The following is a 56,742-nucleotide window of genomic DNA, read 5'->3' as shown; positions in this document are numbered from 1 at the left end:
ATTCTGGAAATGAGCGTCAAAGCTCCCTTGCATATTCAGATAAAGATTGAATTTATCTGTTTTCTTTTTCACGTCTGTCAGCTCTTCAAACAGGGGAGTGTTCGGATTGAATTTCTCCTTTTTCTCTGTTTTTTGAGCATATATTCCCTGTATGCTACCCGCGAGGAGCAGCATGAATATCCATTTTTTCATAAGTAAGTCAGGTTTTTAGTATTCGTTGAAATATTGCTGAATCTGTTTCCAGTCTGTAGTTTTTGTTAGTGCAAGCATTAACAAAACACGAGATTTCTGCGGGTTCAGTTCCTGCGAAGCCACAAACTGATATTTGGCGTCGTCCACCTCTGCATCCAGTGTGGTAGGTCCGGTCGGGACACGGGAAGAACGAACGACAAGAATACCTTTTTGGCGGGCATCCGTCAGTACCGGGAAGATGTTCTGGTGAATATTTCCGTTTCCTACTCCTGCGTGGATGATGCCTTTGTACCCGTTGCTAAGCATCGGAGTTACCATATCGGCCTCAATGTTGGAATAGCTGTACACGATACCTACTTTAGGAAGCGCGTTCAGATGAGTGACATCAAAAACGGACTGGGTAGTATGTTTTTTTAGCGTTACTTGGTTGTAGAACACTTTTCCGTTCAGTACATAACCCAGTGCGCCGGAGTTGGGAGCCTGGAAAGTTTGTACGTCGACCGTATTCATTTTAACCGTGCTCTGCGCTCCGAGGATCAGGCCGTTCATGGCAACCAATACCCCTTTGTCTTTCGATTCTTTTGCGGCTGCGGTAACAACGGCATTGTAAAGGTTCAACGGGCCGTCGGCACTTAGAGCGGTAGACGGACGCATGGCGCCTACTAATACCACCGGTTTGTCACTCTTGACAGTCAGATTCAGGAAGTAAGCAGTTTCCTCCATGGTGTCTGTTCCGTGAGTAATCACGATGCCGTCAATGTCCGGGCGTTTCAGTAGTTCATTGATTTTCTTGGCAAGCGTCAACCAAACCTGGTCGTTCATGTCCTGCGAACCGATTTTGACAATCTGTTCTCCGGTTACGTTGGCGATGTCTTTAATTTCAGGCACAGCGTCGAGCAGTGCACCGATGGCAACTTGTCCTGCCGTATAACTGGTTCCGGTAGCCGAGCTTCCCGTACCCGCGATGGTTCCTCCCGTAGCAAGAATATGAATATTCGGTTTTGCGGCGAATGCCATAGTTACGGAAAACAGTAGTGTGACTACTACCAGTCCAAAGCTTTTGAATTGTTTCATAACTGAATGATGTTTAGGTTAATAATATGAATCTATTAGAATATTTGTATAAAAAGCAAACCTAGTGCAATAGCCACAACGGTCGATACCAGACCGGGCATCATGAACGAATGATTCAACACATATTTGCCGATTTTTGTTGTCCCGGTACGGTCGAAATTAATTGCAGCCACCACGGTAGGATAATTCGGAATAAAGAAATATCCGTTCACGGCCGGGAATAAAGCGATCAGCATATAAGGAGAAATCCCCAACGCAATGCCCAGAGGGACGAGTGCCCGTACAGTGGCAGCCTGGCTATATAGCAGGATAGACATCACAAACAGGGCGACACCGAACAACCACGGCATTTGTTGCACAATTCCCTGGATAGAGAGAGTCAACTGTCCCATATTTCCCTGAAGAAAGGTATCTCCCATCCAGGCAATACCGAAGATGGCAATCACCGCCTGCATACCTGCCGGAAATACAGAACCTTGCGTTGCCTTGATCCCGTCCGTCTTCGTTACTAACAGGATAATTGCGGCAGCCGACAACATCACGATTTCGATGATAGAAGACATTCCCAAGGTGACAATTTCCCCATCAATCAGGAAACTGGGGCGCATTCCTTCAAAAGAACCGAAAAGCACGATAAAAGCAGTTGCCAATATAAAGATGATAACGGAAATCATTGCCGAACGTTTGTTCTTGACATTTTTAATCTCCACCTTTTTATTGTTGAATAAACCTTCTTTCAATCTCTTCTGATATTCGGGATCTTCCACCAGTTCCTTACCGATTCTCATGGAAAACAAGGCGCCTACCAACACTCCGATGATGGTGGCGGGAATCGTAATTTTGAGAATGTCGAACAGGGTAATGTCGAATCCGGCTAAAAGTCCGAGAAGTGCCACGGTAGCGGCAGAGATCGGACTTGCTGTAATGGCCTGCTGGGAAGCGATGACGGCAATACCCAACGGACGTTCCGGACGGATTTTTGTTTCGGTGGCAACCTCTGCAATCACCGGCAGTACGGAATAAGCCACGTGTCCGGTTCCGGCTACAAAAGTAAAGAGGTAAGTCACCAGCGGACTAAGCAGAGTGACGTGTGAAGGATTTTTACGAAGCAAATGTTCTGCCAGTTTCACCATATAGTCCAAACCTCCGGCTGCCTGCATACAGGAAGCGGCAGAGATTACGGCGGCAATCATTAACATAACGTCGATGGGAGGCGCAGTGGGTTGTAAACCAAAAACGAACGTGAGTATTGCCAACCCTACGCCTCCCATTACGCCAAGTCCGATACCTCCCAGGCGTGCGCCAATAATAATGGCTGTCAGAACAAATGCTAATTGTAATATCATAGATTGCTGTTTTAAGTTCAAAAACAAAGATAAGTGATTCTTCTCTTTGTATTTTCTTTTTCTTCTATTTACAACAAAAAAGTCTTTGAATAGTTTTTGCATATTTATTAAAACAATAACATCGCTGGTTGGTTATTATAAGAACTAACGAAAACGTTATTACTATAAAACAACCGATATGGAACAAAATTTATCAAAAAAAACTCGTACAGAGAGTGACCTGATAGGTAGTCGTGAAGTGCCGGAAAGTGCACTCTATGGAGTACAGACACTCCGTGGCATTGAAAACTTTCGCATCAGCAAGTTTCATTTGAATGAATATCCTTTATTCATTCAGGCATTGGCCATTACGAAGATGGGAGCCACCATTGCCAACCGTGAACTGGACTTATTAACTGAAGAACAAGCGGATGCTATCTTGAGAGCCTGTAAAGAAATACTCGAAGGAAAGCATCACGAGCAGTTCCCCGTAGATATGATTCAGGGAGGAGCCGGTACGACCACTAACATGAATGCCAATGAAGTGATTGCCAACCGGGCATTGGAACTGATGGGGCATCAGCGGGGAGAATATCAATTCTGTTCGCCTAACGATCACGTCAACCGTTCACAATCTACCAACGATGCTTATCCTACAGCCATTCACATTGGACTGTATTATACTCATTTGAAATTGGTTAAGCATTTGGAGGTTCTGATCGAGTCTTTCCGGAAGAAAGCGAATGAGTTTGCACATGTCATCAAAATGGGGCGTACCCAATTGGAAGATGCCGTACCGATGACTCTTGGGCAAACCTTTAATGGCTTTGCAAGTATTTTGTCACATGAAATAAAGAACCTTGATTTTGCTGCACAGGATTTTCTGGCAGTCAATATGGGAGCAACAGCCATCGGAACAGGAATCACCGCCGAACCGGAATATGCGGAGAAGTGCATTGCCGCTTTGCGCAAGATTACGGGATTGGATATCAAACTGGCAGACGATTTGGTGGGAGCTACTTCGGACACTTCCTGCATGGTAGGTTATTCGGGAGTGATGAGGCGTATTGCTGTTAAAATGAATAAGATATGTAACGACTTGCGGTTGCTGGCTTCCGGTCCGCGTTGTGGATTGGGAGAAATCAATCTGCCGGCAATGCAGCCGGGCTCATCCATCATGCCCGGAAAAGTGAATCCGGTGATTCCTGAAGTGATGAACCAGGTGGCCTACAAGGTAATAGGAAATGACCTTTGTGTGGCCATGAGCGGTGAAGCAGCTCAAATGGAACTGAATGCAATGGAGCCGGTGATGGCACAATGCTGTTTCGAGTCCGCCGATTTACTGATGAATGGTTTTGACACTTTGCGCACCTTATGCATCGACGGCATTACGGCTAATGAAGAAAAATGCCGGAGAGATGTGCATAACAGCATTGGAGTAGTGACAGCCCTGAATCCGGTGATCGGATATAAGAACTCTACCAAAATAGCCAAAGAAGCATTGGAAACCGGGAAGGGAGTTTATGAACTTGTTTTGGAACATAACATTCTTTCCAAAGAAGACTTGGATACTATCTTAAAACCTGAAAATATGATAAAACCGGTGAAGTTGGACATTCACCCGAATCGTTGATTGATATATAGTAAGTGGAGATTGGTTTAAGATGAGAAATCGCCGGGCAGATCATTGATCTGTTCCGGCGATTTTTGATGATGTACTGCTTTTATTCGATATGGAAATAATTGCTAATCTTTTAGGATATTATATTGTCTCGTCCGGATTTAGGTTGACTGTTTTGACTTCTTAATCCTATTAATAAGTAACCTGATTTTTGGTTAACGGCAGTTTCAATTTGTTTCATACGCTTGAAACTCTTTGTTTATAGGTTTGAAACACTTTGTTTCAAAGCTTGAAACTATTGGTTTCACACCGAGAAACTTTTAGTTTCACTATATGAAACTAAAATTCGTACTATTGGACTGGAACTTTCGTATGGAGAAACCTGTTGCATGGTGAGGGTAAAAAGTTACCCTCACCATGCCCTTACCTTTACTCCCACACCTGTAATGCCGATGAATAAAGGGATTGAACCAATGGGTGAGAGTGTGAGAGTAAAAACTGCTATAACTTTTATTTGTGAGAGATATTTCAGTAATCAAGAATGAGAAGTAGAGTCGTCTTTTGTCAGATTCATTTTAATACATAACTTCCAGTATTTATTTCCATATTTCGACTGCGTTTCAAAAAAAACATATATCTTTGCCGTACGCTTTCAGCCCATCAGCGTGATGGAACAGGCAGGAAGCGGTTTTTATTTCCTATATGGAGTAAAAGCGTATTATCTCTCGATTTCAGAAATAGCTAATTCAAACAGAGGGAGATGATACGGTAGATACTCCACGTGAACGGTGTATATCAACATATTCGTAAGAGATGTGTTATATATAAACGATTGACGTGGGTGTCTGCTGTCATCATTGTTCTCTGGAGGGTGTAGCTAGCCTTGAAATCGGATAATGGTACAGCAGCATCTACGTCTTTCTTGTATTCGGCCAGTAATAAATTGCCCCAATTTTAACCTAGCCAATCGGCGGACTGCAAAAAGCGTGGATGCCCGTTGTACTAATATACATGAATAAAATATTATTCATCCCTTATTTGTATCACACATGAAAAAACAAACGCTATGGCACAATGGATTAGTATAGAAGAGGCAGCTGCAAAGTACGGATTCGAGACAGAATATATCTGGGTCTTGATAGAGATGCGAGAAATCACTGTGGACTACGAAAGACCGGGCATCGACATCATCAGTGATGACAGTGTTCAGGAGTTTATGAGTCGAAATGAAAGAGGGGCTACTTTGATGTATATCGAAAAACTGGAACGATATTGCATAGATAAATCAAAACTTTGTTCAATATACCTATCACTTTTAGGCAAACAAGACAAAGAAATCACAAGATATAAAGCAGCCGGAATCCTTTATGATACCTTACAAATCAAATGGTTGAAACAATGTGACCGATTGCGGAAGTTGGAAAAAGAACTCGTCTTGGGGCAGACTACTTGCTGTACCTGTTGGCTGAAAAGAATCTGTATGAAAATCAGGAAGTAAAATCGGATTATCTTTTTTCTACTCGTAGTATGTTACTGAATAACCGGGACCGGGAACATCAACAACCGGTGAAACTACTGTATGGATCGTTGCAATTATACAAAAAATTGCAGGTACTATTATTTTTTTTGTAACTTCATAAAATATTTCTTCATCTCGATTGTCTATAAGAGTAGAGGGCTCTTTTAACTAATAAGAATGATGAATTAAAAAAATGAAGTATAATGGCAACAAAAAGTTTTAATAGAAGATTTCATGGAAGATGTGGCGGTAAGTTTTCTTTTTTCAGAAATCCATTTGTGTTTGTAATTCTTTGGCTAGTTGTAGCTGCGGGAATAGGAGCAATAGTCATGTTATTGTGGAATTGGCTGATGCCCGTGATTTTTGGTCTGCCTGCACTTAGTCTGTGGCAGGCATTGGGCTTGCTCGTCCTGATGCGTATTCTTTTCGGAAGTTTCGGTTTTGGCCGTAGAGGAGGGAGGCCCGGAGGAGGGATGCCTGGAATGCCCGGAAGAGGAATGAATCCGGTTCGTGAGAAATGGATGAAGATGACTCCGGAACAACGCAAGGAGTTTATTAATAAAAGGAAGAAAATGGGATTCGGTCCCTGGGGTAGAGACGACTTCTTTAACAGGGGTGACTTCGGGATGGATAAAGACTTCGAGATGGATGAAAATGTAGACTCTTCGAAAAAAGATGAATAAGCAAAAAGGGCACGAAGGCGATGTGGAGCGGCTGATCGAAGAACATCAGCCGCAACTGAAAGCCTTTATCCACCGGAGGGTTTCCAGTAAGGAAGATGCGGAAGATATTCTACAGGATGTATTTTATCAGTTGGTAAAAGCGGTCAGCAACACTTTGAATCCGATTGAGCAGGTGACGTCGTGGCTTTACAGAGTGACACGAAACACGATTATCAATAAGGGAAAAAAGAAAAGTGAAGAAGAATGGCCTGTTTCTGCCTACGCAGAGGAAGAAAGCGTCTTGAGTGAATTTTCGGAAGTGTTGTTTGCCAATGATGATCTGGCTCCTTCGCCTGAAACGGAATATATGCGTTCGCTGGTATGGCAGGAGTTGGAAGCAGCTCTTGGTGAATTGCCTGCCGAACAGCGGACGGTTTTCGAACTGATGGAGCTGGAAGGACTTTCTGTAAAAGAGGTAGCCGAAGCGACCGGTGCTTCTGCAAATACGGTGCTTTCGCGCAAACATTATGCCGTCAAGCATTTGCGCAAACGATTGGAAGGACTGTATAACGATATTCTTACTTACTGATGATTTCTATTAACTAATTACTTTCTCTTTCCTATCTGCCGTCCGGCGGATAGTTTGGAAAACTCCTGTCTATGCAAATAGTTATATCAATCTCCCTTGCGGGATATTGGTAAGGGGGATTCTATGCCCTACCGGGTACTTACTAATCACTTACATAAACGAAAAGAAAAAATGAAAACAAATTATATTTTACTGTTTGCGCTGATGTTGATGGTGTCTTAAAAATCTTCTGCACAGATATTTAGCGGTCGGGTTATTGGTGAAAATCAGCTTCCTGTGGAGTATGCCACGGTTGCACTATTGTCCGTGCCGGATTCTGCGCTTGTGGGCGGAGCTGTGACGGATAGCAAAGGTGTGTTTAAAATAACGGCACAGGATGCCGGGCCTTATTTGTTGTCCGTGTCTTTTGTGGGCTATAAGAAGTTCGTTCAGAGGGTTGCGTCTTCTGTGGAGGAAAATATCACGCTGATTCCTGATGATTTGATGTTGGATGAGGTGGTGATTACGCAGCGTCTTCCCCAGTTCCGGTTGGATAATGGAGGATTGACTACGAAAGTGGAGAATACAATATTAAGTAAGGCAGGTACTGCCATGAACGTAGTCGGGCTTTTGCCGGGAGTGTTGAAGAAGCAGGATGGCACGTTGGAAGTGTTGGGAAAAGGCGTTCCGCTTATCTATATCAATAACAGGAAAGTCCGCAACTTGGACGAACTCGACCGTTTGAACTCTGAAAATATCAAGCAGGTTGAACTGATAACCAATCCCGGAGCGGAATATGGAGCATCGGTAGGAGCTGTCCTGAAATTGAAAACAACCGGGAATAAAAACGATGGCTTTGGAGTGGGAGTGCGCTCGGTAGTGGATTATGCGCATAAGGTAGGAAACAACGATCAGATCAATATGGAATATCACCGGAAGGGACTGGATGTGTTCGGAGCTTTCCAATATCGTTTGGAGCATCTCAAGGAAACGGGAGAATCGGTACAAGATACGTATGTGGATGCTTCGTGGCAGCAGAAAGCTCAAACAACGGATTTAGGAAGAAATATCAGTTATTTCAGTCAGATAGGATTTAATTATGAAATAAATGAAAAACACTCTCTGGGCGCTACTTATGAATTGACTTCTGCCCCACGCAATAAAATGAACAATGACAACCGGACGGAGGTCTATGGCGGGCAAGCATTATACGATGTGTGGAATACGTATACCTTTGCGATTGAGAAAGAATATCCCAGCCATCATTCCAATGTATATTATCATGGAGAGGTGAACAGTCTGGAAATGGATTTGAATGTAGATGTATTGGCTGGCAAGAATAAGGAAGAGGAGCATATTAGCGAATTGAGCCGCAATTATGATGATTTCTACATAACGACTCTTAGCAGAACCGATAATAAGTTGTATGCCGGAAAGTTAGTTTTATCTTATCCGCTGGCAGGTGGAAGAATTTCCGGAGGCAGTGAATATAGTTATACGCATCGCACCAGCGACTTTTCGGGGTTCGGTGATGAAATAGAGGGAACCAGTGATAAAATCAGAGAGAAGAATCTGGCTTTTTTTCTTGATTGTGTTTATCGTTTGGGTGGTGTAAATGCTTCGGCAGGACTTCGTTATGAAGATGTGTATTATGATTTCTATGAAAACAGTCTTTATCAGTCGGATGAGAGCAAACACTATCGCAACCTGTTTCCATCCTTGTCACTGGAAGGGGCGATGGGGCAGGTGCAGTGGGCATTGGGGTATCATATTCAGGTTGCCCGCCCTCATTATGAACAGTTGAAAAATGCCATTCATTACGGGAACCGGTTTACCTATCTGGGAGGAGCTCCTAATTTGCAACCTACCTATATTCATGCGGCAGAGATGCGGGCTATCTATCGGGATCTGCAACTCTCCGTCGGCTACAATCGGTATAATGATGATATCCTGTTTTCTATCGAACAGATCACTTCCGATCCGAAAATCTCTCTTATTAAGTTTCGCAATGTCGACCATCGGGATGAAATGACTGCTTCTCTGGTCTTTGCTCCAAGTATCGGATGCTGGAAACCGGAGTGGACGGCTTCCCTCAACTCTCAATGGTTCAAAATCGGTTATTTGAATGAAATGAAGAATATGAGCGGAACGACATTCGGGATCCGGTGGAATAATTCATTTCAATTGCCTGCCGGATATATATTTCGCTTGAATGGTGAATATACAGGCAAGGGAGTGTATCAGAACTGTTATACAAGGCCCGTTAGTTGCTTGAGCACAAGTATCTATAAATCGTTTTTCAACGGACGTGTGGACTGCTTGCTGGAGGGGAACGACTTGTTTCATTCGATGAGGGATGCTAATACTCAATATGACGACCGGGTTAAAATGTTCCGGGAGACAAAGCGGAATACGCAGGAAGTGAAACTGACTGTTCACTATAAGTTTAATTTGCAGAAAAGTAAATATAAAGGTACGGGAGCAGGATTGGGTGAACAACAACGACTTTGAGCGAACAAAAAACCAATAATTTGTGTTTATTTAATCTAAATATATATCTTTGTCCCGAATTATAAACACGTAAATTTATGAAAAAGATTTTTGGTGCTTTAATGATTGCTATATGTATAGCTATGGCAATGCCTGCTCAGGCGCAGATACACTTTGGTGTAAAGGGAGGTTTGAACTTGTCAAAGGCGAGTTTCTCTAATGTGAGCGAAAACTTTAAAAAGGATAATTTCACAGGTTTCTTTATCGGTCCGATGGCCGAGTTTAATATTCCAATCGTAGGGTTGGGAGTAGATGCATCTTTGCTTTTTGCTCAACGGGGTATCAAAGTTTCAGAAGGGAATGATGATATTACTGTTAAACAAAACGGTATTGATATTCCTGTAAACCTGAAATATACCATTGGCTTGGGAAGTCTGGCTGGTATTTATCTGGCTGCAGGTCCTGACTTTTATTTCGATTTTGAAAAGAAATCGGGAATTGATAAGAAGAAAGCTGAAGTAGGTATCAATGTGGGTGCCGGTTTGAAGTTGCTGAACCATTTGCAGGTGGGTGCTAATTACAATATCCCATTGGGTAATACTGCTGATATTGAAGGAACAAATGCTTCTTATAAGACTAAGACTTGGCAAGTATCTGTGGCCTATATTTTTTAAGTAGTCTATCACTTTACATAGTATATGAAAAAGAGTTTCCGATAACCGGAAACTCTTTTTTGTTTGGGATTGTCCTGTTGCGCTCTTGAATATATTTCTTCCAATTCTCGTATGAAGTAGAGTTTTCTTTTTAAGTGTTCTCTCTCCCTTCTTTTAAATCCCCATTTTTTTATTGTATTTTTGTAGCTGCAATGAAAAAGTATGTAGATGTCATATTACCGCTTCCGCTTCCGAAGAGTTTTACTTACTCTTTGCCGGATGAATGTGCGGAAGATGTGAAGATAGGCTGCCGTGTGGTAGTTCCTTTCGGGCGGAAGAAGTTTTATACGGCTATCGTCCTTAACGTTCATTATTGTGCTCCAACGGAGTACGAAGTGAAAGATATATCTGCATTGCTGGATGCTTCTCCCATTCTGTTACCCGCTCAATTCAAATTTTGGGAGTGGATAGCTGATTATTATCTCTGTACACAAGGCGATGTCTATAAAGCGGCACTTCCCTCCGGCCTGAAACTGGAGAGTGAAACGATCGTTGAATATAATCCTGATTTTGAAGCGGATGCGCCATTGCCGGAACGTGAGCAACGTATTTTGGATTTACTTGCCGTAGATTCGCAACAGTGCGTCACTAAACTGGAGAAGGACAGTGGTATCAAAAATATTCTTACGGTCATCAAGTCTTTGCTCGATAAAGAAGCGATTTTCGTAAAGGAGGAGTTGAGGCGTACTTATAAACCTAAAACAGAGGCACGGGTTCGGCTTGCGGGTACAGCGGATGAAAAGCGGCTTCATATCCTGTTTGATATTCTGTCTCGTGCTCCGAAGCAGTTGGCATTACTCATGAAGTATGTGGAGTGTTCCGGTGTTTTAGGAGCGGGAACTCCGAAAGAAGTCTCCAAGAAAGAACTGTTGCAGCGGACTAATGTGGCCCCTTCTGTATTGAATGGATTGGTAGATAAGAAGATTTTTGAAATCTACTACCATGAAATCGGCCGGTTGGATAAGCAGGAGAAGGAGATTGTCGAATTAAATCCTTTGAATGAGTTTCAACAGCGTGCATTTGATGAAGTCGTACAGTCTTTTCAAGAGAAAAATGTCTGTCTGCTTCATGGGGTAACGTCCAGTGGTAAGACTGAAATTTATATCCATCTGATAGAAGAAGCGATTCGTCAGGGAAAGCAGGTGTTATATTTGTTGCCGGAAATTGCATTGACCACTCAAATCACGGAGCGTTTGCAACGGGTCTTCGGTGCTCGTCTGGGTATCTATCATTCTAAGTTCCCCGATGCTGAACGGGTTGAAATATGGCGGAAGCAACTGGGAGAGAACGGGTATGATATTATTCTGGGTGTTCGTTCTTCTATTTTCCTGCCTTTCCGAAATCTGGGATTGGTGATTGTGGACGAAGAGCACGAAAATACGTATAAGCAACAAGATCCCGCTCCCCGCTATCATGCGCGTAGCGCGGCTATTGTACTGGCCGCCATGTACGGAGCTAAAACCCTGTTGGGTACGGCCACTCCCTCTATCGAGTCATGGCAGAATGCAAGAGAGGGAAAATATGGTTTCGTACAACTGAAAGAACGATATAAAGAAATCCAGTTGCCGGAGATTATTCCGGTGGATATCAAGGAACTGCATCGCAAAAAGCGGATGGTCGGACAATTCTCGCCACTTCTGATACAATATATGAAAGAGGCTTTGGAACAGAAAGAACAAGTGATTCTCTTTCAGAACCGTCGTGGGTTTGCTCCGATGGTGGAGTGTCGTACCTGCGGCTGGGTGCCTAAGTGTAAGAATTGCGACGTAAGCCTTACCTATCATAAAGGAATCAATCAATTAACCTGTCACTACTGCGGTTATACGTATCAACTGCCGAAATCCTGTCCTGCCTGCGAGGGAACAGAACTGGTGAACCGTGGTTTCGGTACGGAAAAGATTGAAGACGACATCAAAATCCTTTTCCCGGAAGCTGCCGTTGCCCGGATGGATTTGGATACTACACGTACCCGTTCCGCCTATGAGAAGATTATTGCAGACTTTGAGCAGGGAAAGACGGACATATTGATCGGTACCCAAATGGTATCAAAAGGGTTGGATTTCGATCATGTCAGTATAGTAGGTATATTGAATGCCGATACCATGTTGAATTATCCCGATTTCCGTTCCTATGAGCGTGCTTTTCAGTTGATGGCACAAGTAGCAGGACGTGCCGGGCGTAAGAATAAACGCGGACGGGTGGTATTGCAAACCAAGAGCATCGATCATCCTATCATTCATCAGGTCATTGCCAATGATTATGAAGATATGGTAGGCGGACAATTGGTGGAACGTCAGATGTTCCATTATCCTCCCTATTACCGGCTGGTATATGTTTATCTGAAAAATCATAATGAAGCGTTGCTGGATCAGATGGCGGCAGTGATGGCGGATAAGTTGCGGGCTGTATTTGGCAATCGGGTATTAGGTCCGGATAAACCTCCTGTTGCCCGTATCCAGACTTTGTTTATCAAGAAGATCGTTGTCAAGATTGAGCAGAATGCCCCAATGGGACGTGCACGGGAATTGTTGCTACGTATTCAGCGCGAGATGTTGGCGGACGAACGCTATAAATCTTTGATTGTCTATTATGATGTAGATCCTATGTGATTTAATAATTTTCCCCCATATAATAACCTTTAATCATTTAATTAACTAACCATGAAACGACTTACTATTTTTTCTCTGACTTGTCTCTTTAGCGTGGGTGCAGTTTTAGCCCAGCAGGGAGTAACTCAATGTGGTGTTCCGACAGGACAACCGAAGTTCCCTTTACTGACTTATCAGGAGTTGCCTGATCCTACTGCACCTTCTGATAAAGAGTGGGTAGCGGTGACTTCCACCCAAGTTTCTTGGGGTACAACAGATGTACGGTATGCAAAACATCAACTCCCGCAGTTGAAGAAACAACAGACTGTTTCCCTGAAAGGCTGGCGTGGCGAACGTGTGAACGCGCAAGCTGTTGTGTGGACAGGCGTAGAACTGAAAGACCTGAATTTCAGCTTTGGTGATTTTAAAGACAAAAAGGGAAATGTTCTTCCCAAAGATGCATTTACAGGTGGTTTTGTCCGTTATGTGATGACGGATGAATTGAATAAGGATGGGAGAGGTGCCTGTGGACATCGGAAGTCTATAGATTATGATTCATTATTGGTGGCCGATCCTATTGATACCAACCTGAAAACGATGGCTTTGCCCGCTCGTACTGTTCAACCGGTTTGGGTGCAGTGTTGGATTCCTCAATCGGCTACTCCCGGAACTTATCAAGGGGAGTTATTAATTAATGATGGCTCGCGTTTATTGCAACGCCTGAATCTCGAAATTACCGTTTCTTCCCGTGAACTTCCTCAACCTTCGGAATGGGCTTATCACTTGGATTTATGGCAAAGTCCTTATGCAGTGGCACGTTATTATCAGGTTCCTTTATGGAGTCAGGAGCATTTTGACGCCATGCGTCCTTTAATGAAAATGTTGGCAGATGCCGGACAGAAGATTATTACGGCTACTTTGACGCACAAGCCTTGGAATGGTCAGACAGAAGATTATTTTGATACAATGGTCACTTGGATAAAACGGGCAGATGGAACATGGGCTTTTGATTATACTATCTTCGACCGTTGGGTGGAATTTATGATGAGTGTAGGCATTGATAAACAGATTAATTGTTACTCAATGGTTCCATGGGAATTGTCATTCCAATACTACGATCAGGCAACCAACTCTCTGCAATTCGTGAAAACTGCACCGGGTGATGCGGCTTATGAAGAAATGTGGGGAGCGATGCTTGCCTCTTTCTCCAAGCATCTGAAAGAAAAAGGATGGTTTGATATTTGTGCTATTGCAATGGACGAACGTCCGATGGAAGTGATGCAGAAGACGTTGAAAGTGATTCGTAAAGCTGATCCGGATTTTAAAGTATCGTTGGCCGGGAACTATCATGAAGAGATTGAGCCCGATCTATATGATTATTGTATTGTTATCGGACAGAACTTCCCGGAAGAAGTGCGTCTGCGTCGTGTAGCCGAGAACAAGCGTACTAATTATTATACCTGCTGTACGGAAGCCCATCCCAACACGTTTACTTTCTCTGATCCTGCAGAAGCAGCCTGGATGAGTTATTATTCATCTAAGAAACATCTGGATGGTTATCTGCGTTGGGCATATAACAGCTGGCCATTGGAGCCGCTGCTTGATTCCCGTTTCCGCAGTTGGGCAGGCGGAGATACTTACCTTGTATATCCGGGTGCTCGTAGCTGTATTCGTTTCGAGCGTTTGATTGAAGGCATACAGGCGCATGAGAAGATCAATATCCTTCGTCAGGAATTTGAGAAAAAAGGAAATAAGGCCGGATTAAAGAAAATAGAAAAAATGCTTGCTCCGTTCAATTTGGGTAGTATGCCGGAAATCCCGGCCGCAATAACCGTGAACCGGGCCAATCAGATACTGAACTCATTTTGAGAAACAATCATGTATATATGAAGAAAATATTATTTGTCTGTTTAGGAAATATTTGCCGTAGCTCTACGGCTGAAGGCGTAATGCTTCATTTAATAGAAGAAGCGGGACTGGAAAAAGAATTTGTGATAGATTCTGCCGGAATCCTGTCTTATCATCAGGGGGAATTGCCGGATAGCCGGATGCGTGCTCATGCAGCCCGTCGCGGTTATCAATTGGTGCATCGTTCTCGCCCCGTCCGTACGGAAGATTTTTATAATTTTGATCTGATAATCGGTATGGACGACCGGAACATAGATGACTTGAAAGACAAAGCTCCTTCTCCCGAAGAATGGAAGAAGATTCATCGCATGACGGAGTATTGCACCCGTATTCCTGCAGATCATGTCCCCGACCCCTATTATGGAGGGGCCGAGGGGTTTGAATATGTACTTGATGTTCTTGAAGATGCTTGCGCAGGTTTGCTTACTTCTTTAACTCAGGATAACTGATCCGGGTGTGATAAGCAATCTTTAGTTTTTCTTTGAACACAGCTTTCACTGTTGCTATATCCTTGAAAGTGATAGGACATTCTTTAAAGTAACCTTCAGTGACCTGGGAATCGATAATCTTATCGACCAGGTTGCTGATTGTTTCTTCTGTATATTCCGGAAGACTGCGTGAGGCAGCTTCTACGGCATCCGCCATCATCAGGATAGCCTGTTCTTTGGTGAACGGATTCGGCCCGGGATAGGTGAACAGTTCTTCATTCGGTTCTTCGTCCGGATGCTCGTTCTTCCAGGAAATATAGAAATATTTTGTTTTTCCCCGTCCATGATGCGTGCTGATAAAGTCCTTGATGGCTTTAGGCAGATTGTGTTTATCGGCTAACTTCAATCCATCCGTCACATGACTGATGACGACCTGCGCACTTTGTTCGTAATTCAGGTTCTTATGCGGGTTAACTCCTCCTGACTGATTTTCTGTGAAAAAAGCAGGGTTTTCCATCTTACCAATATCATGATACAAAGCTCCTGTACGTACTAACTGGCTTTTGGCTCCAATGCGGATGGCTGCTTCTGCAGCAAGATTGGCCACTTGCATGGAATGTTGGAATGTTCCCGGAACCGTCTCGGACATTTGCCGCAAAAGGTCATTATTGATATTCGAAAGTTCTACCAACGTTACATTGGAAGTAAATCCGAAAGTTTTTTCCAATAAAAAGAGTAAAGGATAGGTGAATAATAACAGAATTCCATTGATGATGAAGTAAGTGTACATTCGTATGTTCAACTTTGAAAAGTCGGTGGAAAGACCGTTCTCTGTCATCAACTCGAAGGCGAAATAAATGGCTGCATAAGTCAGTATAACCAATAAAGCCGTTCGGAAAAGTTGGGACCTTTGCGATAGCTCTCTTAGACTGAATATCGCCACTAATCCTGCAGCCAACTGTGTCAGAATGAATTCATGCGGAAAGCGTAAGGATATGGAGCATATCAATATAGTGATGACATGCGTCAGGAAAGCAGTCCTCGAATCAAGAAAGACGCGAATGATAATGGGTAGCATCGCGTACGGGATGATATACACATTAAATAGATTATGTGTTACCATGAAAGCGGTTATGACACTGTAAAATACAATCAACGTGAATAGCAATGACAGACTGCCTTTCCGTTGATAGTAGTCTTTTCGGAACAGGTCGAGATAAAGCATAAAACAAAGCATCAGCATTCCTACAAACAGAATCTGTCCGCCGAGAATCAGGCGGTTTTGTCCCATGGACTCATTCCGTTTGATGGATTCTTTGCGTAATGACTCCAGGATATTATAGGTATGCGGGCTGACGATTTCCCCCCGGTCGATAATCTTTTGCCCGCTGACTACTAATCCGTTTGCCCAGGAATAGTTGTTCAGGATTTCTTCTTTGGCAGCCTGGGTACGTTCCTCGTCAAAGGTAAGGTTGGGGGTGATGTATTCGTTCAGGGAGCATTGCCTTAAAATTTCCCGGTTGAAATGAGTAGAGTCTGCTGACAGCAAGTGCTCATAGGCTTTTTTTACCGTGTAAAGATTCTCGGTAGCCTGTGGATTAGCCAGTTTGTCATCAATCACCATGACAGATGAAGTGCTGTCTTTGTGAAGCAGCTGTATATTCTCTGTCGAAACGATGCCTGCCTGATAGATTTCTTTTAAAGTGCGCTCAATGTACCGCAAATAATCGATGGAAGGGAGAATACCTTTCAGATTCGTATGGTAATTCTCTTTCAGCTTGGCGATTGCGTCTTTTTCTATATTTTTATCCAGTTGATAATAAGGTTGGAAGAAAGCCATCAGGCTATCTTGTTCCCTTTTTACCACTGCATCCTCTTTATAAATAGGAAAGTCGAAAGTAGCGATCAACTGTCCGTATTTCCAGGGCTTGTTGATGTCGAACTGGTAATTGAATTTTCCGTCACGTGGCAGGAAATAAACAATCAGCGCCACAGTGCCTACAAACAGCAGTGATTTATATAGTAAATCTCTCCATGAAAATCTTTTTTTCTTCTTCAAATGTTCCATATCCACTGAAATTTTTGCGAAAAGTACAAAAAAAAACAATAGTGTGGAAAAAAAGGTTTAATTTTGCCACGATTTACCTATACTAACCCAAATTATGGCAGAAAGAAAAGTAAGAGTTCGTTTTGCTCCAAGTCCTACGGGAGCATTGCACATCGGTGGTGTGCGTACAGCTTTGTATAATTATCTATTTGCACGTCAACACGGCGGAGACTTGATATTTCGTATTGAAGACACTGACTCTAACCGGTTCGTTCCGGGAGCGGAAGAGTATATACTCGAATCTTTTAAGTGGTTAGGTATCCACTTTGACGAGGGAGTGAGCTTCGGTGGTGAACAGGGTCCATACCGTCAGTCGGAGCGCCGCGAAATCTACAAGAAATATGTGCAGATTTTGCTGGAAAATGGAAAAGCTTACATCGCTTTTGATACTCCGGAGGAGCTGGACGCTAAGCGTGCTGAAATTGCTAACTTCCAATATGATGCATCTACCCGTGGTATGATGCGCAATTCATTAACTATGCCGAAAGAAGAAGTGGATGCACTGATTGCTGAAGGCAAACAATATGTTGTTCGTTTCAAAATCGAACCGAATGAAGATATACATGTAAATGACCTGATTCGTGGCGAAGTAGTAATCAACTCATCTATTCTGGATGACAAAGTGCTTTATAAATCGGCTGACGAACTGCCTACTTACCATTTGGCAAATATCGTGGATGACCATTTGATGGAAGTTTCCCACGTGATTCGTGGTGAAGAATGGTTGCCTTCCGCTCCTTTGCATGTGTTGTTGTACCGTGCTTTCGGTTGGGAAGATACGATGCCGGAATTTGCTCACCTGCCTTTGTTATTGAAACCGGAAGGTAATGGAAAATTAAGCAAGCGTGACGGTGACCGTCTCGGATTCCCTGTATTTCCATTGGAATGGCACGATCCGAAATCCGGAGAAATCTCTTCTGGTTATCGCGAATCCGGTTATTTACCCGAAGCTGTGATTAATTTCCTGGCTTTATTGGGATGGAATCCGGGCAATGATCAGGAAGTGATGTCGATGGACGAATTGATTAAATTGTTTGATCTTCACCGTTGCAGCAAGTCGGGAGCTAAGTTCGACTATAAAAAAGGAATATGGTTCAATCATCAATATATACAGCAGAAACCTAACGAAGAAATTGCGGAACTGTTCTTGCCTTTCTTGAAAGAACAAGGCGTAGAGGCTCCTTTCGAAAAGGTAGTGACTGTGGTTGGCATGATGAAAGACCGGGTAAGTTTCATTAAAGAACTGTGGGATGTTTGTAGCTTCTTCTTTGTGGCTCCTACCGAATATGATGAAAAGACGGTGAAGAAACGCTGGAAAGAAGATTCTGCAAAATGTATGACCGAATTGGCAGAAGTGATTGCCGGTATTGAAGATTTTAGCATTGAAGGACAGGAAAAAGTCGTTATGGACTGGATTGCAGAGAAAGGTTACCATACCGGTAATATCATGAATGCTTTCCGTCTGACATTGGTGGGTGAAGGAAAAGGCCCGCACATGTTCGATATTTCCTGGGTATTGGGCAAAGAGGAGACGATAGCTCGTATGAAACGAGCGGTAGAGGTTTTGAAGTAATCGATCAGTACTATGCTTTACGACCTGGCAATAGTCATTTATGACTTTATCGTCCATTTGGCTGCTCCGTTTAGCCGCAAGCCCCGGAAGATGATGAAGGGGCATTGGGTGGTGTATGAACTCTTACGCCAACAAGTGGAAAAAGGGGAACAGTATATTTGGTTTCACGCTGCTTCACTGGGGGAGTTTGAACAAGGACGCCCTCTGATAGAAATGATTCGTGAGAAATATCCTAACTATAAGATATTGCTGACATTTTTCTCTCCTTCCGGTTATGAAGTGCGCAAGCATTACCGGGGGGCGGATATTGTCTGCTATCTGCCGTTTGATAAGCCGAGGAATGTGAAGAAGTTCCTGGATATTGCAAATCCTTGCATGGCGTTCTTTATCAAATATGAGTTTTGGAAGAATTATCTGGATGAGCTTCACAAGCGCCGTATTCCGGTATATAGTGTGTCGTCCATCTTCCGTCGCGAACAAATATTCTTTAAATGGTACGGTGGCACTTATCGCAATGTCTTGAAAGATTTCGATCATCTGTTTGTTCAGAATGAGGCATCCAAACGTTATTTGTCGAAAATCGGCATCAGTCGTGTGACAGTGGTGGGGGATACCCGTTTTGACCGTGTACTGCAAATCCGCGAAGAGGCTAAAGAGCTCCCGTTGGTGGAGAAGTTTAAAGGAAACAATTCTTTTACTTTTGTTGCCGGAAGTTCATGGGGACCTGATGAGGATTTATTCCTCGAATATTTCAATAATCATCCGGAAATGAAACTGATTATTGCTCCGCATGTGATCGATGAGAATCACCTGGTTGAGATCATCGGTAAATTGAAACGTCCGTATGTGCGCTATACCCGTGCTGACGAAAGAAATGTATTGAAAGCGGATTGCCTTATAATAGACTGTTTCGGTCTGTTATCCTCTATTTACCGCTATGGTGAAATAGCTTATATCGGCGGTGGTTTCGGGGTCGGAATCCACAACACCTTGGAAGCGGCTGTATATGGTATTCCGGTGATTTTCGGACCGAAGTATCAGAAATTCATGGAGGCTGTTCAATTGCTGGAAGCAAAAGGTGCTTATTCTATCAAAGACTATGATGAACTGAAAACTTTGCTGGATCGTTTCCTGACAGATGAGGTGTTTTTGCGCGAAACCGGAACGAATGCCGGTTATTATGTGACTAGCAATGCCGGTGCGACGGAGAAGATTATGCACATGATTAATTTCTAAATATATATTGTAGATCAATGTGAATTCGATATAAGAGGGCAATACAAAACCTTAATAAACAAAGAATCACCTTTACCACAGATAATTGTGATAAAGGTGATTCTTTGTTTATTAAGGAGCTTTGGCACACTTCTCATTGCTTTCGGCTCTTTGTCAAATTGGGTGGTAAATCCTTTAGAAAAACAGGCATCTACTGAATTATATAAATGAATAGAGGACAACTTTTCACCAGATTTGACGAAGAACCTGTTTCCTGCATTTGTAGCTAGGTACCTTATCTGTTGACTTCTAACTCTAGCAACTTTTTCAACTCTTTGGCTGTTACGTGGGTGAATTGTTTTGCGATATTTCCTTTTTTATCTATTATCAGGTACATCGGTAATCCCGTCATCTGAAAATGATTCCAAAGATAACCCCACTGTTCTTTGTTCAGCCAGTAATGTTCTCCGGCAATGTCTTGTATTAGTATATCCCAAGTCTTTTTTATAGAACTGGGGCCTGTGAGGTAAATGAAAGCAACTTTGTCTTCACCTATTTTTTTCTTTAGTGGTTCATATTCCTTGATGATTTGCCGGCAGCCGCCGCACCAGGTAGCCCAAAAGTCGATAAACTGTACCTTCCCTTTGTGGCGGGCAATGAGAGCAGTCAACAGTTCCTTTTCCGGAACTTGTGGTGCTTCGCAAATAGTGAATTTCTTTGTTATCGTTTGCTGTCGGGGTTGCATCTGGCGGTTCATGTCTTGAATGATACCTAAGAAGATAGGATTGGTAATTTCCGAAGCCATGAGCTCTTGTCGGGGTGTCAGAGGTTGTAAATTGTAAAAACTGGAACGCATATAGATTGCTCGTATGTAGTCAACTATTAAACTTGTGCTGTCTTGTATGATATTACTAAGACGTTCTTTTGCTTTGGAGAATGACTCCCATCTGAATTGGTCATTTTCTTTGAAGTATTTTGCACTAAGTGCCATTAGCTCGCTTTCTTGCTGAAAGGAGATACCTGCTTTGAAAGCCGTTTCATATTGATGGATAAGTGTCTGTTCCTCTTTAGTGAGTGGTGCATTTTTCAATAGATTTTTTTCGTAAGCGAGTGGGTCTTTGTGGGTATCATATAAATCCATGACTACATTGCGGTAATTATAACAATAGAGTGCTAAAGGGTGATTGACTGGGAAATCCTTCAAATAATTGTGGAAATCATCGGGCAAATATACATCAAGAAAAGCAGCAAAAGCTTGTTCCCGCGTAATGTTTTCCTTCTTTTGATAAGCAGTTTGCAGGCAATAGTGGGTGGCCTGTAGATTTTCCAGGCAATCAAATGCGCATGAGAGATTGGCGAGTGTGCGAGTGTCTTCGCTGAATTGTAACTGTGCGCTGTTGTGCGTTACATATCGTTTGTATTGGTTGATACATCGTTTTTTGAATTCATTGGCACTAATGCCTACAATGGAATCCAATAGGTCGCCATCACTATAAACAGGTGGTATCTTTGTTATCAGTTCCGGCTGGCACCATTCATTGTTAATGGTAGCATATTGGCCGCTAAATACAAACTGTTTTCCTGGTGGATTACTTAGATTGATAGCTACATTTGTTTCTTTTTCGGGACTTAGCAGAATGACTAAATCAGCATTTCCTATCATCATCCGTACTTGTGTATGATGGTAGAGAGGAATATTAATAGTAAAGCTTCCGTCTGACTCAACAGTCGGATAAAGAGTTTCGGCTGTTCCCATCACGATATTGGGAGCTCCGATCTTGAATATCAGATTGTCATTCGGATGGTAATTGGCGATTGTACCACTTAAAATGGCCTTTCCTTTCTGATATTCGGGGATGGGTAATTGTGCTTGTACCAGGTTGAATAACAAGGACAAACAAAGACAAGTAAATAGTCTGTTCATGTTCATAGTAGTTCTTTTATTGCATTTATTATTTCTTTATCTGTATTCTCATTACTATAACCTCTGATTACTTTTCGTATGATTCGTTCTTGGTCTACTATGAAAAAGTAAGGTGCGGCACCACCGGTCTGATATTGTTTGATAACCTCATTTGTTGCATTCAGAATGGTATAATTCAATTCCTTTCGCTTTGCGTAATTTCGGATAGCAGATACTTTACGGCTCCAGGATTCTATTGCAATCAGCTCAAACTCTTCACTGGTGAATGAATCTTTTAGCTGTTTCAAGAAGGGGATGGCTGCCTGACAGGCGCCACAACCAATGCCTGTGAAGTTGATTAGTATGATTTTGCTTTTGTAGTCGGCTAATGATACCGGCTGTGCTTCTATATTTTCTAATATCCAGCCGGGAGCTTTTTTTCCTATAAGACTGGATGCTGTTGGTTCTGCTTTTTTCTTGTAGAGGTCGCTGTATTTTACTATCTCATAATCTTTGGGGAAATAATCTGACGCGTTAAAGTCGTAAATTGTGTGTCTATTGATTGCAAGATTTGAGCAAGTTGAAACGGAAATATCATGCGACATCTCTCTTCGTTTTTTATAAGGCAGGTCATTCGACTTGTTGATCCATAACTCATAAATAGAAGTTGTACTGCCGATATCGAATGGAGGAAGTGGCATGTGATAAGCTTTTCCAAAGAACTCAACCTGTTGATTCTCATCAATGACTAATTTAAAATAATAATTATCACCCTCATCTTTCAACTCTGTTACAATATGATCCTTAGTGGTAAGTGCATATCTGATGATATTCTTTGCGTGATTGAAGAATGGAGGACTTACTAGCCTGAAAGGAAGTGGTCTGAATGTGAAATCATCAATTGCTAATTTCTTATTTTCGTGATAAGGTAATGCTCTTATGTTGCCGTCATAACAAAATTCCAGTTTTGTTGTATCATTGGCATCTAGTGAAACATAACTTGCTCCTATGGTTGAGTCCATTGGATTATCGTACTCTTTAATGAAGCTGTGCAAGGTAGATAATGCGGTTGAATCACCAGGTTGCCAGCTTTCGTTGGTGACATAGTAGGTTGCAGATTCAATCTTTTCTAAATTGGTAAGTACTTTCTTTAAATATTCTTTTTCTGCGTTTTGTGCATTGGCGGTTATTGTTTCTGCCAATAAAAGAATTGTAAGTAGTAGTTTAATTTTCATAATGAATAAGTGTTTGTTGGTTCACTGGCCGGATTTAATGTCTTACAAATCTACGAATAATTCGTAATATATCTATTTCCAGATGGTTAAATAATATGAATATAGATTCTAGGAATCAATGATGATTAGTTTTAGTAGTATGAATCTTATGGTAAGTGTTTGTAAATGGTTTGTTTTATTAATGTGGCTATTGAAGTGTCAATGGAGATCTGAAAAAAAAACGTTCCCCCTTTTTCTTAAAAACATAAGAGAAAGGAGGAACGAAGTTTAGTTTTCGGTTTTACTTAATGTTATTCCTTATACCATTGTGAGTACATCAAATAATTGTGAGCAATCTTCTGATTCAGTTCTTTGGCTTGTTCAGGATCTACCTTTTTAATGAATTTCGCGGGTACCCCTCCCCAAATGCTTCCCGGCTCAATGATGGTATTGCTTAATACCAGCGAACCGGCGGCAACGATTGCTCCTTCGCCAACTACGACGTGATCCAGGACGGTTGACCCCATCCCTACCAATGCATAATCTTTGATGGTCGCCCCATGAATGGTAACATTATGCCCTACAGATACATGATCGCCAATTTCAATAGTCGATTTCTGATATAATGTATGCAAGACACTTCCATCTTGGATGTTGACGCTATTGCCAATTCGTATGGAGTTGACGTCACCTCTTAATACCGTATTAAACCAAATGCTACAATCATTTTCTATTTTTACATCTCCTATAATAGTTGCATTATCTGCAAGGAAGCAGTTTTCTCCGATTTCGGGAGTAAAACCCCGTACTGATTTAATTAAAGCCATATAATATTTGTTTCTAATAAAGTTTTTTATTTAATGCAGTTCTATGTTGTACGACACCCGGGTGTCGTGATGTATGAGACCCGGGTCTTGAGCAGTCTGACACCCGGGTCTCAGTATGCTTGACACCCGGGTGTCAGACAAGTTCTGTTTAAAGGGAAGCAGTTGCCTCTTGTAACCAAACTTTTTCTTCTTCGTTAAGATCCGGTGACAACTTCTCGTAGACAGTCTGATGGTAATTGTTTAACCATTCAATTTCTTCATTTGTCAGCATCTCCTTGATGATCCCTTTTTTGCAGATTGGGCATAAAGTGATAGTTTCAAACTTAAGATATTCTCCAAACATTCCCTCTCCATCTTTGCAAACCAACGTCAGGTTCTCCGTACGTATCCCGTGACTGCCTGCTTTATAAACACCAGGCTCATTGGAAGTAACCATGCCGGGCTGCAAAATGACAGGGCTCTCATTCATACGAATGCTTTGCGGCCCTTCGTGTACACTCAGGAAATGTCCGACGCCATGTCCTGTGCCATGAAGAAAATTCATTCTGTGGTTCCAGATAGGCATACGGGCTAGTACATCGAGCTGGGCTCCACGGGTTCCGGCAGGGAATTTGGCCATAGCCAACGCGATGTGTCCTTTTAATATAAGGGTATAATCCGTTTTTTCTTCTTCTGTAAGTTCGCCTAAGGCAATGGTTCGGGTGATGTCAGTGGTTCCGTCCAGATATTGGGCTCCTGAATCTAAGAGTAAGAACCCTCTGGGCTGAAGAGTCACCTCACTTTCCGGGGTAGCTGAATAATGTACGATTGCCCCATGTTCTTTATATCCTGCAATCGTGTCGAAACTTTCCCCCATGTAGAGAGGCTGTGCAGCCCTAAACTCATGCAACTTTTTATCTATACTTAATTCTGTCTCTTTTCCGGTAGATACGGATTCTTCCAGCCATTTGAGGAATTTGACGAGTGCTACTCCATCCCGTTGCATGGCAGCGTGGATGCCGGCGACCTCCTGCTCATTGCGAATCGCTTTCAATAATGCGACGGGCGACTCACCACGAAGAATAGAACATTGCGGATTAATAGATGAATAGATAGAATAATTCGTTTTCCCTGGGTCAATCAGAATGTTTTTTCCCGGAAAAGAATTCAGGAATGTCTCTACCTCATCATACTTCTGTATTCCAATCTGCCGTTCCTTTAGATAAGTCTCTACCTCTGCCGTCACTTTCTCCGGTGAAATAAAATAAGTCACTTCATCCTGTGTGATTAACAGGTAACTTACTATGACCGGATTGCAATGTACATCGTTTCCTCGCAAATTGAGAGTCCATGCGATCTCGTCGAGCGCGGATATGAATAAAGCATAGACACCTTTCTTTTTCAACTCCGTACGGATGGCGGATATTTTCTCTTCACAGCTTTTTCCTGCATATTTGATATCATAAATAAAGGCAGGAGAATCAGGCATGGCGGGCCGGTCTTTCCAAATGCTACTCAATGGATCTCCAAATATGTCGACCTGTAACTGATGTGCCGCCAGTTCTTCTTTCATCTGTTCGACCTGTTGCACAGAAAACATTTTCCCGTCGATACTTACAGATTCTCCAGGTTTTAAGTGTTGGCAGAGAAATTCTGTAATACTGGGAGTCTCCGGCAACATCTCTTTATATAAGGTAATGCCGCTGCCCTCCAATTCCTTCGTAGCTTGCAGAAAATAACGCGAGTCGGTCCATAATCCTGCTTTATCCATCAGGATAACCGCTGTTCCGGCAGAACCAGTAAAACCGGAAATCCACTCCCGTGACATCCAGTGGGGAGCCACATATTCACTAAGATGAGGGTCGGTGCTGGGAATAATGAACGCTTTGATAGAATTGGGATGAAAGGTCATGCGCAGTGCATGCACTCGCTCTTTTATGCTCTGTTTCATACTTTATTATATTATTATAGACATGTAAGTGTTTCAAAGGTACTAACTTTCTGCATTTAATAACTTGTTTATGAATAGTTTTTGAGAAATATTTGCCGAAAGTTTTGTGAATAAAGAAAGTATGTGTAATTTTGCGGCGCAATTTGACTGCAGAATTTTTTAATCATAACATATTAATAGTAACAAAATGATTGTAGTACCTGTAAAAGAAGGCGAAAACATTGAAAAAGCGCTGAAGAAGTTCAAAAGAAAATTTGAAAAGACTGGCATTGTAAAAGAGTTGAGAAGCAGACAACAGTTTGATAAACCGTCTGTAACTAAAAGACTTAAGAAAGAACGCGCAGTTTACGTACAACAACTTCAGCAAGTAGAAGATTAATAATTCGTAATTTCCTTTGAATTATTGAATTCTTTTCATACATTCGTTGCACGATTTTAGATGTAGCGATATTATGTTGATAGAATCTTTTCTTGATTATCTCCAGTATGAGCGGAACTATTCTGAAAAAACCGTTCTTGCGTACGGTGAAGATATAAAGCAACTGCAGGAGTTTGCTCAGGAAGAGTATGGAAAATTTAATCCGTTAGAGGTCGAGGCGGAACTGATTCGTGAATGGATTGTTTCATTGATGGATAAAGGGTATACCTCAACTTCTGTAAATCGTAAGCTAAGTTCGCTCCGAACGTTTTACAAGTATCTCTTGAGGCAGGGAGAAACGACTATAGATCCTTTGCGTAAAATAAAAGGACCTAAAAACAAAAAGCCGTTGCCTGTGTTCTTAAAAGAAAACGAAATGAATCGGTTATTGGATGAAACGGACTTTGGCGAAGGATTTAAAGGCTGTCGGGATCGGTTGATTATTGAAGTGTTTTATGCTACCGGCATGAGACTTTCGGAATTGATAGGTCTGGATAATAAGGATGTGGATTTTTCGGCTTCTCTTCTGAAAGTGACCGGGAAAAGAAACAAGCAACGGCTGATTCCGTTCGGTGACGAACTGCAGGAATTGATGCTTGAATATATTAATGTAAGAAACGAAACGATTCCGGAAAGGTCGGAAGCTTTCTTTATTAGAGAGAATGGTGAACGGCTTTATAAGAATCTAGTCTATAATTTAGTGAAACGGAACCTGTCAAAGGTGGCGACGTTGAAGAAAAAGAGCCCTCACGTGTTGAGGCATACTTTTGCTACCACAATGCTGAATAATGAAGCAGAGCTGGGCGTGGTAAAAGAACTTTTGGGTCACGAGAGCATTACGACTACCGAGATCTATACGCATGCCACATTTGAAGAACTTAAAAAAGTGTATAAACAAGCTCATCCAAGAGCTTAAAAAAAAAGGAGGTAAGTATGGATGTTAGAATTCAATCAATTCACTTTGATGCGTCAGAGCAATTGCAGGCATTTATTCAGAAGAAAGTGTCCAAGTTGGAAAAATATTACGAAGATATAAAGAAAGTAGAGGTGTCATTAAAGGTAGTAAAACCAGAAGTTGCTGAAAATAAAGAAGCAGGCATTAAAATATTAATCCCCAATGGGGAGTTTTATGCAAGCAAAGTGTGTGATACATTTGAAGAGGCAATTGATTTAGATGTGGAAGCGCTCGTAAAACAACTGGTTAAATACAAGGAAAAGCAACGTAGCAAATAAAAAAATCCCAAATATTTTGCGGGAAAGAAATAAATAACTAAATTTGCAGCCGTTTCGCTCGCGTTAGAACGTGACGGTTGCATTTTTTAGTAAGTTTGCCTCTTTAGCTCAGTTGGCCAGAGCACGTGATTTGTAATCTCGGGGTCGTTGGTTCGAATCCGACAAGAGGCTCAAAAAGAAACCGAAGAACAAAGATAGAACATCTGTCTTTATCATATTGTTTGAAAATAGTTCTTTTATTTCTTGATTTTGAAAAGGGCAAATACCAGAGTGGCCAAATGGGGCAGACTGTAAATCTGCTGGCTTACGCCTTCGGTGGTTCGAATCCATCTTTGCCCACAATCAGAGTGACAACTTTGGCAAGAATGCGGAAGTAGCTCAGTTGATAGAGCATTAGCCTTCCAAGCTGAGGGTCGCGGGTTTGAGCCCCGTCTTCCGCTCTCTTTTCTTGCTGTTATAGCTCAGTGGTAGAGCACTTCCTTGGTAAGGAAGAGGTCCCGGGTTCAAGTCCCGGTAACAGCTCATAAAGGATGTAAATGCTGATTATTAATCAAATAAATAACAAGTAAAGCTATGGCTAAAGAGAAATTTGAACGTACCAAACCGCATGTAAACATTGGTACAATCGGTCACGTAGACCACGGTAAGACAACGTTGACAGCTGCTATCACTACAGTGTTGGCAAAAAAAGGTCTTTCAGAATTGCGTTCTTTCGATTCTATCGACAACGCTCCTGAAGAAAAAGAAAGAGGTATTACTATCAATACTTCTCACGTTGAATATCAAACAGCTAACCGTCACTATGCACACGTAGACTGCCCGGGTCACGCCGACTACGTAAAGAACATGGTTACTGGTGCTGCTCAGATGGACGGTGCTATCATCGTTTGTGCTGCAACTGATGGTCCGATGCCTCAAACTCGCGAACACATTCTGTTAGCTCGTCAGGTAAACGTACCTCGTCTGGTTGTATTCTTGAACAAATGCGATATGGTAGACGACGAAGAAATGTTGGAACTCGTTGAAATGGAAATGAGAGAACTCCTTTCATTCTATGATTTCGATGGTGACAATACTCCTATCATCCGTGGTTCTGCTCTTGGCGCATTGAACGGTGTTGAAAAATGGGAAGACAAAGTTATGGAACTGATGGATGCAGTTGATAACTGGATTCCACTGCCTCCGCGCGATGTTGATAAACCATTCTTGATGCCGGTTGAAGACGTGTTCTCTATCACAGGTCGTGGTACTGTAGCAACAGGTCGTATCGAAACAGGTGTCATCCACGTTGGTGATGAAGTCGAAATTCTTGGTTTAGGTGAAGATAAGAAATCAGTTGTAACTGGTGTTGAAATGTTCCGTAAACTGTTGGATCAAGGTGAAGCTGGTGACAACGTAGGTCTTTTGCTTCGTGGTATTGACAAGAACGAAATCAAACGTGGTATGGTTCTTTGTAAACCAGGTCAGATTAAACCGCACTCTAAATTCAAAGCTGAGGTTTATATCTTGAAGAAAGAAGAAGGTGGTCGTCACACTCCGTTCCACAACAAATACCGTCCTCAGTTCTACTTGCGTACTATGGACTGTACAGGTGAAATCACTTTGCCGGAAGGAACAGAAATGGTAATGCCGGGTGATAACGTAACTATTACAGTTGAGTTGATTTACCCAGTAGCATTGAACCCGGGCCTTCGTTTCGCTATCCGCGAAGGTGGACGCACGGTAGGTGCTGGTCAGATTACTGAAATTATCGACTAATACACAATAATTAATCAGTTCCCGGTTTTCATCGGGAACTGATTATGTACACACGGGAGTAGCTCAGTTGGTAGAGCACCGGTCTCCAAAACCGGGTGTCGGGAGTTCGAGCCTCTCCTCCCGTGCTAATATTATTGAAATGAAAAAGGTAATAGCTTATATTAAAGAATCTTACGACGAACTTGTACATAAAGTATCGTGGCCTACGTATTCTGAACTTGCTAACAGTGCAGTAGTTGTTTTATATGCTTCCCTGCTTATTGCATTGGTAGTATGGGGTATGGATGTCTGTTTCCAGAACTTCATGGAAAAAATCGTTTATCCACATTAAAAATTAGGAATTGAAAATGGCTGAGATTGAAAAGAAATGGTACGTTCTGCGTGCTATTAGTGGAAAAGAAGCTAAGGTAAAGGAATATCTTGAAGCTGATCTTAAGAACAGTGACCTTGGTGAATATGTATCTCAGGTATTGATTCCTACTGAAAAAGTTTACCAGGTTCGCAATGGTAAAAAAATTGTGAAGGAAAGAAGTTATCTTCCTGGTTACGTTTTGGTGGAGGCTGCTTTGGTTGGTGAGGTCGCTCATCACTTGCGCAACACTCCGAATGTGATAGGCTTTTTAGGTGGCTCCGAAAAACCGGTGCCTCTCAGACAATCAGAAGTGAATCGTATACTTGGTACAGTGGACGAACTGCAGGAAACGGGTGAAGAACTCAATATTCCGTACGTGGTGGGTGAAACTGTAAAAGTTACTTTTGGACCTTTTAGCGGATTCAGTGGTATCATTGAAGAAGTGAATAGCGAAAAAAAGAAACTAAAGGTCATGGTAAAGATATTCGGGCGCAAAACGCCGCTTGAATTGGGCTTTATGCAAGTGGAAAAGGAATAACACGGAATTGTTACGCTGTTGTTGTTCTTCGTTTAATGTTTATATATAAATCAATAAAAAAATGGCTAAAGAAGTTGCTGGACTAATCAAGTTACAGATTAAAGGAGGCGCTGCAAATCCATCACCTCCCGTTGGACCTGCTTTGGGTTCTAAGGGTATCAATATCATGGAATTTTGCAAGCAATTCAATGCCAGAACCCAAGACAAAGCAGGTAAAATTTTACCTGTTATCATTACTTACTACGCAGATAAGTCTTTCGATTTTGTAATCAAGACTCCTCCCGTTGCTATTCAATTACTTGAAGTAGCTAAGGTAAAGAGTGGTTCTGCTGAGCCTAACCGTAAGAAAGTTGCCGAGCTTACTTGGGAACAAGTTCGTACGATCGCTCAGGACAAAATGGTTGACTTGAACTGTTTTACTGTGGAAGCTGCCATGAGAATGGTTGCAGGTACAGCTAGAAGTATGGGTATCGCTGTAAAAGGGGAGTTCCCGGTTAATAACTAATAAACTTCAATTGTAATGGGTAAACTGACAAAAAATCAAAAGTTAGCTGCAGAAAAAATTGAAGCAGGGAAAGCATACTCACTGAAAGAAGCTGCATCTTTGGTAAAAGAAATCACTTTTTCCAAATTCGATGCTTCACTGGATATTGATGTACGTTTAGGGGTTGACCCGCGTAAAGCTAACCAGATGGTGAGAGGTGTTGTTTCACTTCCTCATGGTACTGGTAAAGAAGTGCGTGTGTTGGTACTTTGTACACCGGATGCTGAAGCTGCTGCAAAAGAAGCTGGTGCTGACTATGTTGGTCTTGACGAATATATTGAAAAGATCAAAGGTGGATGGACTGATATTGATGTAATCATCACTATGCCATCTATCATGGGTAAAATTGGTGCACTCGGTCGTGTACTCGGTCCTCGTGGATTGATGCCGAACCCTAAGAGTGGTACTGTAACTATGGATGTTGCTAAGGCTGTAAAAGAAGTAAAACAAGGTAAGATTGACTTTAAAGTTGATAAGAGCGGTATCGTTCACACTTCTATCGGTAAGGTATCATTCAGTCCTGATCAGATTCGCGACAACGCGAAAGAGTTCATCTCTACTCTGAACAAGCTGAAACCGACCGCAGCAAAGGGTACATATATTAAGAGTATTTATCTTTCTAGTACAATGAGTGCGGGTATTAAAATCGACCCGAAATCAGTGGATGAAATCTAATAAAACAGAGAAATAATGAGAAAGGAAGATAAAAGTACGATTATAGAGCAAATTGCTGCTACAGTAAAGGAATATGGTCACTTCTACTTGGTAGACGTTACAGCGATGAACGCTGCTGCTACCAGCGCATTGAGAAGAGATTGCTTTAAATCAGACATCAAATTGATGGTGGTTAAAAACACTCTGCTTCACAAAGCACTTGAAAGCCTGGAAGAAGACTTTTCACCTCTTTACGGTTCTTTGAAAGGTACTACTGCTGTTATGTTTACTAACACTGCAAACGTACCTGCTAAGTTAATCAAAGACAAAGCGAAAGACGGTATTCCCGGACTGAAAGCTGCGTATGCAGAAGAAAGCTTCTATGTTGGTGCAGACCAATTGGATGCTCTCGTTGCAATCAAGAGTAAGAATGAAGTTATCGCCGATATCGTTGCACTGTTGCAATCTCCGGCCAAGAATGTTATTTCTGCTCTTCAATCAGGTGGTAACACCCTTCACGGAGTTCTCAAGACTCTTGGTGAACGTACCGAAGCGTAAAAATGGAAAAAGGCGTCACAGCCTTGGGAATAACATCCCGAATAATTTTCAAAAATCAACAAGTATTTAAACATTAAAATCATACAAAAAATGGCAGATTTGAAAGCTTTTGCAGAACAATTAGTTAACTTGACAGTAAAAGAAGTTAATGAACTTGCAACTATCCTTAAAGAAGAATACGGTATTGAACCTGCTGCTGCAGCTGTAGCTGTTGCTGCTGGTCCTGCAGCTGGTGCTGCTGCCGCAGAAGAAAAAACTTCTTTCGACGTAGTATTGAAGAGCGCTGGTGCAGCTAAACTTCAGGTAGTTAAGGCCGTTAAGGAAGCTTGTGGTCTTGGTTTGAAAGAAGCTAAAGACTTGGTAGACGGTGCTCCTAGCACAGTAAAAGAAGGTTTGGCTAAAGACGAAGCAGAATCATTGAAGAAAACATTGGAAGAAGCTGGAGCTGAAGTTGAACTTAAATAACATTGGCCTGGTAATCAGGTAATTCGGTTAGGAATCCTTCACAAGAGGATTCTTAACCTTTTTGTGTATATATTTCAAATTAAGTTCTCCAAATTCATTGACAGATGTCTTCAAATACTGTAAATCAAAGAGTTAATTTTGCTTCGACTAAGAATCCGCTCGAATACCCGGATTTCCTGGAAGTACAATTGAAGTCATTCCAAGACTTTCTACAATTAGATACCCCACCTGAAAAGCGCAAGAATGAGGGATTGTATAAAGTATTTGCTGAAAACTTCCCTATTGCCGATACAAGAAACAATTTTGTTCTTGAGTTTCTGGACTATTATATTGATCCGCCGCGTTATACCATCGATGATTGTATAGAGCGTGGGCTTACTTATAGTGTTCCCTTAAAAGCGAAACTTAAGCTTTACTGTACGGACCCCGATCATGAGGATTTTGATACAGTGATTCAGGACGTATTCCTCGGCCCGATTCCTTATATGACTGATAAGGCTACTTTCGTCATTAACGGTGCCGAACGCGTAGTTGTGTCACAGCTTCACCGTTCTCCGGGTGTGTTCTTCGGTCAGAGTGTACATGCCAATGGTACGAAACTTTATTCGGCTCGTATTATTCCGTTTAAGGGTTCGTGGATTGAGTTTGCTACTGACATCAATAATGTGATGTACGCATACATCGACCGTAAGAAGAAATTGCCGGTAACGACTTTGTTGCGTGCAATTGGCTTCGAGAATGACAAAGATATTCTTGAGATTTTCAACCTTGCAGAAGATGTAAAGGTGAACAAGACAAATCTGAAGAAAGTGCTAGGTCGTAAATTGGCTGCACGTGTCTTGAAAACATGGATTGAAGATTTCGTTGATGAAGATACCGGTGAAGTGGTTTCTATCGAGCGTAACGAAGTTATTATCGATCGTGAAACCGTACTGGAAGAGGTGCATATTGATGAAATTTTGGAGTCGGGAGTTCAGAACATCCTTTTACATAAAGATGAACCGAACCAGTCCGATTTCTCTATCATATATAATACGTTGCAGAAGGACCCGAGTAACTCGGAAAAAGAAGCTGTGTTGTATATCTACCGTCAGTTGCGTAACGCCGATCCGGCTGATGACGCAAGTGCAAGGGAGGTTATCAACAACTTGTTCTTCTCTGAAAAACGATATGACCTTGGTGATGTAGGTCGTTACAGAATCAACAAAAAGTTGAATCTGACGACTGATATGGACGTGCGTGTCCTCACGAAGGAAGATATCATTGAAATCATCAAATATCTGATTGAGCTGATTAACTCAAAAGCAGATGTGGATGATATTGACCACTTGAGTAACCGTCGTGTACGTACAGTAGGTGAGCAGCTTTCTAATCAGTTTGCTGTTGGTCTGGCTCGTATGTCTCGTACGATTCGCGAACGTATGAACGTTCGTGACAATGAAGTGTTTACTCCGATTGATTTGATTAACGCGAAGACAATCTCTTCTGTAATCAACTCATTCTTCGGAACGAACGCATTGTCGCAGTTCATGGACCAGACAAACCCCTTGGCTGAAATCACGCACAAGCGTCGTATGTCTGCCCTTGGTCCTGGTGGTCTTTCCCGTGAACGTGCCGGATTTGAGGTTCGTGATGTTCACTACACACACTATGGTCGTCTTTGTCCGATTGAGACTCCTGAAGGTCCGAACATCGGTTTGATCTCTTCATTGTGTGTATTTGCTAAGATTAATGATCTGGGATTCATTGAAACTCCGTACCGTAAGGTGGAAAACGGAAAAGTGGATCTTTCTGATAACGGTCTGATTTATCTGACTGCTGAAGAAGAGGAAGAAAAGGTTATTGCACAGGGAAATGCTCCGTTGAATGATGACGGTACATTTGTGCGTAACAAAGTTAAATCTCGTCAGGATGCCGACTTCCCGGTTGTTGAACCGACAGAGGTTGATTTGATGGACGTTTCTCCTCAGCAGATTGCATCAATCGCGGCTTCATTGATTCCGTTCCTGGAACATGATGATGCTAACCGTGCATTGATGGGATCAAACATGATGCGCCAGGCGGTTCCTTTGTTGAGGAGTGAAGCGCCGATCGTAGGTACAGGTATCGAACGTCAGTTGGTAAGAGACTCTCGTACGCAGATTACTGCGGAAGGAGATGGTGTTGTTGACTACGTTGATGCTACTACTATCCGTATTTTGTATGACCGTACAGAAGACGAAGAGTTCGTGAGTTTTGAACCTGCTTTGAAAGAATATAGAATACCTAAGTTCCGTAAGACTAACCAGAACATGACGATTGACTTGCGTCCGATTTGCGACAGAGGCCAGCGTGTGAAGAAAGGTGACATCTTGACTGAAGGTTATTCTACTGAAAAGGGTGAATTGGCATTGGGTAAGAACCTGTTGGTAGCTTATATGCCTTGGAAAGGTTACAACTATGAGGATGCTATCGTATTGAACGAACGTGTGGTACGCGAAGACTTATTGACTTCGGTTCACGTAGAGGAATATTCTCTGGAAGTTCGTGAAACAAAACGTGGTATGGAAGAGTTGACTTCTGATATCCCGAATGTAAGTGAAGAAGCTACTAAAGACCTGGATGAAAATGGTATCGTAAGAATCGGTGCTCGTATCGAGCCGGGTGATATCATGATCGGTAAGATTACACCGAAGGGTGAATCTGATCCTTCTCCAGAAGAAAAATTGCTTCGTGCCATCTTTGGTGATAAGGCAGGTGATGTGAAAGATGCTTCATTGAAAGCTTCTCCTTCTTTGAAAGGTGTTGTGATCGATAAGAAACTTTTCTCACGTGTGATTAAGAATCGTAGCTCTAAACTGGCCGATAAAGCATTGTTGCCTAAGATCGATGATGAATTTGAATCTAAGGTAGCTGATCTGAAACGTATCCTGGTTAAGAAACTGATGACTTTGACTGAAGGTAAGGTTTCTCAAGGTGTGAAGGATTATCTGGGTGCGGAAGTAATTGCGAAAGGTTCTAAGTTCAGTGCTTCTGATTTTGATTCACTTGACTTTACTTCTATTCAGTTAAGCAACTGGACTAGTGATGACCATATTAATGGTATGATTCGTGATCTGGTGATGAATTTCATTAAGAAATACAAAGAGCTGGATGCTGAATTGAAACGTAAGAAGTTTGCTATTACAATTGGTGATGAACTTCCAGCTGGTATTATCCAGATGGCAAAAGTATATATTGCTAAGAAGCGTAAGATTGGTGTGGGTGATAAGATGGCAGGTCGCCACGGTAACAAGGGTATTGTATCCCGCGTTGTTCGTCAGGAAGATATGCCGTTCTTGGCTGATGGTACTCCGGTTGACATTGTGTTGAATCCGTTGGGTGTGCCTTCTCGTATGAACATTGGTCAGATTTTTGAAGCTGTACTCGGACGTGCCGGAAAAACGTTGGGCGTGAAATTCGCGACTCCTATTTTCGACGGTGCTACCATGGAAGATCTGGATCAGTGGACAGACAAGGCAGGATTGCCTCGCTACTGTAAGACTTATCTTTGTGATGGTGGCACAGGTGAGCAATTTGACCAGGCAGCTACTGTGGGTGTGACTTACATGTTGAAGTTGGGTCACATGGTTGAAGACAAGATGCATGCTCGTTCTATCGGTCCGTACTCATTGATTACTCAGCAACCTCTTGGTGGTAAAGCACAGTTCGGTGGTCAGCGTTTCGGAGAAATGGAGGTTTGGGCACTCGAAGGTTTTGGTGCTGCTCATATCCTGCAGGAAATCCTTACTATCAAGTCTGATGACGTGGTAGGACGTTCGAAAGCTTATGAAGCAATTGTGAAAGGTGAACCGATGCCGCAACCAGGTATTCCGGAATCCTTGAACGTATTGTTACACGAGTTGAGAGGATTAGGTTTGAGTATCAACCTAGAATAAAATAATAAAGAATACGTGGTGTCAACAAGCCGATGACGGTCTGTTGACATCCGTGTCTTTTCAATTTCCAATGATTCAATTATCAAATCTCAATTATATAGAGTATGGCTTTTAGAAAAGAAAATAAGACGAAAAGTAATTTCTCGAAGATCTCAATTGGTCTGGCTTCTCCGGAAGAAATCCTTGAGAATTCGAGTGGTGAAGTTTTGAAGCCTGAAACCATTAATTACCGTACGTACAAACCCGAACGTGATGGTTTGTTCTGCGAGCGCATTTTTGGTCCTATCAAGGATTATGAATGTCATTGCGGTAAATACAAGCGTATCCGTTATAAAGGTATCGTCTGCGACCGTTGTGGTGTGGAAGTTACTGAAAAGAAAGTACGCCGTGAACGTATGGGACATATCCAGCTGGTTGTGCCGGTGGCTCACATCTGGTATTTCCGTTCGCTCCCTAATAAAATCGGTTATTTGCTCGGACTGCCGACGAAGAAACTGGATTCGATTATATACTACGAACGTTATGTTGTTATTCAGCCGGGTGTAAAAGCTGAAGACGGTGTAGCTGAATATGATTTGCTTTCGGAAGAAGAATATCTGGATATCCTGGATACGCTTCCAAAAGATAATCAATATCTTGAAGATAATGATCCGAACAAGTTTGTTGCAAAGATGGGTGCTGAAGCTATCTATGATTTGCTGGCTCGTCTGGATCTGGATGCTTTGTCTTACGAATTGCGTCACCGTGCAGGTAACGATGCTTCACAGCAACGTAAGAATGAGGCTTTGAAACGTCTTCAGGTAGTAGAATCGTTCCGTGCATCACGTGGACGCAACAAACCGGAATGGATGATTGTACGTATCGTACCGGTTATCCCACCCGAACTTCGTCCGTTGGTTCCGTTGGATGGTGGTCGTTTTGCTACATCTGACTTGAACGACCTTTATCGTCGTGTGATTATCCGTAATAACCGTCTGAAACGACTGATTGAAATCAAGGCTCCGGAAGTGATTTTGCGTAATGAAAAACGTATGCTTCAGGAATCTGTCGATTCTTTGTTTGATAACTCACGTAAGTCAAGTGCTGTGAAGACAGATGCCAACCGCCCGTTGAAGTCATTGTCTGACAGCTTGAAAGGTAAACAAGGACGTTTCCGTCAGAACTTGCTGGGTAAACGTGTTGACTACTCTGCTCGTTCGGTAATCGTCGTAGGTCCGGAATTGAGAATGGGTGAATGCGGTATTCCTAAATTGATGGCTGCCGAATTGTACAAGCCGTTTATTATTCGTAAGCTCATCGAACGTGGTATCGTTAAGACTGTTAAGTCTGCCAAGAAGATCGTTGACCGCAAGGAACCGGTGATCTGGGATATTCTGGAACATGTAATGAAAGGACATCCGGTACTGTTGAACCGTGCTCCGACATTGCACCGTCTGGGTATTCAGGCTTTCCAGCCTAAGATGATCGAAGGTAAAGCTATTCAGTTGCACCCGTTGGCATGTACGGCATTCAATGCCGACTTTGACGGTGACCAGATGGCTGTTCACTTGCCTTTGAGTAATGAAGCAATTCTGGAAGCACAAATGTTGATGCTTCAATCACATAATATCTTGAACCCGGCAAACGGTGCGCCTATTACTGTGCCTGCACAGGATATGGTTCTTGGTTTGTACTATATTACTAAGTTGCGTGCTGGTGCGAAAGGTGAAGGTTTGACATTCTACGGACCGGAAGAGGCGTTGATCGCTTACAATGAAGGTAAGGTCGATATTCATGCTCCGGTGAAAGTTATCGTGAAAGACGTTGATGAAAATGGTAACATTGTAGACGTAATGCGCGAAACTTCGGTAGGACGTGTGATTGTTAATGAAATTGTTCCGCCTGAAGCAGGTTATATCAATACAATTATCTCTAAGAAATCTCTTCGTGATATTATTAGTGATGTAATTAAGGTATGTGGTGTGGCTAAGGCTGCCGACTTCCTGGACGGAATCAAGAACTTAGGTTATCAGATGGCGTTCAAGGGTGGTTTGTCATTCAACTTGGGTGATATTATCATTCCGAAGGAAAAAGAAACGTTGGTACAGAAAGGTTACGACGAAGTAGAACAAGTCGTAAACAACTATAACATGGGTTTCATTACCAACAACGAACGTTACAACCAGGTGATCGATATCTGGACACATGTAAACTCTGAGTTGTCTAATATCCTGATGAAGACAATTTCTTCGGATGATCAGGGATTCAACTCTGTATATATGATGCTTGACTCTGGTGCTCGTGGTTCTAAAGAACAGATTCGTCAGTTGTCAGGTATGCGTGGTTTGATGGCAAAACCGCAGAAAGCAGGTGCTGAAGGTGGTCAGATCATCGAGAACCCGATTTTGTCAAACTTTAAAGAAGGACTTTCGGTGTTGGAGTACTTTATCTCTACCCACGGTGCTCGTAAAGGTTTGGCGGATACCGCTTTGAAGACTGCCGATGCTGGTTATTTGACTCGTCGTCTGGTGGACGTATCACACGATGTGATTATTACAGAAGAAGACTGCGGTACACTCCGCGGATTGGTTTGTACGGACCTTAAGAATAACGATGAGGTTATTGCTACTCTGTACGAACGTATCTTAGGTCGTGTTTCCGTACATGATATTATTCATCCTACCACAGGTGAATTGCTTGTTGCCGGTGGTGAAGAAATCACAGAAGAAGTAGCCAAGAAGATTCAGGAGTCTCCGATCGAGAGTGTTGAAATCCGTTCGGTATTGACTTGTGAAGCTAAGAAGGGGGTTTGTGCTAAATGTTACGGACGTAACCTGGCAACGAGCCGCATGGTTCAGAAGGGTGAAGCTGTCGGTGTAATCGCCGCTCAGTCTATTGGTGAGCCGGGTACACAGTTGACATTGCGTACATTCCACGCCGGTGGTACTGCTGCAAATATTGCAGCTAACGCCAGTATCGTTGCTAAAAATAATGCACGTCTTGAATTTGAAGAGTTGCGTACAGTAGATATCGTTGACGAGATGGGTGAATCTGCAAAAGTGGTAGTAGGTCGTTTGGCCGAAGTACGTTTTGTGGATGTGAATACCGGTATCGTTCTTTCTACTCATAACGTACCTTATGGTTCAACATTGTATGTAAGCGACGGCGACTTGGTAGAAAAAGGCAAACTGATTGCTAAGTGGGACCCGTTCAATGCTGTTATTATCACAGAAGCAACCGGTAAGATCGAATTTGAGGGCGTGATTGAAAACGTTACTTATAAGGTTGAATCGGATGAAGCAACAGGTCTTCGTGAAATTATTATTATTGAATCCAAGGATAAAACCAAAGTTCCTACCGCTCATATCTTAACAGAGGACGGTGATTTGATCCGTACTTATAACTTACCGGTAGGTGGTCACGTTATCATCGAGAACGGTCAGAAGGTAAAAGCCGGTGAAGTAATCGTGAAGATTCCGCGTGCCGTAGGTAAGGCGGGTGATATCACGGGTGGTCTTCCTCGTGTTACTGAATTGTTTGAAGCTCGTAACCCGTCAAATCCGGCTGTCGTTTCTGAAATCGACGGTGAGGTGACAATGGGTAAGATCAAACGTGGTAACCGTGAAATCATCGTAACTTCCAAGACAGGTGAGGTTAAGAAATATCTGGTTGCACTGTCTAAGCAGATTCTGGTACAGGAAAATGACTATGTACGTGCTGGTACTCCGTTGTCTGACGGTGCTACTACTCCGGCAGATATCTTGGCAATCAAGGGTCCTACAGCCGTACAGGAATATATCGTGAATGAAGTTCAGGATGTATACCGCTTGCAGGGTGTGAAGATCAATGATAAGCACTTTGAGATTATCGTTCGTCAGATGATGCGCAAAGTACAAATTGATGAACCGGGAGATACTCGCTTCCTCGAACAGCAAGTCGTAGACAAACTGGAATTCATGGAAGAAAATGATCGTATCTGGGGCAAGAAAGTCGTAGTAGATGCTGGTGATTCTCAAAATATGCAAGCTGGACAGATTGTAACTGCCCGCAAGTTGCGTGATGAGAATAGTATGTTGAAACGTCGTGACTTGAAACCGGTTGAGGTTCGTGACGCTGTTGCTGCTACCTCTACTCAGATCCTTCAAGGTATCACGCGTGCTGCTTTGCAAACATCAAGCTTTATGTCGGCTGCTTCCTTCCAGGAAACAACGAAAGTATTGAATGAAGCTGCTATCAACGGTAAGATTGATAAGCTTGAAGGTATGAAGGAAAATGTGATCTGTGGTCACTTGATTCCTGCCGGTACCGGACAGCGCGAGTTCGAAAAGCTCATCGTTGGATCAAAAGAAGAGTATGACCGTATCTTGGCTAACAAGAAAACAGTACTTGACTACAATGAAGTAGAATAAATACAATTCAATTGGCTATATGAAAAGGAGCAGTTGCCTGATTGGGCAATTGCTCCTTTTTTTATTTCTTTTTTACTCGCGTGTATTACCATTAGTTTCAGGAAAAATGTGTTATTTTGCAGGATAACTTTTTAATCATATTAAATATGGAAGAACAAAATAACAACGGACAATTACAGATTGAATTGAGAGAAGAGGTTGCACAGGGAACTTATGCAAATCTTGCTATTATTACTCATTCGAGTTCTGAATTCATCCTTGACTTCGTGCGCGTAATGCCGGGCATACCGAAGGCTGGTGTGCAATCTCGTATTATTGTGGCTCCGGAGCACGCAAAACGTCTGCTGCGGGCATTAGAAGATAATATAGCAAAGTATGAGCGCGTATTCGGTCCGATTCGTACTTCGGATGAACCCCCTATTTCTCCTTTGACGGGTGTAAAAGGCGAAGCGTGAGGATGATATAAAAACATTAAAAAAGAAAAAAAAGTTGTAGCGCATTGAATATTCAAATATTATTCGTATTTTTGCAGCCCAAAATGTATAGTTACGAAATTAATATAACAATAATATAAATCAAAAAACAATTAAAATGCCTACAATTCAGCAATTAGTAAGAAAAGGACGCGAAGTGCTGGTGGAGAAAAGTAAATCTCCAGCCTTGGATTCATGTCCTCAAAGACGTGGCGTTTGCGTGAGAGTATACACTACTACTCCGAAGAAGCCGAACTCTGCAATGCGTAAAGTAGCTCGTGTACGTTTGACTAACCAAAAAGAGGTGAACTCATACATTCCGGGAGAAGGACACAACTTGCAGGAACACTCAATCGTTTTGGTACGTGGTGGTCGTGTGAAAGACCTTCCGGGTGTGCGTTATCACATTGTACGTGGTACACTTGATACAGCAGGTGTTGCTGGTCGTACTCAAAGACGTTCAAAGTATGGTGCTAAGCGTCCGAAACCAGGACAAGCTGCTGCTCCTGCTAAGGGTAAGAAAAAATAAGGATTAAGACCTAATTAAAATTAAAGTAATAACTTACGTTTTAGTTTGTTGGAAATGCTAAAGGTTGAGTAAATTCTCCGGAGGGAGAGTTGAAGAAGTCAAGAAGTAGACAACCAAGAACAAAAACATTATTTTTCAAACAAATGAGAAAAGCAAAACCAAAAAAACGCCTGATTCTTCCGGATCCCGTGTTTAATGACCAAAAGGTTTCCAAGTTTGTGAACCACTTGATGTATGATGGAAAGAAAAATACATCTTATGAAATCTTTTATGCCGCTTTGGAAACAGTGAAAGCAAAACTTCCTAACGAAGAAAAATCAGCTCTCGAAATCTGGAAAAAGGCTTTGGATAATGTAACTCCGCAAGTGGAAGTAAAGTCTCGCCGTGTAGGTGGTGCAACTTTCCAAGTTCCTACTGAAATCCGTCCGGATCGTAAAGAATCAATCTCTATGAAGAATCTGATTCTGTTTGCTCGCAAAAGAGGTGGTAAATCAATGGCTGACAAGTTGGCTGCTGAAATTATGGATGCCTTCAATGAACAAGGCGGTGCATACAAGCGTAAAGAAGATATGCACAGAATGGCAGAAGCTAACCGTGCATTTGCTCATTTTAGATTCTAATACTGTAAGAAACCAAATATAAACTTAAAGTAAAGGAATTAGAAGATGGCTAAACATGATTTACATTTAACTCGTAATATCGGTATCATGGCTCACATCGATGCCGGAAAAACAACTACTTCTGAACGTATCCTGTTCTACACTGGATTGACTCACAAAATAGGTGAAGTTCATGATGGTGCTGCTACTATGGACTGGATGGAACAGGAGCAAGAACGTGGTATCACTATTACATCTGCTGCTACAACAACAAGATGGAAATATGCTGGTGATACTTATAAAATTAACTTGATTGACACTCCGGGGCACGTTGATTTTACTGCAGAGGTAGAACGTTCATTGCGTATCCTTGATGGAGCTGTGGCTGCTTATTGTGCTGTTGGTGGTGTTGAGCCCCAATCAGAAACTGTATGGCGTCAAGCTGATAAATATAACGTTCCTCGTATTGCTTATGTTAATAAGATGGACCGTTCTGGTGCAGACTTCTTTGAAGTAGTTCGCCAGATGAAGGATGTGCTTGGAGCTAATCCGTGTCCGATTGTTGTTCCTATTGGTGCTGAAGAATCTTTTAAAGGTCTTGTTGATCTTATCAAAATGAAAGCTATTTATTGGCACGATGAAACAATGGGTGCTGACTACAGTATTGAGGAAATTCCGGCAGAACTTGTCGATGAAGCTAACGAGTGGAGAGACAAGATGCTTGAAAAAGTAGCTGAATTTGATGATGCTTTGATGGAGAAATATTTCGATGATCCTTCTACTATTACTGAAGAAGAAGTGTTGAGAGCTCTTCGCAATGCAACAGTTCAGATGGCCGTAGTCCCCATGCTTTGTGGGTCTTCTTTCAAGAACAAAGGTGTTCAGACATTGCTTGACTATGTTTGTGCTTTTTTGCCTTCTCCGCTTGATACAGAGAATGTAATAGGTACAAATCCTAATACTGGAGCTGAAGAAGATCGTAAACCAAGTGATGATGAAAAAACATCAGCTTTAGCATTTAAGATCGCAACTGACCCATATGTAGGTCGTTTGACTTTCTTCCGTGTTTATTCAGGTAAAATTGAAGCAGGTTCTTATATCTACAACTCTCGCTCTGGTAAGAAAGAACGCGTTTCTCGTCTGTTCCAGATGCACTCTAACAAACAGAATCCGGTTGAAGTAATCGGTGCTGGTGATATCGGTGCAGGTGTAGGTTTTAAGGATATTCACACTGGTGATACTTTGTGTGATGAAAACGCTCCGATCGTACTTGAATCTATGGACTTCCCGGAACCAGTTATCGGTATCGCTGTAGAACCTAAGACGCAGAAGGATATGGATAAGCTGTCTAACGGTTTGGCTAAATTGGCTGAAGAAGATCCGACGTTTACTGTGAAGACAGACGAACAGACAGGTCAGACGGTTATTTCTGGTATGGGTGAGCTTCACTTGGATATCATTATTGATCGTTTGAAACGTGAGTTCAAGGTAGAATGTAACCAGGGTAAGCCGCAGGTTAACTACAAAGAAGCTATCACGAAGACAGTTAATTTGCGTGAAGTATATAAGAAGCAATCTGGTGGGCGTGGTAAGTTTGCTGATATCATCGTGAATATTGGTCCGGCTGATGCAGATTTCACTTTGGGTGGTTTGCAGTTTGTTGACGAAGTGAAAGGTGGTAACATTCCTAAGGAATTTATTCCTGCTGTTCAGAAAGGCTTTACGAATGCCATGAAGAGTGGCGTTTTGGCAGGTTATCCGCTGGATTCATTGAAAGTTACTTTGGTTGATGGTTCATTCCATCCGGTTGACTCTGATCAGTTGTCATTCGAAATCTGTGCAATGCAGGCTTATAAAAATGCATGTGCTAAGGCAGGTCCTGTTTTGATGGAACCTATCATGAAACTGGAAGTTGTAACTCCGGAAGAGAATATGGGTGATGTTATCGGTGACTTGAACAAACGTCGTGGACAGGTTGAAGGTATGGAATCTAGTCGTTCTGGTGCCCGTATCGTGAAGGCGATGGTTCCGCTGGCAGAAATGTTTGGTTATGTAACAGCTTTACGTACTATCACTTCTGGTCGTGCAACTTCATCAATGACTTACTCTCATCACGCTCAACTTTCTTCTTCTATTGCTAAGGCTGTATTGGAAGAAGTAAAAGGACGTGCTGATTTACTCTAAAATATCTAAAGCAGCAGGCTAGCGAATGACTCTTAGCCTGCCGCTTTATCTTATTATAAATGTATTAATTAAAAAAATAATGAGTCAGAAAATTAGAATTAAATTGAAATCTTACGACCACAACTTGGTTGATAAGTCAGCTGAGAAAATTGTAAGAACTGTAAAAGCTACAGGTGCTATTGTTAGCGGTCCGATACCTCTGCCTACGCACAAGCGTATCTTTACTGTGAACCGTTCGACTTTCGTAAACAAAAAGTCTCGTGAGCAATTTGAACTCTCTTCTTATAAGAGATTGATCGACATCTATAGCTCAACAGCTAAGACAGTAGATGCTCTGATGAAGTTGGAATTGCCAAGTGGTGTGGAAGTAGAAATTAAAGTTTGATAATTAAAAATTAGTGAAATGCCAGGATTATTAGGAAAAAAAATCGGAATGACATCCGTTTTCAGTGCCGATGGTAAAAATGTACCATGCACTGTTATCGAAGCAGGTCCTTGTGTTGTTACTCAAGTTAAAACTGTAGAAAAAGATGGCTATGCAGCTGTTCAGTTGGGTTTCCAGGACAAAAAGGAAAAACATACAACTAAACCGTTGATGGGACATTTTAAAAGAGCAGGAGTAACACCGAAGAGACACTTGGCTGAGTTCAAAGAATTTGGAACAGATTTGAATCTGGGTGATACTATTACCGTAGAGATGTTTAACGATGCTAACTTTGTTGACGTTGTTGGAACTTCTAAAGGTAAAGGTTTCCAGGGTGTAGTAAAAAGACATGGTTTTGGTGGTGTGGGTCAGGCTACTCACGGACAGCACAACCGCGCTCGTAAACCGGGTTCTATTGGTGCTTGTTCTTACCCTGCAAAAGTATTCAAGGGAATGCGCATGGGTGGACAACTTGGTGGTGACAGAGTCACTGTACAAAACTTGCAGGTATTAAAAGTAATCGCGGATCATAACCTTCTTTTGATTAAAGGTTCAATCCCGGGTTGCAAAGGTTCAATCGTATTAATTGAGAAATAATGGAAGTTAACGTATATAACATTAAAGGTGAAGACACTGGGAGAAAGGTTACGTTAAACGAATCTATCTTCGGAATTGAGCCCAACGACCACGCTATCTATTTGGACGTAAAACAGTTTATGGCCAATCAGCGTCAGGGTACTCATAAGTCAAAAGAAAGAAGTGAAATCAGTGGTTCAACTCGTAAGATCGGTCGCCAGAAAGGTGGTGGCGGAGCTCGTCGTGGTGATATGAACTCACCGGTTCTTGTAGGTGGTGCCCGCGTTTTCGGTCCGAAACCAAGAGACTACTTCTTCAAGTTGAATAAAAAAGTTAAGACATTGGCTCGTAAGTCAGCTTTGTCTTATAAAGCTCAAAACGATGCAATCGTTGTCGTTGAGGATTTCACATTTGAAGCTCCTAAGACAAAAGATTTCGTTGCAATGACAAAAAATCTTAAAGTTTCCGATAAAAAGCTACTTGTAATTTTACCGGAAGCAAATAAAAACGTATATTTGTCAGCTCGTAACATTGAGGGTGCTAATGTGCAGACTATCTCGGGATTAAATACTTACAGAGTATTGAATGCTGGGGTTGTTGTGCTTACTGAAAACTCTCTGAAGGCTATTGACAATATCTTAATTTAAAAAGGAGGCTTAAATAATGGGAATTATTATTAAACCGTTGGTAACAGAGAAAATGACTGCAATCACAGATAAGCTGAATCGTTTCGGCTTTGTTGTACGTCCTGAAGCTAACAAACTGGAAATTAAGAAGGAAATTGAAGCTCTTTATAATGTTACAGTAGTTGATGTGAATACTGTGAAGTATGCTGGCAAAAATAAGAGCCGTTATACCAAAGCAGGTATCATCAATGGTCGTACGAATGCTTTCAAAAAAGCAATCGTGACATTGAAAGAAGGAGATACTATTGATTTTTATAGCAATATTTAATAAAAATGGCAGTACGTAAATTTAAGCCCACAACACCGGGGCAAAGACATAAAATTATTGGTACTTTCGAAGAAATTACTGCATCAGTACCAGAAAAGTCTCTTGTATATGGTAAGAAATCATCTGGAGGTCGTAACAGCGAAGGTAAGATGACTATGCGCTACATTGGTGGCGGTCATAGAAAGGTGATTAGAATTGTTGATTTCAAGAGAAATAAGGACGGTGTTCCAGCAGTAGTTAAAACAATTGAATACGATCCGAATCGTTCGGCTCGTATCGCTCTGTTATTTTACGCTGATGGAGAAAAAAGATATATTATTGCTCCCAATGGATTGCAAGTTGGTGCGACTCTGATGTCAGGTGAAACAGCAGCGCCAGAGATTGGTAATGCTCTTCCTCTTCAAAACATTCCGGTGGGTACTGTGATTCACAATATCGAATTACGTCCGGGACAGGGTGCTGCTCTGGTTCGTTCAGCTGGTAACTTTGCTCAGTTGACTTCTCGTGAGGGTAAGTATTGTGTAATTAAGTTGCCTTCAGGTGAAGTTAGACAGATTCTTAGCACTTGTAAAGCTACTATCGGTAGTGTAGGTAACTCTGATCATGGATTGGAAAGTTCAGGTAAAGCTGGACGTTCTCGTTGGCAAGGACGTCGTCCTCGTAACCGTGGTGTTGTAATGAACCCGGTTGATCACCCGATGGGTGGTGGTGAAGGACGTGCTTCTGGAGGTCACCCAAGATCACGTAAGGGATTGTACGCTAAGGGACTTAAGACTAGAGCTCCTAAGAAACAGTCGTCTAAGTACATTATTGAGAGAAGAAAAAAGTAATCTGATTAATTGAGTAAACTATGAGTCGTTCATTAAAAAAAGGTCCATATATTAACGTTAAGCTTGAAAAGAGAATTCTTGCCATGAATGAATCAGGTAAGAAAGTCGTAGTAAAGACTTGGGCCAGAGCTTCAATGATTTCGCCTGATTTTGTAGGCCATACAGTTGCAGTTCACAATGGAAATAAATTTATTCCTGTTTATGTTACCGAGAATATGGTAGGACACAAGTTGGGCGAATTTGCTCCAACTCGTACATTCAGAGGACACGCTGGTAACAAGAAAAGATAACAGGATTTATTTGAAATAATAAAGTAATAAATAATAATGGGAGCAAGAAAAAAAATATCGGCTGAAAAGAGAAAAGAAGCCCTTAAGACCATGTATTTTGCAAAATTGCAAAATGTTCCTACTTCTCCGCGTAAGATGCGTCTGGTTGCAGACATGATCCGTGGTATGGAAGTGAACAGAGCACTTGGTGTTTTGAAATTTTCTTCAAAAGAAGCTGCTGCAAGAGTGGAAAAATTGCTTCGCTCTGCAATTGCTAACTGGGAACAGAAAAACGAACGTAAAGCGGAAAGTGGCGAGTTGTTCGTAACACAGATTTTTGTTGATGGTGGAGCTACACTCAAAAGAATGAGACCGGCACCACAGGGTAGAGGTTATAGAATTCGCAAACGTTCAAATCACGTAACATTGTTCGTTGGTGCTAAAAGTAATAACGAAGATCAAAATTAAGGTAGATGGGACAAAAAGTTAATCCAATAAGCAACCGTTTAGGAATTATCAGAGGATGGGATTCTAACTGGTATGGTGGAAATGATTACGGTGATTCTTTGCTGGAAGATAGCAAAATCCGTAAATATCTTAATGCAAGACTTGCAAAAGCAAGTGTATCAAGAATCGTAATTGAACGTACGCTGAAGCTCGTTACTATTACTGTTTGCACTGCTCGCCCGGGTATTATTATCGGTAAAGGTGGCCAAGAAGTTGATAAGTTAAAAGAGGAGTTGAAGAAGGTTACCGACAAAGATATTCAAATCAATATCTTTGAAGTGAAGAGACCGGAACTGGATGCTGTGATTGTTGCTAACAACATCGCTCGCCAGGTTGAAGGTAAAATTGCCTATCGCCGTGCCATCAAGATGGCTATCGCAAACACAATGCGTATGGGTGCTGAAGGTATCAAAATTCAGATTTCAGGACGTTTGAATGGAGCTGAAATGGCCCGTTCTGAAATGTATAAAGAAGGAAGAACTCCGTTGCACACTTTCAGAGCTGATATCGACTACTGTCATGCAGAAGCATTGACTAAAGTAGGTCTTTTAGGTATCAAAGTTTGGATTTGTAGAGGTGAAGTGTTTGGTAAGAAAGAATTGGCTCCGAACTTTACACAAAGCAAAGAAAGTGGTCGTGGAAACAATAGTGGAAACAACGGCGGAAAGAACTTCAAAAGAAAGAAAAATAATCGCTAAACGAATTTGAATTTTAGGAAACTATGTTACAACCGAAAAAGACAAAATTCAGAAGACAACAAAAAGGCCGTCAGAAAGGTAATGCCCAGAGAGGCAACCAGCTGGCCTTTGGTTCTTTTGGCATAAAGGCTTTGGAGACTAAGTGGATTACAGGCCGTCAGATCGAAGCTGCTCGTATTGCAGTAACAAGATATATGCAACGTCAAGGACAGATCTGGATCCGTATATTCCCGGATAAACCGATCACTAGAAAACCTGCCGATGTACGTATGGGTAAAGGTAAAGGTGCTCCAGAGGGATTTGTGGCTCCTGTGACTCCGGGTAGAATCATTATTGAAGCTGAAGGAGTATCTTACGAAATCGCGAAAGAAGCATTGCGCTTAGCTGCTCAAAAGCTTCCTATTACAACGAAGTTTGTCGTAAGACGTGATTATGATATTCAAAATCAAAATGCGTAAGTGTTATGAAAATTGCAGAAATAAAAGAAATGACTACTAATGATTTAGTAGAAAGAGTAGAGGCGGAAACAGCTAATTATAACCAAATGGTTATTAATCATTCTATTTCTCCTTTGGAAAATCCTGCTCAAATCAAACAATTACGCAGGACTATTGCGCGTATGAAAACAGAATTGCGCGAAAGAGAACTTAACAATAAATGATCAGCTTGATGGAAGCAAGAAATTTAAGAAAAGAAAGAACAGGGGTTGTGTTGAGCAATAAGATGGATAAGACCATCACAGTTGCTGCCAAATTTAAGGAAAAACACCCTATATATGGTAAGTTCGTTAGTAAAACGAAGAAGTACCATGCTCACGATGAAAAGAATGAATGCAATATCGGTGATACTGTAAGCATCATGGAAACTCGTCCTTTGAGCAAGACTAAAAGATGGAGATTAGTAGAAATAATTGAAAGAGCTAAGTAATTATGATACAAGTAGAATCCAGACTTACAGTATGTGATAACAGTGGAGCGAAAGAGGCGTTGTGTATCCGCGTTTTGGGTGGTACAGGTCGTCGTTATGCTTCAGTGGGGGATGTCATTGTAGTTTCAGTGAAGAGTGTTATCCCTTCTAGTGATGTTAAAAAAGGTGCAGTATCAAAGGCTTTGATTGTACGTACAAAGAAAGAAATCCGTCGTCCTGATGGTTCTTATATACGTTTTGATGATAATGCTTGCGTGTTGTTGAATAATGCAGGTGAAATTAGAGGTAGTCGTATTTTCGGTCCTGTAGCAAGAGAACTTCGTGCTACAAACATGAAAGTTGTGTCACTTGCGCCTGAGGTACTTTAATTTGTAAAAGATTTAAGTAATGAGTAAATTACATATTAAAAAAGGCGATACAGTTTACGTAAATGCTGGCGAAGATAAGGGCAAAACTGGTCGTGTATTGAAGGTTCTTGTTAAAGAAGGACGTGCATTTGTAGAAGGTATCAATATGGTATCTAAAAGCACAAAACCGAATGCTAAGAATCCGCAAGGTGGTATCGTGAAGCAGGAAGCTTCTATCCACATTTCAAACTTGAACCCGGTTGATCCAAAAACTGGTAAAGCAACGCGTATTGGGAGAAAAAAGAGTTCGGAAGGAACTTTAGTGCGTTATTCTAAAAAATCAGGAGAGGAGATTAAGTAATGAGTAATACTGCTAGTCTTAAGAAAGAATATGCAGAGCGTATAGCACCTGCATTGAAATCACAGTTCCAGTATTCTTCTACAATGCAGGTACCCGTACTTAAGAAGATTGTTATCAATCAAGGGTTAGGTATGGCTGTTGCTGATAAGAAGATTATCGAAGTTGCAATCAATGAAATGACAGCTATCACAGGTCAGAAAGCTGTAGCTACCATTTCTCGTAAAGATATCGCAAACTTTAAGTTGCGTAAAAAAATGCCGATTGGTGTTATGGTAACTTTACGTCGTGAAAGAATGTACGAATTCCTTGAAAAATTGGTTCGTGTAGCTCTTCCTCGTATTCGTGACTTCAAAGGTATCGAAAGTAAGTTTGATGGTAAAGGTAACTATACCCTTGGTATTCAGGAACAAATCATTTTCCCTGAAATAAATATCGATAGTATTACAAGAATTCTCGGAATGAATATTACCTTTGTAACCTCTGCGGAAACAGATGAAGAAGGTTATGCCTTGCTGAAGGAATTCGGTTTACCTTTTAAAAACGCTAAAAAAGACTAATAGATATGGCAAAGGAATCAATGAAAGCACGTGAAGTAAAACGTGCTAAATTAGTAGCCAAATACGCCGAAAGAAGAGCTGCTTTGAAGCAAATCGTAAGAACAGGTGATCCTGCTGATGCTTTTGAAGCTGCACAGAAGTTGCAAGAGTTGCCAAAGAATTCTAATCCGATTCGTATGCACAACCGTTGCAAACTGACTGGACGTCCTAAAGGTTATATTCGTCAATTCGGAATTTCGAGAATTCAATTCCGTGAGATGGCATCTAACGGACTGATCCCAGGCGTAAAAAAAGCAAGCTGGTAATTATTGTTTAAATATTGTCAGGGTAGTCCTGATTAATTTAATTTATTTTTATATGACTGATCCAATAGCAGATTATTTAACGAGGTTGCGGAACGCGATTGGTGCAAAGCACAGAGTTGTTGAAGTTCCCGCTTCGAACTTGAAAAAAGAAATCACTAAGATTCTTTTTGAAAAAGGCTACATTCTTAATTATAAGTTTGTAGAAGATGGTCCTCAAGGAACTATTAAGGTTGCCTTGAAGTATGATTCTGTTAACAAAGTTAACGCAATCAAAAAGTTAGAAAGAATATCTTCTCCGGGTATGCGTAAGTATACTGGTTACAAAGATATGCCGCGTGTTATTAATGGGTTGGGTATTGCTATAATATCTACTTCCAAAGGTGTAATGACTAACAAAGAGGCTGCAGAACTGAAGATCGGTGGTGAAGTCTTGTGTTATGTATATTAATTAGGAGGAATTAGAATGTCAAGAATAGGAAAATTACCCATTAGTATCCCTGCTGGAGTGACAGTCACTCTGAAGGATAATGTGGTTACCGTAAAGGGACCCAAAGGCGAAATGAGCCAATATGTGAATCCTGCTATCAATGTTGCCATTGAAGACGGACACGTAACTTTAACAGAAAACGATAAAGAAATGCTTGATAACCCAAAGCAAAAACATGCTTTCCACGGTTTGTATCGTTCTTTGGTTCACAACATGGTTGTGGGCGTATCTGAAGGATACAAGAAGGAACTGGAACTTGTTGGTGTAGGTTATCGTGCTTCTAACCAAGGTAACATCATTGAGCTTGCTTTAGGTTATACACACAATATTTTCATTCAATTACCTGCTGAGGTAAAAGTTGAAACTAAGTCTGAAAGAAATAAGAATCCTCTTATTATATTGGAATCGTGTGACAAACAATTGCTTGGTCAAGTTTGCTCTAAAATACGTTCTTTCCGTAAGCCTGAACCATACAAGGGTAAAGGTATTAAGTTTGTTGGCGAAGTAATTCGTAGAAAGTCTGGTAAATCAGCCGGCGCTAAGTAATTCATATAAAATTAGATTATTATGACAACAAAAATAGAAAGACGAGTTAAGATCAAATATAGAGTACGCAACAAAATTTCAGGTACTACTGAATGTCCGCGTATGAGTGTATTTAGAAGTAACAAGCAAATTTATGTCCAGATTATCGATGATCTTTCTGGTAAGACACTGGCTGCCGCTTCTTCTTTAGGTTTGACTGATAAAGTTGCTAAAAAAGAACAAGCTGCTAAAGTGGGTGAAATGATTGCTAAAAAGGCTCAGGAAGCAGGTATAACTACTGTTGTTTTCGACCGTAATGGTTACTTGTATCATGGGAGAGTAAAAGAAGTAGCTGATGCTGCTCGTAACGGTGGACTTAAATTTTAATCATTATGGCAGGAGTTAATAATAGAGTTAAGATTACTAACGATATAGAACTGAAAGATAGATTAGTTGCTATTAATCGTGTTACTAAAGTTACCAAAGGTGGTAGAACTTTTAGTTTCTCTGCAATCGTTGTTGTAGGTAACGAAGAAGGTATCATTGGTTGGGGACTTGGTAAAGCAGGTGAAGTAACAGCTGCTATCGCTAAAGGTGTTGAATCAGCTAAAAAGAACCTGGTGAAAGTGCCTATTTTGAAAGGTACTGTTCCTCATGAACAATCAGCTAGATTTGGTGGTGCTGAAGTATTCATCAAACCTGCATCTCACGGAACTGGTGTTGTAGCTGGTGGTGCTATGCGTGCTGTATTGGAAAGTGTTGGTGTTACTGACGTTTTGGCTAAATCTAAAGGTTCTTCAAATCCGCACAACCTTGTTAAAGCTACAATCGAAGCTTTAAGTGAAATGCGTGATGCAAGAATGGTTGCTCAGAACAGAGGTATTAGTGTTGAAAAAGTATTTAGAGGATAAGGAGGAGATATGTCAACTATAAAGATTAAACAAGTTAAAAGTAGAATTGGTGCTCCAGCTGATCAGAAAAGAACTCTCGATGCACTGGGACTTCGTAAACTGAACCGTGTGGTTGAACACGAAAGCACTCCTTCAATTCTTGGGATGGTAGATAAAGTAAAACACTTGGTTGCCATTGTTAAGTAATTATTTGTTGAATAATAAAACGAAATTACAATATGAACTTAAGTAATTTAAAACCTGCAGAGGGATCTACTAAGACAAGAAAAAGAATTGGACGTGGAACTGGTTCTGGCTTAGGCGGTACTTCTACAAGAGGTCATAAGGGAGCTAAATCAAGATCTGGATACTCTAAGAAGATCGGTTTTGAAGGTGGTCAGATGCCTCTTCAACGTCGAGTTCCTAAATTTGGTTTCAAGAATATCAATCGTGTAGAATATAAAGCCATCAATCTGGATACTATCCAGAAACTTGCTGAAGCTAAGAGCTTGGCAAAAATTGGTGTAAACGACTTTATCGAAGCAGGATTTATATCTTCAAATCAGTTGGTAAAAGTATTGGGTAACGGAACTCTGACTAACAAGCTGGAAGTAGAAGCTCATGCATTCTCTAAGACTGCAACTGCTGCTATTGAAGCTGCTGGTGGAACTGTAGTAAAACTCTGATTCAATGAGAAAAGCTATTGAAACATTAAAGAATATATGGAAGATTGAGGATCTGAGACAGCGGATCCTCATCACCATATTGTTTGTGGCAATTTACCGTTTCGGATCATATGTCGTATTACCGGGTATCAATCCGGCAATGCTGGCAAAATTGCACGAACAAACAAGTGAAGGCCTTTTAGCCTTGTTAAATATGTTCTCTGGAGGAGCATTTTCTAATGCCTCTATTTTTGCATTAGGAATCATGCCTTATATCTCTGCATCTATCGTAATCCAGTTGTTGGGAATCGCTGTGCCGTATTTCCAGAAGCTGCAACGCGAAGGTGAGAGCGGCAGAAGAAAAATGAATCAATATACTCGTTATTTGACGATTGCTATATTGTTAGTTCAGGCCCCTTCTTATTTGCTCAATCTTAAAATGCAGGCTGGCCCTTCCTTAAATGCTTCATTAGATTGGACTCTGTTTATGGTTACCTCTACCATTATTTTGGCAGCAGGTAGTATGTTTATTTTGTGGCTTGGTGAAAGAATTACTGATAAAGGTATTGGTAACGGTATTTCATTTATCATCTTGATTGGTATTATCGCTCGTTTCCCTGATGCTTTGTTGCAAGAAGTTGTATCCAGAGTAGCAAATAAGAGTGGTGGTTTGATCATGTTTATAATTGAAATCGTATTCTTGTTATTAGTGATTGGTGCTGCTATTCTTTTGGTACAAGGTACAAGAAAGATTCCTGTACAGTATGCAAAAAGAATTGTTGGTAACAAGCAATATGGTGGTGCTAGACAATACATTCCTTTGAAAGTGAATGCTGCTGGTGTTATGCCTATCATTTTTGCTCAGGCAATCATGTTTATTCCAATTACGTTTATCGGTTTTTCAAATGTAAATGATGCGGGCGGTTTCTTGCATGCGTTTACAGATCATACAAGTTTCTGGTATAATTTTGTTTTTGCGGTAATGATTATATTATTTACATATTTCTATACTGCAATTACAATTAATCCGACTCAGATGGCTGAGGATATGAAGAGAAATAATGGTTTCATCCCTGGTATTAAACCGGGAAAGAAAACAGCAGAGTATATTGATGATATAATGTCTCGTATTACTTTGCCGGGTTCTTTCTTCTTGGCTTTAGTTGCTATTATGCCTGCTTTTGCCGGTATATTCGGAGTGCAAGCAGGATTTGCTCAATTCTTCGGCGGTACATCTTTGTTAATTCTTGTAGGTGTTGTTCTTGATACACTGCAACAGGTTGAAAGTCATTTGTTGATGAGACACTATGATGGTCTGTTGAAGTCTGGTCGTATTAAAGGACGCGCTGGTGTAGCGGCATATTAATTCTTTAGATTAGAAATGATATTTCTTAAAACAGAAGATGAAATAGAATTGCTCCGTCAGAGTAACCTGCTTGTTGGTAAAACTCTTGCAGAGGTTGCCAAACTGGTGAAGCCTGGTGTAACTACACGTGAGTTGGATAAGGTTGCTGAAGAGTTCATTAGAGATCATGGGGCAACTCCAACTTTCAAAGGATTTCCGAATCAATATGGAGAACCATTTCCCGCATCTCTTTGTACTTCTGTTAATGAGCAGGTTGTACATGGAATCCCAGGGGATATTGTACTGAAAGATGGCGATATCGTATCAGTGGATTGCGGAACTTACATGAATGGTTTTTGTGGTGATTCTGCTTATACTTTTTGTGTAGGAGAGGTGGACGAAGAAATTCGTAACTTGTTGAAGGTAACTAAAGAAGCGTTATATATTGGCATTCAGAACGCAGTGCAAGGCAAAAGAATCGGAGACATCGGGTATGCTATTCAGCAATATTGTGAGTCTCACTCTTATGGTGTAGTGCGTGAGTTTGTTGGTCATGGCATTGGTAAAGAGATGCACGAAGATCCTCAAGTGCCTAATTATGGTAAAAGAGGATATGGACCTTTGATGAAAAGAGGCCTTTGCATAGCGATAGAGCCGATGATAACATTGGGAGATCGACAAGTGATTATGGAACGTGATGGATGGACTGTGAGGACCAGAGATCGTAAATGTGCTGCACATTTTGAACATACGATAGCTGTTGGAGCTGGTGAAGCTGATATTTTGTCTTCATTCAAATTCATAGAAGAAGTTTTAGGAGATAAAGCAATATAATATGGCAAAGCAATCTGCAATAGAACAAGATGGAGTTATAGTTGAAGCATTGTCAAATGCAATGTTTCGTGTTGAATTAGAAAACGGACATGAGATTACTGCACATATTTCAGGTAAGATGCGGATGCATTACATCAAGATTTTGCCGGGAGATAAAGTGAGAGTCGAAATGTCTCCTTACGACTTATCGAAAGGAAGAATTGTGTTTAGATATAAATAAAATAAGATATGAAAGTAAGAGCATCATTAAAGAAACGCACGCCAGAATGTAAGATCGTTAGACGTAATGGCCGTTTGTATGTTATTAACAAGAAAAATCCTAAGTATAAACAACGTCAAGGATAATTTGTTATTTTTGCAAAAAAAATAATTAAGTATATGGCTATAAGAATAGTTGGTGTAGATTTACCTCAGAACAAAAGAGGTGAAATTGCGTTGACCTATGTATATGGAATAGGTCGCAGTAGTTCAGCAAAAATTTTAGATAAAGCTGGTGTAGATAAAGATCTGAAGGTTAAAGACTGGACAGATGATCAAGCTGCTAAGATTCGTGAGATTATCGGTGCAGAGTATAAAGTGGAAGGTGATCTTCGTTCTGAAATCCAATTGAACATTAAGCGATTAATGGATATTGGTTGCTATCGTGGTGTACGTCACCGTATTGGTCTGCCTGTTAGAGGTCAGAGCACTAAGAACAATGCACGTACTCGTAAAGGTAGAAAGAAAACCGTTGCTAATAAGAAAAAAGCTACTAAATAATAATTGTTGATATGG

At 41.4% G+C, this 56,742-nt stretch carries 62 protein-coding genes and 5 tRNA genes (2 of these 67 only partly in view); 59 read left to right on the top strand and 8 right to left on the bottom strand.

Translation table 11 applies throughout. The features are described 5' to 3' along the window. The 3 genes in view from Bovatus_RS13740 to Bovatus_RS13730 are tightly spaced (at most 35 nt apart) and all read right to left on the bottom strand, a layout consistent with a single transcriptional unit that may run on beyond the window. On the bottom strand, window positions 1-192 hold the beginning of the coding sequence (locus Bovatus_RS13740; RefSeq protein WP_004296387.1) for a porin. Its footprint begins 996 nt before the window's first position; only the first 192 of its 1,188 coding nucleotides appear in the window; the start codon lies at window positions 190-192; the stop codon falls past the left edge of the window. Window positions 193-207: 15 nt separating this feature from the next. Next, a complete protein-coding gene (ansB, locus tag Bovatus_RS13735; protein WP_004296386.1) occupies window positions 208-1,266 on the bottom strand; it encodes an L-asparaginase 2 in 1,059 nt (352 codons plus the stop codon). A 35-nt stretch (window positions 1,267-1,301) separates the two neighbouring features. Beyond that, entirely contained in the window at window positions 1,302-2,612 is a 1,311-nt protein-coding gene (locus tag Bovatus_RS13730) for an anaerobic C4-dicarboxylate transporter family protein (protein ID WP_004323663.1), read from the bottom strand. A 178-nt stretch (window positions 2,613-2,790) separates the two neighbouring features. On the opposite strand from Bovatus_RS13730, the gene aspA reads away from it, so the two are divergent. From aspA to Bovatus_RS13685, 9 genes are all read left to right on the top strand, one after another. Next, complete coding sequence (gene aspA / locus Bovatus_RS13725) at window positions 2,791-4,224, top strand: aspartate ammonia-lyase (protein WP_004296384.1); 1,434 nt, start codon at window positions 2,791-2,793, stop codon at window positions 4,222-4,224. 1,054 nt (window positions 4,225-5,278) lie between these two features. After that, window positions 5,279-5,710 (top strand): hypothetical protein, encoded by a 432-nt coding sequence (locus Bovatus_RS13720; protein ID WP_004296383.1) that lies wholly within the window; start codon window positions 5,279-5,281, stop codon window positions 5,708-5,710. 224 nt (window positions 5,711-5,934) lie between these two features. Continuing rightward, window positions 5,935-6,414 carry a hypothetical protein gene (locus Bovatus_RS13715; protein ID WP_004296382.1) on the top strand — a complete coding sequence of 160 codons (480 nt, stop codon included), beginning with the start codon at window positions 5,935-5,937 and terminating at the stop codon, window positions 6,412-6,414. After that, window positions 6,407-6,982 carry an RNA polymerase sigma factor gene (locus Bovatus_RS13710; RefSeq protein WP_004296381.1) on the top strand — a complete coding sequence of 192 codons (576 nt, stop codon included), beginning with the start codon at window positions 6,407-6,409 and terminating at the stop codon, window positions 6,980-6,982. Before Bovatus_RS13715 ends, Bovatus_RS13710 begins: the two co-directional genes overlap by 8 nt. A 276-nt stretch (window positions 6,983-7,258) precedes the next feature. After that, window positions 7,259-9,472 carry an outer membrane beta-barrel family protein gene (locus Bovatus_RS13705; RefSeq protein ID WP_004296379.1) on the top strand — a complete coding sequence of 738 codons (2,214 nt, stop codon included), beginning with the start codon at window positions 7,259-7,261 and terminating at the stop codon, window positions 9,470-9,472. 77 nt (window positions 9,473-9,549) lie between these two features. Then, window positions 9,550-10,125: a porin family protein gene (locus Bovatus_RS13700; protein ID WP_004296378.1), complete on the top strand. Its 576-nt coding sequence runs from the start codon at window positions 9,550-9,552 to the stop codon at window positions 10,123-10,125. A gap of 191 nt (window positions 10,126-10,316) precedes the next feature. After that, a complete protein-coding gene (gene priA / locus Bovatus_RS13695; protein ID WP_004296377.1) occupies window positions 10,317-12,773 on the top strand; it encodes a replication restart helicase PriA in 2,457 nt (818 codons plus the stop codon). A 51-nt stretch (window positions 12,774-12,824) separates the two neighbouring features. Beyond that, window positions 12,825-14,621, top strand: coding sequence for a DUF4091 domain-containing protein (locus tag Bovatus_RS13690; RefSeq protein ID WP_004296376.1), 1,797 nt, complete (start codon window positions 12,825-12,827; stop codon window positions 14,619-14,621). A gap of 17 nt (window positions 14,622-14,638) precedes the next feature. Beyond that, window positions 14,639-15,109, top strand: coding sequence for a low molecular weight protein-tyrosine-phosphatase (locus Bovatus_RS13685; RefSeq protein WP_004296375.1), 471 nt, complete (start codon window positions 14,639-14,641; stop codon window positions 15,107-15,109). Here Bovatus_RS13685 and Bovatus_RS13680 read toward each other — a convergent pair. After that, on the bottom strand, window positions 15,084-17,156 hold the full coding sequence (locus tag Bovatus_RS13680) for an HD family phosphohydrolase (RefSeq protein ID WP_004296374.1): 2,073 nt from the start codon (window positions 17,154-17,156) through the stop codon (window positions 15,084-15,086). The two genes, Bovatus_RS13685 and Bovatus_RS13680, sit on opposite strands and share 26 nt — an antisense overlap. Before the next feature lie 94 nt (window positions 17,157-17,250). Here Bovatus_RS13680 and gltX point away from each other — a divergent pair, with 94 nt between their 5' ends. Both gltX and Bovatus_RS13670 read left to right on the top strand, forming a co-directional pair. Next, complete coding sequence (gltX, locus tag Bovatus_RS13675) at window positions 17,251-18,768, top strand: glutamate--tRNA ligase (protein WP_004296373.1); 1,518 nt, start codon at window positions 17,251-17,253, stop codon at window positions 18,766-18,768. Window positions 18,769-18,780: 12 nt separating this feature from the next. Beyond that, window positions 18,781-20,004, top strand: a complete 1,224-nt coding sequence (locus tag Bovatus_RS13670; RefSeq protein WP_004296372.1) for a 3-deoxy-D-manno-octulosonic acid transferase — start codon at window positions 18,781-18,783, stop codon at window positions 20,002-20,004. 274 nt (window positions 20,005-20,278) lie between these two features. Here Bovatus_RS13670 and Bovatus_RS13665 read toward each other — a convergent pair whose 3' ends face one another. The 4 genes from Bovatus_RS13665 to Bovatus_RS13650 all read right to left on the bottom strand — a co-directional run bounded on the left by Bovatus_RS13665 (window position 20,279) and on the right by Bovatus_RS13650 (window position 25,857). Next, complete coding sequence (locus tag Bovatus_RS13665; protein ID WP_004296370.1) at window positions 20,279-21,913, bottom strand: TlpA family protein disulfide reductase; 1,635 nt, start codon at window positions 21,911-21,913, stop codon at window positions 20,279-20,281. Further along, on the bottom strand, window positions 21,910-23,121 hold the full coding sequence (locus Bovatus_RS13660) for a peroxiredoxin family protein (RefSeq protein WP_004296369.1): 1,212 nt from the start codon (window positions 23,119-23,121) through the stop codon (window positions 21,910-21,912). The genes Bovatus_RS13665 and Bovatus_RS13660 overlap by 4 nt, the downstream gene beginning before the upstream one ends. Window positions 23,122-23,411: 290 nt before the next feature. Then, window positions 23,412-23,927: a gamma carbonic anhydrase family protein gene (locus Bovatus_RS13655; protein ID WP_004296368.1), complete on the bottom strand. Its 516-nt coding sequence runs from the start codon at window positions 23,925-23,927 to the stop codon at window positions 23,412-23,414. 148 nt (window positions 23,928-24,075) lie between these two features. Then, complete coding sequence (locus tag Bovatus_RS13650) at window positions 24,076-25,857, bottom strand: aminopeptidase P family protein (protein ID WP_004296367.1); 1,782 nt, start codon at window positions 25,855-25,857, stop codon at window positions 24,076-24,078. A 187-nt stretch (window positions 25,858-26,044) separates the two neighbouring features. Here Bovatus_RS13650 and rpsU point away from each other — a divergent pair, with 187 nt between their 5' ends. From rpsU to rpsK, 48 genes are all read left to right on the top strand, one after another. After that, window positions 26,045-26,236: a 30S ribosomal protein S21 gene (gene rpsU / locus Bovatus_RS13645; protein ID WP_002558090.1), complete on the top strand. Its 192-nt coding sequence runs from the start codon at window positions 26,045-26,047 to the stop codon at window positions 26,234-26,236. 73 nt (window positions 26,237-26,309) lie between these two features. Then, on the top strand, window positions 26,310-27,191 hold the full coding sequence (gene xerC / locus Bovatus_RS13640) for a tyrosine recombinase XerC (RefSeq protein ID WP_004296366.1): 882 nt from the start codon (window positions 26,310-26,312) through the stop codon (window positions 27,189-27,191). A gap of 17 nt (window positions 27,192-27,208) precedes the next feature. Next, window positions 27,209-27,508 carry a ribosome hibernation-promoting factor, HPF/YfiA family gene (gene hpf, locus Bovatus_RS13635; RefSeq protein ID WP_004296365.1) on the top strand — a complete coding sequence of 100 codons (300 nt, stop codon included), beginning with the start codon at window positions 27,209-27,211 and terminating at the stop codon, window positions 27,506-27,508. 97 nt (window positions 27,509-27,605) lie between these two features. Further along, window positions 27,606-27,679, top strand: a tRNA-Thr gene (locus Bovatus_RS13630). An 85-nt stretch (window positions 27,680-27,764) separates the two neighbouring features. Further along, window positions 27,765-27,847 (top strand) — tRNA-Tyr (locus tag Bovatus_RS13625). Window positions 27,848-27,875: 28 nt separating this feature from the next. Further along, window positions 27,876-27,948, top strand: a tRNA-Gly gene (locus tag Bovatus_RS13620). Between the two features lie 10 nt (window positions 27,949-27,958). Further along, window positions 27,959-28,030 (top strand) — tRNA-Thr (locus Bovatus_RS13615). Window positions 28,031-28,081: 51 nt separating this feature from the next. Continuing rightward, complete coding sequence (gene tuf / locus Bovatus_RS13610; RefSeq protein WP_004296364.1) at window positions 28,082-29,266, top strand: elongation factor Tu; 1,185 nt, start codon at window positions 28,082-28,084, stop codon at window positions 29,264-29,266. Between the two features lie 52 nt (window positions 29,267-29,318). Then, window positions 29,319-29,391: transfer RNA gene (locus Bovatus_RS13605), tRNA-Trp, on the top strand. A 14-nt stretch (window positions 29,392-29,405) separates the two neighbouring features. Beyond that, entirely contained in the window at window positions 29,406-29,597 is a 192-nt protein-coding gene (gene secE / locus Bovatus_RS13600) for a preprotein translocase subunit SecE (RefSeq protein ID WP_004296363.1), read from the top strand. 16 nt (window positions 29,598-29,613) lie between these two features. Further along, the gene (nusG, locus tag Bovatus_RS13595; RefSeq protein WP_004296362.1) at window positions 29,614-30,156 is read left to right on the top strand and encodes a transcription termination/antitermination protein NusG; all 543 of its coding nucleotides are present in this window, start codon (window positions 29,614-29,616) and stop codon (window positions 30,154-30,156) included. A 61-nt stretch (window positions 30,157-30,217) separates the two neighbouring features. Then, window positions 30,218-30,661: a 50S ribosomal protein L11 gene (gene rplK / locus Bovatus_RS13590; RefSeq protein WP_004296361.1), complete on the top strand. Its 444-nt coding sequence runs from the start codon at window positions 30,218-30,220 to the stop codon at window positions 30,659-30,661. Window positions 30,662-30,676: 15 nt separating this feature from the next. Beyond that, window positions 30,677-31,375 carry a 50S ribosomal protein L1 gene (gene rplA / locus Bovatus_RS13585; protein ID WP_004296360.1) on the top strand — a complete coding sequence of 233 codons (699 nt, stop codon included), beginning with the start codon at window positions 30,677-30,679 and terminating at the stop codon, window positions 31,373-31,375. A gap of 15 nt (window positions 31,376-31,390) precedes the next feature. Beyond that, complete coding sequence (gene rplJ / locus Bovatus_RS13580; protein WP_004296359.1) at window positions 31,391-31,912, top strand: 50S ribosomal protein L10; 522 nt, start codon at window positions 31,391-31,393, stop codon at window positions 31,910-31,912. Window positions 31,913-32,002: 90 nt separating this feature from the next. Next, window positions 32,003-32,377 (top strand): 50S ribosomal protein L7/L12, encoded by a 375-nt coding sequence (rplL, locus tag Bovatus_RS13575; protein WP_004296358.1) that lies wholly within the window; start codon window positions 32,003-32,005, stop codon window positions 32,375-32,377. Between the two features lie 104 nt (window positions 32,378-32,481). Next, the gene (gene rpoB / locus Bovatus_RS13570) at window positions 32,482-36,294 is read left to right on the top strand and encodes a DNA-directed RNA polymerase subunit beta (protein ID WP_004296357.1); all 3,813 of its coding nucleotides are present in this window, start codon (window positions 32,482-32,484) and stop codon (window positions 36,292-36,294) included. 104 nt (window positions 36,295-36,398) lie between these two features. Beyond that, window positions 36,399-40,682, top strand: coding sequence for a DNA-directed RNA polymerase subunit beta' (gene rpoC, locus Bovatus_RS13565; protein ID WP_004296356.1), 4,284 nt, complete (start codon window positions 36,399-36,401; stop codon window positions 40,680-40,682). A gap of 146 nt (window positions 40,683-40,828) precedes the next feature. Continuing rightward, window positions 40,829-41,137, top strand: a complete 309-nt coding sequence (locus Bovatus_RS13560; protein ID WP_004296354.1) for a DUF3467 domain-containing protein — start codon at window positions 40,829-40,831, stop codon at window positions 41,135-41,137. A 136-nt stretch (window positions 41,138-41,273) separates the two neighbouring features. Then, on the top strand, window positions 41,274-41,684 hold the full coding sequence (gene rpsL, locus Bovatus_RS13555) for a 30S ribosomal protein S12 (RefSeq protein WP_002558078.1): 411 nt from the start codon (window positions 41,274-41,276) through the stop codon (window positions 41,682-41,684). Between the two features lie 143 nt (window positions 41,685-41,827). Then, window positions 41,828-42,304, top strand: coding sequence for a 30S ribosomal protein S7 (rpsG, locus tag Bovatus_RS13550; protein WP_004296352.1), 477 nt, complete (start codon window positions 41,828-41,830; stop codon window positions 42,302-42,304). Between the two features lie 45 nt (window positions 42,305-42,349). Further along, a complete protein-coding gene (gene fusA / locus Bovatus_RS13545) occupies window positions 42,350-44,467 on the top strand; it encodes an elongation factor G (protein ID WP_004296351.1) in 2,118 nt (705 codons plus the stop codon). 79 nt (window positions 44,468-44,546) lie between these two features. Beyond that, on the top strand, window positions 44,547-44,852 hold the full coding sequence (rpsJ, locus tag Bovatus_RS13540) for a 30S ribosomal protein S10 (protein WP_002558075.1): 306 nt from the start codon (window positions 44,547-44,549) through the stop codon (window positions 44,850-44,852). A gap of 18 nt (window positions 44,853-44,870) precedes the next feature. Further along, entirely contained in the window at window positions 44,871-45,488 is a 618-nt protein-coding gene (gene rplC / locus Bovatus_RS13535) for a 50S ribosomal protein L3 (RefSeq protein ID WP_004296349.1), read from the top strand. Then, window positions 45,488-46,114, top strand: coding sequence for a 50S ribosomal protein L4 (gene rplD / locus Bovatus_RS13530; RefSeq protein ID WP_004296348.1), 627 nt, complete (start codon window positions 45,488-45,490; stop codon window positions 46,112-46,114). Before rplC ends, rplD begins: the two co-directional genes overlap by 1 nt. A gap of 16 nt (window positions 46,115-46,130) precedes the next feature. Further along, window positions 46,131-46,421: a 50S ribosomal protein L23 gene (rplW, locus tag Bovatus_RS13525; RefSeq protein WP_004296347.1), complete on the top strand. Its 291-nt coding sequence runs from the start codon at window positions 46,131-46,133 to the stop codon at window positions 46,419-46,421. Between the two features lie 5 nt (window positions 46,422-46,426). Further along, the gene (rplB, locus tag Bovatus_RS13520; protein WP_004296346.1) at window positions 46,427-47,251 is read left to right on the top strand and encodes a 50S ribosomal protein L2; all 825 of its coding nucleotides are present in this window, start codon (window positions 46,427-46,429) and stop codon (window positions 47,249-47,251) included. A 20-nt stretch (window positions 47,252-47,271) separates the two neighbouring features. Further along, the gene (gene rpsS / locus Bovatus_RS13515) at window positions 47,272-47,541 is read left to right on the top strand and encodes a 30S ribosomal protein S19 (protein WP_004296345.1); all 270 of its coding nucleotides are present in this window, start codon (window positions 47,272-47,274) and stop codon (window positions 47,539-47,541) included. Between the two features lie 36 nt (window positions 47,542-47,577). Beyond that, on the top strand, window positions 47,578-47,988 hold the full coding sequence (gene rplV / locus Bovatus_RS13510; protein ID WP_004296344.1) for a 50S ribosomal protein L22: 411 nt from the start codon (window positions 47,578-47,580) through the stop codon (window positions 47,986-47,988). 5 nt (window positions 47,989-47,993) lie between these two features. After that, window positions 47,994-48,725, top strand: a complete 732-nt coding sequence (gene rpsC, locus Bovatus_RS13505) for a 30S ribosomal protein S3 (protein ID WP_004296343.1) — start codon at window positions 47,994-47,996, stop codon at window positions 48,723-48,725. Window positions 48,726-48,748: 23 nt separating this feature from the next. Next, entirely contained in the window at window positions 48,749-49,183 is a 435-nt protein-coding gene (rplP, locus tag Bovatus_RS13500) for a 50S ribosomal protein L16 (protein WP_004291234.1), read from the top strand. Window positions 49,184-49,188: 5 nt separating this feature from the next. Beyond that, window positions 49,189-49,386 (top strand): 50S ribosomal protein L29, encoded by a 198-nt coding sequence (gene rpmC / locus Bovatus_RS13495; protein WP_004296342.1) that lies wholly within the window; start codon window positions 49,189-49,191, stop codon window positions 49,384-49,386. After that, window positions 49,383-49,652, top strand: a complete 270-nt coding sequence (rpsQ, locus tag Bovatus_RS13490; protein ID WP_004296341.1) for a 30S ribosomal protein S17 — start codon at window positions 49,383-49,385, stop codon at window positions 49,650-49,652. Before rpmC ends, rpsQ begins: the two co-directional genes overlap by 4 nt. 2 nt (window positions 49,653-49,654) lie before the next feature. Then, window positions 49,655-50,020 carry a 50S ribosomal protein L14 gene (rplN, locus tag Bovatus_RS13485; protein WP_004296340.1) on the top strand — a complete coding sequence of 122 codons (366 nt, stop codon included), beginning with the start codon at window positions 49,655-49,657 and terminating at the stop codon, window positions 50,018-50,020. A gap of 19 nt (window positions 50,021-50,039) precedes the next feature. After that, window positions 50,040-50,360, top strand: coding sequence for a 50S ribosomal protein L24 (gene rplX, locus Bovatus_RS13480; protein ID WP_004296339.1), 321 nt, complete (start codon window positions 50,040-50,042; stop codon window positions 50,358-50,360). Beyond that, on the top strand, window positions 50,360-50,917 hold the full coding sequence (gene rplE / locus Bovatus_RS13475; protein ID WP_004296338.1) for a 50S ribosomal protein L5: 558 nt from the start codon (window positions 50,360-50,362) through the stop codon (window positions 50,915-50,917). Before rplX ends, rplE begins: the two co-directional genes overlap by 1 nt. Before the next feature lie 5 nt (window positions 50,918-50,922). After that, on the top strand, window positions 50,923-51,222 hold the full coding sequence (rpsN, locus tag Bovatus_RS13470; RefSeq protein ID WP_004296337.1) for a 30S ribosomal protein S14: 300 nt from the start codon (window positions 50,923-50,925) through the stop codon (window positions 51,220-51,222). Window positions 51,223-51,274: 52 nt separating this feature from the next. Continuing rightward, complete coding sequence (rpsH, locus tag Bovatus_RS13465) at window positions 51,275-51,670, top strand: 30S ribosomal protein S8 (RefSeq protein ID WP_004296336.1); 396 nt, start codon at window positions 51,275-51,277, stop codon at window positions 51,668-51,670. Between the two features lie 15 nt (window positions 51,671-51,685). Next, the gene (gene rplF, locus Bovatus_RS13460) at window positions 51,686-52,255 is read left to right on the top strand and encodes a 50S ribosomal protein L6 (RefSeq protein WP_004296335.1); all 570 of its coding nucleotides are present in this window, start codon (window positions 51,686-51,688) and stop codon (window positions 52,253-52,255) included. Window positions 52,256-52,276: 21 nt separating this feature from the next. Beyond that, window positions 52,277-52,621, top strand: coding sequence for a 50S ribosomal protein L18 (gene rplR, locus Bovatus_RS13455; protein WP_004296334.1), 345 nt, complete (start codon window positions 52,277-52,279; stop codon window positions 52,619-52,621). A gap of 5 nt (window positions 52,622-52,626) precedes the next feature. Then, window positions 52,627-53,145 carry a 30S ribosomal protein S5 gene (rpsE, locus tag Bovatus_RS13450; RefSeq protein ID WP_004296333.1) on the top strand — a complete coding sequence of 173 codons (519 nt, stop codon included), beginning with the start codon at window positions 52,627-52,629 and terminating at the stop codon, window positions 53,143-53,145. 9 nt (window positions 53,146-53,154) lie between these two features. Further along, window positions 53,155-53,331 carry a 50S ribosomal protein L30 gene (rpmD, locus tag Bovatus_RS13445; protein ID WP_004296332.1) on the top strand — a complete coding sequence of 59 codons (177 nt, stop codon included), beginning with the start codon at window positions 53,155-53,157 and terminating at the stop codon, window positions 53,329-53,331. A gap of 32 nt (window positions 53,332-53,363) precedes the next feature. Further along, complete coding sequence (gene rplO, locus Bovatus_RS13440) at window positions 53,364-53,810, top strand: 50S ribosomal protein L15 (protein WP_004296331.1); 447 nt, start codon at window positions 53,364-53,366, stop codon at window positions 53,808-53,810. Between the two features lie 4 nt (window positions 53,811-53,814). Continuing rightward, a complete protein-coding gene (gene secY, locus Bovatus_RS13435; RefSeq protein WP_004296330.1) occupies window positions 53,815-55,155 on the top strand; it encodes a preprotein translocase subunit SecY in 1,341 nt (446 codons plus the stop codon). Window positions 55,156-55,170: 15 nt separating this feature from the next. After that, window positions 55,171-55,968 (top strand): type I methionyl aminopeptidase, encoded by a 798-nt coding sequence (gene map, locus Bovatus_RS13430; protein ID WP_004296329.1) that lies wholly within the window; start codon window positions 55,171-55,173, stop codon window positions 55,966-55,968. Window position 55,969: 1 nt separating this feature from the next. Then, window positions 55,970-56,188, top strand: a complete 219-nt coding sequence (infA, locus tag Bovatus_RS13425) for a translation initiation factor IF-1 (RefSeq protein WP_002558052.1) — start codon at window positions 55,970-55,972, stop codon at window positions 56,186-56,188. Between the two features lie 8 nt (window positions 56,189-56,196). After that, window positions 56,197-56,313 carry a type B 50S ribosomal protein L36 gene (gene ykgO, locus Bovatus_RS24835; RefSeq protein ID WP_002558051.1) on the top strand — a complete coding sequence of 39 codons (117 nt, stop codon included), beginning with the start codon at window positions 56,197-56,199 and terminating at the stop codon, window positions 56,311-56,313. A gap of 33 nt (window positions 56,314-56,346) precedes the next feature. Then, window positions 56,347-56,727, top strand: a complete 381-nt coding sequence (gene rpsM, locus Bovatus_RS13420; protein WP_004296328.1) for a 30S ribosomal protein S13 — start codon at window positions 56,347-56,349, stop codon at window positions 56,725-56,727. Between the two features lie 11 nt (window positions 56,728-56,738). Continuing rightward, window positions 56,739-56,742, top strand: the beginning of a protein-coding gene (rpsK, locus tag Bovatus_RS13415; RefSeq protein ID WP_004296327.1) for a 30S ribosomal protein S11. Its footprint extends 386 nt past the window's final position; the window shows 4 of its 390 coding nt (coding positions 1-4); its start codon is at window positions 56,739-56,741; its stop codon lies beyond the right edge, outside the window.

It is taken from the genome of Bacteroides ovatus (assembly GCF_001314995.1).
GTDB lineage: Bacteria > Bacteroidota > Bacteroidia > Bacteroidales > Bacteroidaceae > Bacteroides > Bacteroides ovatus.
This window is presented reverse-complemented; position numbering and strand designations above follow the sequence as displayed.

Bases quoted from the DNA above. Each gene is read 5' to 3' on its own strand.
- rpsG (WP_004296352.1), top strand. From the start codon at position 41,828: ATGAGAAAAGCAAAACCAAAAAAACGCCTGATTCTTCCGGATCCCGTG.
- rplX (WP_004296339.1), top strand. From the start codon at position 50,040: ATGAGTAAATTACATATTAAAAAAGGCGATACAGTTTACGTAAATGCT.
- infA (WP_002558052.1), top strand. From the start codon at position 55,970: ATGGCAAAGCAATCTGCAATAGAACAAGATGGAGTTATAGTTGAAGCA.
- Bovatus_RS13655 (WP_004296368.1), bottom strand. From the start codon at position 23,927: ATGGCTTTAATTAAATCAGTACGGGGTTTTACTCCCGAAATCGGAGAA.
- rpsL (WP_002558078.1), top strand. From the start codon at position 41,274: ATGCCTACAATTCAGCAATTAGTAAGAAAAGGACGCGAAGTGCTGGTG.
- rpsU (WP_002558090.1), top strand. From the start codon at position 26,045: ATGATTGTAGTACCTGTAAAAGAAGGCGAAAACATTGAAAAAGCGCTG.
- rplN (WP_004296340.1), top strand. From the start codon at position 49,655: ATGATACAAGTAGAATCCAGACTTACAGTATGTGATAACAGTGGAGCG.
- nusG (WP_004296362.1), top strand. From the start codon at position 29,614: ATGGCTGAGATTGAAAAGAAATGGTACGTTCTGCGTGCTATTAGTGGA.
- Bovatus_RS13560 (WP_004296354.1), top strand. From the start codon at position 40,829: ATGGAAGAACAAAATAACAACGGACAATTACAGATTGAATTGAGAGAA.
- Bovatus_RS13670 (WP_004296372.1), top strand. From the start codon at position 18,781: ATGCTTTACGACCTGGCAATAGTCATTTATGACTTTATCGTCCATTTG.
- rplB (WP_004296346.1), top strand. From the start codon at position 46,427: ATGGCAGTACGTAAATTTAAGCCCACAACACCGGGGCAAAGACATAAA.
- Bovatus_RS13650 (WP_004296367.1), bottom strand. From the start codon at position 25,857: ATGAAACAGAGCATAAAAGAGCGAGTGCATGCACTGCGCATGACCTTT.
- Bovatus_RS13720 (WP_004296383.1), top strand. From the start codon at position 5,279: ATGGCACAATGGATTAGTATAGAAGAGGCAGCTGCAAAGTACGGATTC.
- gltX (WP_004296373.1), top strand. From the start codon at position 17,251: ATGGCAGAAAGAAAAGTAAGAGTTCGTTTTGCTCCAAGTCCTACGGGA.
- ansB (WP_004296386.1), bottom strand. From the start codon at position 1,266: ATGAAACAATTCAAAAGCTTTGGACTGGTAGTAGTCACACTACTGTTT.
- xerC (WP_004296366.1), top strand. From the start codon at position 26,310: ATGTTGATAGAATCTTTTCTTGATTATCTCCAGTATGAGCGGAACTAT.
- rplF (WP_004296335.1), top strand. From the start codon at position 51,686: ATGTCAAGAATAGGAAAATTACCCATTAGTATCCCTGCTGGAGTGACA.
- Bovatus_RS13685 (WP_004296375.1), top strand. From the start codon at position 14,639: ATGAAGAAAATATTATTTGTCTGTTTAGGAAATATTTGCCGTAGCTCT.
- rpsM (WP_004296328.1), top strand. From the start codon at position 56,347: ATGGCTATAAGAATAGTTGGTGTAGATTTACCTCAGAACAAAAGAGGT.
- fusA (WP_004296351.1), top strand. From the start codon at position 42,350: ATGGCTAAACATGATTTACATTTAACTCGTAATATCGGTATCATGGCT.
- Bovatus_RS13730 (WP_004323663.1), bottom strand. From the start codon at position 2,612: ATGATATTACAATTAGCATTTGTTCTGACAGCCATTATTATTGGCGCA.
- Bovatus_RS13700 (WP_004296378.1), top strand. From the start codon at position 9,550: ATGAAAAAGATTTTTGGTGCTTTAATGATTGCTATATGTATAGCTATG.
- Bovatus_RS13715 (WP_004296382.1), top strand. From the start codon at position 5,935: ATGGCAACAAAAAGTTTTAATAGAAGATTTCATGGAAGATGTGGCGGT.
- ykgO (WP_002558051.1), top strand. From the start codon at position 56,197: ATGAAAGTAAGAGCATCATTAAAGAAACGCACGCCAGAATGTAAGATC.
- priA (WP_004296377.1), top strand. From the start codon at position 10,317: ATGAAAAAGTATGTAGATGTCATATTACCGCTTCCGCTTCCGAAGAGT.
- rplJ (WP_004296359.1), top strand. From the start codon at position 31,391: ATGAGAAAGGAAGATAAAAGTACGATTATAGAGCAAATTGCTGCTACA.
- rpsS (WP_004296345.1), top strand. From the start codon at position 47,272: ATGAGTCGTTCATTAAAAAAAGGTCCATATATTAACGTTAAGCTTGAA.
- rplA (WP_004296360.1), top strand. From the start codon at position 30,677: ATGGGTAAACTGACAAAAAATCAAAAGTTAGCTGCAGAAAAAATTGAA.
- rplE (WP_004296338.1), top strand. From the start codon at position 50,360: ATGAGTAATACTGCTAGTCTTAAGAAAGAATATGCAGAGCGTATAGCA.
- rpsQ (WP_004296341.1), top strand. From the start codon at position 49,383: ATGATCAGCTTGATGGAAGCAAGAAATTTAAGAAAAGAAAGAACAGGG.
- rpoB (WP_004296357.1), top strand. From the start codon at position 32,482: ATGTCTTCAAATACTGTAAATCAAAGAGTTAATTTTGCTTCGACTAAG.
- rpsE (WP_004296333.1), top strand. From the start codon at position 52,627: ATGGCAGGAGTTAATAATAGAGTTAAGATTACTAACGATATAGAACTG.
- rplO (WP_004296331.1), top strand. From the start codon at position 53,364: ATGAACTTAAGTAATTTAAAACCTGCAGAGGGATCTACTAAGACAAGA.
- Bovatus_RS13710 (WP_004296381.1), top strand. From the start codon at position 6,407: ATGAATAAGCAAAAAGGGCACGAAGGCGATGTGGAGCGGCTGATCGAA.
- Bovatus_RS13665 (WP_004296370.1), bottom strand. From the start codon at position 21,913: ATGAACATGAACAGACTATTTACTTGTCTTTGTTTGTCCTTGTTATTC.
- rplV (WP_004296344.1), top strand. From the start codon at position 47,578: ATGGGAGCAAGAAAAAAAATATCGGCTGAAAAGAGAAAAGAAGCCCTT.
- secY (WP_004296330.1), top strand. From the start codon at position 53,815: ATGAGAAAAGCTATTGAAACATTAAAGAATATATGGAAGATTGAGGAT.
- rplD (WP_004296348.1), top strand. From the start codon at position 45,488: ATGGAAGTTAACGTATATAACATTAAAGGTGAAGACACTGGGAGAAAG.
- rpsN (WP_004296337.1), top strand. From the start codon at position 50,923: ATGGCAAAGGAATCAATGAAAGCACGTGAAGTAAAACGTGCTAAATTA.
- rplK (WP_004296361.1), top strand. From the start codon at position 30,218: ATGGCTAAAGAAGTTGCTGGACTAATCAAGTTACAGATTAAAGGAGGC.
- Bovatus_RS13680 (WP_004296374.1), bottom strand. From the start codon at position 17,156: ATGGAACATTTGAAGAAGAAAAAAAGATTTTCATGGAGAGATTTACTA.
- rplL (WP_004296358.1), top strand. From the start codon at position 32,003: ATGGCAGATTTGAAAGCTTTTGCAGAACAATTAGTTAACTTGACAGTA.
- secE (WP_004296363.1), top strand. From the start codon at position 29,406: ATGAAAAAGGTAATAGCTTATATTAAAGAATCTTACGACGAACTTGTA.
- rplW (WP_004296347.1), top strand. From the start codon at position 46,131: ATGGGAATTATTATTAAACCGTTGGTAACAGAGAAAATGACTGCAATC.
- rpsC (WP_004296343.1), top strand. From the start codon at position 47,994: ATGGGACAAAAAGTTAATCCAATAAGCAACCGTTTAGGAATTATCAGA.
- map (WP_004296329.1), top strand. From the start codon at position 55,171: ATGATATTTCTTAAAACAGAAGATGAAATAGAATTGCTCCGTCAGAGT.
- tuf (WP_004296364.1), top strand. From the start codon at position 28,082: ATGGCTAAAGAGAAATTTGAACGTACCAAACCGCATGTAAACATTGGT.
- rpsJ (WP_002558075.1), top strand. From the start codon at position 44,547: ATGAGTCAGAAAATTAGAATTAAATTGAAATCTTACGACCACAACTTG.
- rpmC (WP_004296342.1), top strand. From the start codon at position 49,189: ATGAAAATTGCAGAAATAAAAGAAATGACTACTAATGATTTAGTAGAA.
- Bovatus_RS13690 (WP_004296376.1), top strand. From the start codon at position 12,825: ATGAAACGACTTACTATTTTTTCTCTGACTTGTCTCTTTAGCGTGGGT.
- rpsH (WP_004296336.1), top strand. From the start codon at position 51,275: ATGACTGATCCAATAGCAGATTATTTAACGAGGTTGCGGAACGCGATT.
- Bovatus_RS13660 (WP_004296369.1), bottom strand. From the start codon at position 23,121: ATGAAAATTAAACTACTACTTACAATTCTTTTATTGGCAGAAACAATA.
- rplC (WP_004296349.1), top strand. From the start codon at position 44,871: ATGCCAGGATTATTAGGAAAAAAAATCGGAATGACATCCGTTTTCAGT.
- rpmD (WP_004296332.1), top strand. From the start codon at position 53,155: ATGTCAACTATAAAGATTAAACAAGTTAAAAGTAGAATTGGTGCTCCA.
- rplR (WP_004296334.1), top strand. From the start codon at position 52,277: ATGACAACAAAAATAGAAAGACGAGTTAAGATCAAATATAGAGTACGC.
- rpoC (WP_004296356.1), top strand. From the start codon at position 36,399: ATGGCTTTTAGAAAAGAAAATAAGACGAAAAGTAATTTCTCGAAGATC.
- rplP (WP_004291234.1), top strand. From the start codon at position 48,749: ATGTTACAACCGAAAAAGACAAAATTCAGAAGACAACAAAAAGGCCGT.
- hpf (WP_004296365.1), top strand. From the start codon at position 27,209: ATGGATGTTAGAATTCAATCAATTCACTTTGATGCGTCAGAGCAATTG.
- aspA (WP_004296384.1), top strand. From the start codon at position 2,791: ATGGAACAAAATTTATCAAAAAAAACTCGTACAGAGAGTGACCTGATA.